This is a genomic window from Shewanella sp. A32 (genome assembly GCF_029167175.1).
Taxonomy (GTDB): Bacteria; Pseudomonadota; Gammaproteobacteria; order Enterobacterales; family Shewanellaceae; genus Shewanella; species Shewanella yunxiaonensis.
The window spans coordinates 1-57,671 of record NZ_JARFTS010000012.1 but is presented as its reverse complement, the minus strand read 5'-3'; the positions used below and the strand labels follow the sequence as shown (position 1 = coordinate 57,671).

Below are 57,671 nucleotides of genomic sequence, written 5' to 3'. Positions count from 1 at the left end.
ACGTGCATTACAGCTCTGGGGTGTTTAACCGCGCGTTTTACCTGTTAGCCACCACCTCCGGCTGGGATACCCAAAAGGCTTTTGAGGTTTTTGTAAAAGCGAACCAGCTATATTGGAATGCCGATTCTGGCTTTGATGATGCAGCATGTGGTGTGGCACAGGCAGCTACCGATTTGGGCTACAGCGTCAGCGATGTAGAAACCGCGTTCACCGGCGTTGATGTTGATGCTAGCTGCGCCGCCACAACTCCCCCACCACCTGCAACCACCGGAGAGCTGATCAAAGGGCAACCTGTGACCGATATTTCCGGCGCGAGTGGTTCTGAACAGAAATGGACCTTTGCAGTTCCTGCCGGTGTCAAAACCCTCACGATTGCAACCAGTGGCGGTACCGGCGATGTGGATCTTTACGTGAAGTATGGCAGTGAACCCACCACCAGCAGTTACGACTGCCGACCATACCGCAGTGGTAATAATGAAAGCTGTACCTTCAGACGCCCAAGTGCTGGCACCTTCTACATTATGTTGAAAGGCTATGCCGCATATTCCGGCGTAACCCTGACTGGCTCATACTAATCTCAGCGCCATCAGCATCAAAAAGGGCAGCCTAAGCTGCCCTTTTTCATTGGACACGCTGTCCCGTCCATTATTGTGCTCTAGCCGCAGCCAATGCCTTCTGCTTTTTAAAGTACTCTCTGGTCAGGCGGAACACCACCGGACTCAAGAGTAACAAGGCAATCAAGTTAGGTAATGCCATCATCGCATTCAGGGTATCCGCCAACAACCAGATAAAATCCAGTTTAGCGATAGCGCCAATAGGAACCACCAAGGTAAAAATTAACCGGAAAGGCTTTATCGCTTTCACACCAAACAAAAACTGCACACATTTTTCGCTGTAAAAACTCCAGCCAAGAATGGTGGTAAACGCAAAAATTGCCAGGGCGATCGCCACCACATAGTTCCCGATTGGAAAGGCGTGACTAAATGCGTAAGAGGTTAATGCCGCACCATTTTCACCAGAACTCCAGGCCCCAGAGACCACAATCGACAAGCCCGTAATAGAACAAACAACGATGGTATCAATAAAGGTACCCAGCATTGCCACTAATCCTTGCGTGACGGGATTATTGGTCTGTGCGGCTGCGTGAGCGATTGGGGCACTACCAAGACCAGCTTCGTTAGAAAAAACACCACGAGCGACACCATAACGGATCGCCGCCCATACGGCAGCACCAGCAAAACCACCTTGTGCGGCAGTAGGCGTAAAGGCACTTTTAACGACTAACATAAACGCGGCTGGAATGTCATCAATATAAACAATCAGCACTGCTAAACCACATACGATGTAGAAAACGGTCATCAGCGGTACTAATTTACCGGCAACATCCGCAATACGCTTGATGCCACCCATTAATACTGCGCCGACCAGAATCATCATGACGATACCAGTAAGCCAAGGGGCAACACCAAAGTTCGCCGACAAGGCATCAGCTACTGAGTTGGCCTGCACGGTATTACCAATACCAAATCCTGCGAAGGCGCCAAAAAATGCGAATAAGGTGCCAAGCCAGGTCCACTTACTGCCCAGACCATTTTTGATGTAATACATCGGACCACCAATGTGGTTACCGTGTTCATCTTCTTCACGATATTTAACGGCGAGTACAGCCTCAGAGAATTTGGTTGCCATACCGACCAGCGCGGTACACCACATCCAGAACAGCGCCCCTGGGCCACCGACAGCAATCGCCGTAGCGACCCCGGCGATATTACCCGTACCAATAGTCGCAGACAGTGACGTCATCAGCGCATTAAATGGACTAATCTGGCCTTTAACATCTTCGTCCTTTTCAGGAATACGACCGGACCAGAGCAATCTGAAACCGCGACCTAATTTGGTCAGCTGCATGAGTTTCAGACCAAGTGACAGGTACAAACCTACACCGAGGATCATGACCAGCATGGGAACGCCCCATACCAGGGAGTTAACTTGATTAACTATAGAGACTATAACTTCCATCCAAACCTCATTTCATTGTTATTTTTATAGACGTTATGCGCTCGATGAATCTTATTGTTCATCTTCAGGCACAATGAAGCCTCAGGTTACAACGAATGGTTTACAATTGGAAATAGTCAATAACACCGCGAGTGTTCTGTAAGGCGATATTTGAATCTGCTAGTTTTGCGGACAGCGTGATTGGCGTTGTTGCCAGTGGGGCAACAGCTGCACCAACATCACCGACATCACAATCAACACTACGCCCATCTTCGACAACAAATTGAGGTGTGAAGACGCAAAGCTGTTCTGCCACCAGCCAAGTTGCACGACTAAATCAGTTGCCAGAAAACTCAGCACCGGCGTCAGCGTCATTAACGCCCCGACTTGCGCAGCGGGCCAGTATTTCATTGCCTGACCAAAGCAGCCATATGCCACTAAGGTGCTGACAGCACAGAAAATGGCAATCCACCACTGATCGCTGCTCATTACCATAAACGGCTGCAGATGCGCGAACGGCAATAACACCGGCACAGAAAAACCGTAGATAAAGAGCAACACATTCACCGGAGACAAACGCTGACCAAGGGATTTCTGTAGTAAGGCATAGCTTACCCAGCTAATCACCGAAAGCTGCACGATAGCCACCCCCAGCAGCACTTTTCCGCCACCGCTGGCACCTGCCAAAAACGGATTAAAGAACAACAGCATGCCAACAGCAAGCGCGGAGAAACAGAGTAACTGTATCCGAGAGAAACGCTCACCGAAAAACAGTACGCCACCTAATGCCAGGAAAAATGAAGAAGTCTGGAAATTCAGTTGTACTGTCCCTGGCGCCAGATACTTAAGCGCCAGCACAAAGGTGACATAATTGCCTATCAGCAGCAATGCCGCCAGCCCCAATTTGACCCAGTCGCGGCGTCGTAACCGAGTAAATTCGGCAAGTCCGCCCATCCACCACTGTTGCAATAATGTCACCACAAAAGCGACGCCAAAGCGGAACCAGGTCAAAGTGACAGGATCAATAAACTCCGCAGACAATTTCAGGGCGATAGGCATTACCCCCCAGAAAATGACCGTGGTGGACATAAATATCAACCCTAGACGGGCAGCACTGGCAGACAAGGGAAACTCCGGAACAACTTAGGCACAACTGCAGGGAGGGATTCGCGAACAGCGACAGTGCCGGACGGCCATATTTTGCCAAAGCAATGGCATCACGCCAAGCGCTATTGTCTAGGGAGTAAATGTTTTCAGTGTAAAAATTCAGCTCAACCAGGTCAGTGTCGGCAGCGCACTGAGATCCACTTTATCCCCCATGTTGGCGATCACAACCTGCGGCGAAGGATCCGCCTGGCGCAATACCTGCTGGAAGGTTTCCTGGGCCTGGGGTTCACCATGCACCAATATCACTGGTGGCGTCTGTTTAAAATGCCGATACCAACCGAGCAATTCCTGCTGATCGGCATGAGCCGACAGACCACCAACGGTGTGGATCAGGGCATTTACTGGCACCGTGTTGCCATGCACCGTCAGTTCCGTAGCACCGTCTACCAGCAACCGACCAGGCGTACCAAGTGCCTGGAAGCCACAGATAATAATGTCGCATTCTGGCCGGAACAGATTGTGTGCCAGATGACTGCGAATACGTCCGCCATTGCACATGCCACTACCGGCGATGATGATCAGCCCTCGATGAATTTCATTCAATGCCATCGATTCTTCAGTGCTTTGCACAAACTGCACGTTGCTCAGCAGTGGGTGGTTACCGGGTTGAAGTTGCACTAATCGCCGAAAATCATCATCCATTAACGGGTAATTACGCACATACACTTTGGTTGCTTCGATAGCCATCGGGCTGTCGAGACAGATTTGCCAGCGGCCCAAATCCCATTCTTTGGCATAGAGGTGAAACAGATACAACAGCTCTTGCGAGCGCCCGACGGAAAACGCTGGAATTAAAATATTGCCATGACTCTCACTGATGGCTTTAGCAAAAATGGCTTTCAGCTCTTCGAGCGTATCTTCCCAACTACGGTGACAACGATCGCCATAAGTGCTTTCCATTAGCACTAAATCAGCCTCATCTATCAGGCTTGGGTCCTGTAATAGTGGCATGCCAGCACGGCCAAGATCGCCACTGAACACAATTTTTTTCTGTTGCTTCCCATCATTCAGCCACAGTTCCAGCATCGCTGAGCCAAGGATATGCCCGGCATCGCGATAACACACTTTCACCCCTGGGATGGGCTCAAATGACACATCATATTCCAGTGGCACAAAATGCTGCATGACAGCTTCGACATCCGCTTCGGTATATAGCGGCTCCAATACAGGCAAATCATCCTTTTCACGCTTTTCATTGTCATGTTCAACTTTCCGCTGCTGCAGCGATGCGGCATCTCGCAACATGAAGGCGCAGAGTTCTGCGGTGGCTTTATGGGTATAAATGGGACCGTCGTACCCTCGCTTCATCAACAAGGGTAAACGACCAGAGTGATCGATGTGGGCATGGCTGAGCAACACCGCACCAAGGGTTTTCGGGTTAAAAGAGAATGGCTCATGATTACGCAATTCATCTTTTTTCCCGCCTTGGATCAAACCGCAATCCAGCAGTAGTTGCACGCCATTCAGTTCCACCAGGTGGCAGGAACCGGTAACTTCGCCGGTAGCTCCCAGGCATTGCAGCGTCATGGTCATAACACAATCTCCGCCAGTGCTCCTGTGTTAATCCTAAGCCCAATTGCGGCAAAATGCCTGTTTTATGCCGACTTTTTACTTTTCCGGTAACGCAAACGAGATGATAAATGTCAGCAATAACAGACCACTGCTGAACCACAAACACGCATTCAACCCATATTGCTGATACAACAAACCGGAAAGCACGGTACCCAGCAAACGCCCGGCCGCATTCGCCATGTAGTAGAAGCCGACATCCAGCGACACGCCATCTTCACTGGCGTAATGCACAATCAGAAAACTGTGCAGCGAGGAGTTCACCGCAAACACCGCACCGAATAGCCACAAGCCCCCGAGTAACCACCAGTGAGGGTCGCCGCCGGATTGCAACGTCAGCGCAATCATCGCGGGTAACGCCATCAACAATGCCACCCAGCCCACCGCCGCAGTACGGCCTGGAATGTTTTCGGCCGAGCCTTTCACGGCTCCCGTCAGCATCGGAGCCAACGCCTGTACGATGCCATAAGCGATGACCCAGCTCGCCAGAAAAGAGCCGACTAGCCAGTTATCCCAACCCAGATAACTACTGAGATAAACCGGCACCGCCACCACAAACCACACATCACGGGACGCAAATAAACACAAGCGTGCCGCAGACAGGATATTCACCGGGCGACTTTTTGAAAAAATATCGCGAAATTTTGGCTTGTTCTTCGCCTTGCCCAAATCCTGCCGCAATAAGATCAGCGACATCTGCCAGACAACCAGCAGCGCCAGCGTCATCACCATCACGGCACCTTCAAAACCCAGCAACGTCAGCAGTGCGCCGCCGAGAAAAAAGCCTACGCCCTTGAGCGTGTTCTTCGAGCCAGTCAACAGCGCCACATAACGATAAAGCCGGCCTTGAGCATCTGCGCCAGACACTAGTGTTTTTACCGCACTCTTGGCACTCATTTTATTGAGATCTTTGGCAATGCCTGACATGGCCTGTGCCAGCATCACCCAAGGTACAGTCAACCAGGCAGCAGGCACCAGTAACATCGCCAGTGAAATGATCTGGACGCCGAGGCCGATATTCATGGTGCGATTGAGGCCAATGCGGGCGCCGAGCCAGCCGCCGACCAGATTGGTCACTACCCCAAAAAACTCGTAAAACAGAAACAGCATGGCAATGGACAGGGCGCTGTACCCCAAGTCATTGAAATACAGCACTACCAGCATGCGCAGTGCGCCATCGGTAAGGGTAAACGCCCAATAATTACCGGTGATGATCAAATACTGTCGCAGCGCCGGACTCACAACAGTCATTAATCGGCAGCTCCACTGTCAGCCCGCCCTACCAATAACGCCAGTTCGGCGGTACGGTTGGCATAGCCCCATTCATTGTCATACCAACAGTACAACTTCAGTTGAGTACCGTTGATCACCATAGTGGACAAAGCATCGATGATGCTGGAGCGTGGATCGGTGCGATAATCGACTGACACCAAAGGCCGCTCTTCATAACCGAGAATACCTTTAAGTTCCCCTTCAGCCGCTGCGCGCAGCAGCTGATTGACCTCGGCTTCCGTGGTTGGCCGTTGTAGTTCAAACACGCAATCGGTCAGCGAAGCATTGGCTAAAGGCACTCTTACGGCATGGCCGTTAAGTTTCCCCTTGAGTTCCGGAAAGATATGGGTGATCGCGGTGGCGCTACCCGTGGTGGTCGGGATCAAACTCTCACCGCAAGCACGGGCACGACGCAGATCCTTGTGCGGCGCATCAAGAATGGTCTGCGTGTTAGTCAAATCGTGGATAGTTGTCATTGAACCATGACGGATCCCCAGCTTCTCGTGGATCACTTTAACGACCGGTGCCAGACAGTTGGTGGTACAGGAAGCCGCGGTGACGATGGTATGCAGGGCAGGATCAAACAGCTGCTGGTTTACCCCCATCACGACATTGAGCACCCCGTCCTCTTTTACCGGTGCGGTGACCACTACCCGCTTTACCCCTTGTTGCAGGTAAGCTTGCAGTAGCGCCTTGCTGCGCATTTTACCCGAAGCTTCAATCACGACATCACAGCCGGACCAATCGGTATCGGCAATGGCCTTGTTGGCGGTAACAGCAATGGTTTTACCATCGATCTGTATCTGCTCGCCATTGACACCAATCTGCCGCCGCCAGCGACCGTGCACAGAATCAAACTCCAGCAGATGTGCCAACGTAGCCGCACTGCCAGCGGGATCGTTTATCTGCACAAACTCCAACTCAGGCCATTCCCAGGCGGCTCGCAATACCAGTCGTCCAATTCGGCCAAAGCCATTAATTCCTACACGGATCGTCATCGGATATCCTCTTACTTATTTAGTCAACCAGGCTTCAATCTGCGCTTTTTGAGGCATAGAACCGCTGTGCACCACTTGCTCATCAATCACGACTGCAGGCGTACTCATCACGCCATAACCCATAATCACTTCCGGGTTAGTTTCTTTAGTGACTGTGGCATCAACCCCCTGTTCTTTCACTGTTTCAGCAATCAGTTCTGCGGTTTTGACACATTTAGTACAACCACTTCCTAACACAATGATCTTTTTCATATTTTGCTCCTTAAAGCACAGGTCCTATCAGATTAAATAACCAACCGATCAGCGTGAATGCCAATAGCAAGATGCCAAACACACTGGCTAATAAACGCCACTGCATCACCTGTTTCAGTAACACAAATTCCGGGAAACTGGCGGCGACGGTCGCCATGCAAAACGCCAAGGTAGTCCCGACCGGTAAACCGTTTTGCAGCAAGCTTTCCATCACCGGCACAATCCCGGTGACGTTGGAATACAGCGGCACACCTATTAACACCGCCAGCGGCACTGACCACCATTGGCCCTGCCCCAGATGATTTTCCACCCAGCCGTCCGGCACAAAACCGTGTAACGCCGCGCCGAGTCCGACACCGATAAACACCCATTTCCAGACCCGACCGACAATCTCTTTGGTCTCCGCGGCAGCAAAGTCGTGACGTTGCTGCCAGCCCAGCCGCTGCGGTATTTGTGAGTTAGCTCCGCAACTGGTTTGCTGTTGGCCCCGCTGCAAGGCTTTCGCCGCAAACGACTGTAACCAGCGCTCGGCATGAATTGCATCCAAAAATGCGCCGGAAACGATACCCACCAGCATCCCCACCAGCACATACACCACAGTGAATTGCCAGCCCAGTAGTCCCACCAGCAACAGTACTGCCACTTCGTTGATCAGCGGTGAGGTAATGAGAAACGCCATGGTGATCCCCACCGGGATACCGGCGGAGGTGAAGCCAAGAAAGGCCGGAATACTGGAACAGGAACAAAAAGGCGTGACGGCACCAAAAGCCGAACCTAACAGATAGCCGGTAACACGATTTTTACCGGCGAGATAATCGCGGACTTTTTCGACATTCAGCGACGCGCGCAGCAAGGCAATCACGTAGATCATCAACAACAACAACACAAAGATCTTGACGGTGTCTTCAACAAAAAAGTGCAGCGCTTCGCCAAGACGACTGTGAGGGTTCAGTGACAGCACGCCGTAAACCAACCAATCTGCGAAGGCGGTGAAGATTGCAAACATCTCGGTACCTCAAATAACTTGTCATTAACTTGGGCAGTCAGCCAATCGCCGTCAGCTGCTGCATTTCGCTGACGCACAGCAGCGCTCAGGCCGCCAGTTCATGGCATGCAACCTCGTAACCGGCTCAACCAGTAATGGCTGATTCTCTGCTAAAGTCGCGGCCAGCACCTGCCGACACCAAGCGGGCAAGGATTCATCAAAACGATAAAACACCCACTGCCCTTGACGGCGATCCTGCAAAATTCCCTGATTCCGCAATTGCGCCAGGTGGCGGGAGACCTTGGGCTGACTCTGCGCCAATGCCGCAGTTAACTCACAGACACATAGCTCCCCTTGCTGCTGGATCAGCAGCAGACAGCACAACCGGGTATCATCCGCCATCGCCTTAAAAAATACGCTTGGTTCCATCGGAAGCTCCACCATGGGTCAATACGCCACACGCAACCACAGCGGTGAATGACCGTAAATATATGGATATCAATATATACGCAAAAACATATATGTTCATGAATTTTTGATGACAATGTGATCTGAGGCAGCTATTAAAAACAATCAACAAAATTATTTTTAGTTCGAATTATTTTATCCTGATTTGCCAAACAAAAAGCCTACAATAAGGAGCTTGAAACCTCTGCCAAAATCAGACTTATCAAATAACTAAAAAATCTTTTAAAACAATTATAATTAATTAATAAACAGATAGTTAAATGATTTTATTGCTAGCGTAAAAACACGTACCATTGCGGTAAAGTTGATAATTCTTGTCAAATATTCAATAATAGCGCCACCTTAAAAACTATTTGAACACTAATTAATTATTTGGTTAGTACTCAAATGGTTTTCCGAAGAAATGTTTTGAACCTCGATAACTCAAGGAGAACTTCCGATGAATGCCACTTACTCCCAGGAGTCTGACAGTCATCCATCCACTGACCGCATTAGTCTTAAAGAACAAGCTGTGTATCTACTACAACTCGGCGGCTTCTGGCTGTTGCTCGCGACCTATTTGTTCCCCGTGTGCAGACAAAAACTTAACCAAGCAATTGGCAGATAAACACAGGCACTCATTACATGGATTATTCAACATATATTGCGTTGGCCATCTATTTTTTGGTCATGTTAGCGATAGGCCTGTTTGCCTATCGCAATTCCACTGATGATATTTCCGGATACATTCTTGGCGGCCGAAAAGTCAGCCCACAGGTAACGGCATTATCCGCTGGCGCCTCTGATATGAGTGGCTGGATGTTAATGGGCTTACCCGGCGCCATGTTTGTCCAAGGATTTAACACTATTTGGATCGCCCTCGGACTGCTGATTGGGGCGTTATTCAATTATTTGCTGGTGGCGCCTCGCTTGCGGGTCTATACCGTGGAAGCAGATGACGCCCTCACCTTGCCGGATTTTTTCAGTAAACGTTTTGGCCTGAATAATGGCCCAGTGCGAATGATCTCCGCCGCAGTTATTATTCTGTTCTTTACTTTGTACACCTCATCCGGTCTGGTGGCCGGAGGCAAGCTGTTTGAAACCGCGTTCCATCTGAACTATCAAATGGGGCTATTTGTAACCGTCGGCGTGGTGGTGGCTTATACGCTGTTAGGTGGCTTTCTGGCGGTGAGTATGACCGACTTTGTGCAGGGTTGTATCATGTTTGTCGCGTTGGTACTGGTGCCTTATGTCGCCTACGAACAGTTTGATAGCAGCAAAGACATGTTGCTCAATGCCCGCAGCACCATCGACTCTTTGTCAGACGCCATGAGTCACATCAGTTTGCTGACTATCGTTTCCAGTCTGGCATGGGGACTCGGCTATTTTGGTCAGCCGCACATCATTGTGCGCTTTATGGCGATCCGCTCAGTCAAGGATATTAAAATTGCCCGCAATATCGGTATGGGCTGGATGCTGGTTACCATTATCGGAGCCTTGGCAACCGGGCTGGTAGGTGTGGCTTATGTGCATAAATTCGGACTGGCGCTGAAAGATCCAGAAACTATTTTTATCGTCTTTTCGCAGATCCTATTCCATCCGCTGATCACGGGTTTTCTGCTGGCGGCGATTCTGGCTGCAGTGATGAGTACCATTTCCAGCCAGTTGCTGGTGTCGTCGAGCTCATTGACCGAAGATGTGTATCGCGCCATGTTCCATCAGGACATTGACGAGAAAAAGCTGGTCAACATCGGCCGCATTGGGGTACTGGCGGTTGCTGCGGTAGCGACCCTGCTGGCGATGGATCGTTCTAGCAGTATTCTGGATCTGGTGAGTAACGCCTGGGCGGGTTTTGGTGCGGCGTTCGGCCCGCTGGTGCTGTTCAGCCTGTTCTGGCACAAGATGAATCACACCGCCGCAGTCTCCAGTATTGTCGCCGGGGCCGTAACCGTGCTGTTCTGGATTTACGCGCCAGTATTGCCAGATGGCAAACCCCTCTCCAGCGTGATTTATGAAATTGTGCCAGGATTTTTAGTCAGCTCTGCCACCATCATTCTGGTGAGCCATTTCGGTAAAGATCCGTCCAAAGCGGTACAAAAGACGTTTCACGCCACCAATGAAAAACTTCAGGAACTCATATAGTTCTATCCTGTTTCCGGGGCAGTTAATGGCTGCCCCATCATTTAACTCCAGCCAGACAACTCAAGGACGTTATGAACGCCAACAGCAAACAACGTATTGTGCTCAAAGTCGGCAGTGCCCTGATCGCACCTAATCGACAGGGCTGTAGTTCCCGTTACCTGCTGGCAATTGCCCAGTTTATCGTGCGCTGTCGCGCCAAGGGACTGCAGGTTATTTTAGTGTCATCCGGCTCTATCGCCGCCGGTGCCCATCGTTTTCCGATTAATGCCAGAGAAAAAAGCACCAGTCCCGCAGCGCTGATGGCACTGAAAAAAGCGATGGCTGCCGCAGGACAGACGGAGATGATGGCAACCTGGGACAAATTCTTCGATTTCCCGACAGCGCAAATCCTGTTAACCCATGCCGATCTGCGCGATCGGGAGCGGTACCTCAGCATTCGTGAGACCATCAGCACCCTGCTAGACCACGACATTTTACCCATCGTCAATGAAAACGACACGGTGACCACCGATGCGCTAAAAGTGGGCGACAACGATAACCTGTCAGCCATGGTGGCAGCCGCCGCCGATGCCCGCAGTTTAGTGATCTGTTCGGATATTGATGGTCTCTTCGACAAAAATCCTCACCTCAATGCCGATGCCAAACTGCTCCCGGAAGTGACCAAAATTGACGCTAGTATCTATGCCATGGCCGGGGGGAGTCACAGCGATGTGGGCACCGGTGGCATGCTGACCAAGATCCAGGCCGCGGAGAAAGCTGTCTCTCACGGTATCGACACCTATATTGTCAACGGTTTCAAAGAAGCCAGCTTTAACGAACTGCTGGCCGGGAAGAATCCCGGCACCCTGTTTCGCGGTTCCGCCACGCCAATGCTGGAACGCCTGCACTGGTTTACCCACACCGTTCGCGCCCAGGGTGAGGTCATCATTGCGGCGGCTGATGAGCTTCATTCCGCCGAAGACTGTGCCAATTTATCCAGTGATGAAGTGTTAGATGTTAAAGGCAATTTTTCGGAAGGCGATACCATCTTACTGCGCAGTGACGATGGCACACGGCTGGCGAAAGCACGCAGCAATTACAGTAGCCGTTTATTGAAATTTATCGCCAAGCAGGACGATTCCAAACTGATGGACAGTTTTACTCACGAGCGCAGTCTTATCGCGCCGCAGGATATCGCCCTGCTGTCTCCCAAGGCCAACCCGATGGAGGAAACATCATGAGTCTGATAACTGAATTAGCTCAAGCTGCCCGTAAAGCTTCGCGTAAATTGGCAACGCTGGGCACTGACAGCAAAAACCAGGTATTGAGCGCCATGAGTGACGCGCTCCGGGCCAATCAGGAGAGTATCCTTGCGGCTAACGCCCGGGATCTGCAAGCGGCCAGAGCCAACAGCCTGAGCGAGGCCATGCTCGACCGACTGGCATTGACACCAGCGCGTATCAACGCCATGGCGGACGGGATCGATACTATCGTCAGCCTCGCAGATCCGGTAGGCCAACGGCGCGAACTGGGTACTCGGCCAAATGGCATCAAAGTCAGCAAGTTACGAGTGCCACTAGGCGTAGTCTGTATGATTTATGAAGCGCGACCAAATGTCACCGCCGATGCTGGTGCCTTGTGTTTTAAATCCGGTAATGCAGTGATCCTGCGTGGCGGCAAAGAAGCGCTCGACTCCAGTATGGCGATTGCTGACGTGCTGCAGCAGGTGCTCCGATTGTTCAATCTGCCAGAAGCGTTGATAACAGTCGTGCCTGATCCGGACCGAGCGTTAATGCTGGAGTTACTGCAACAACGGGATGACATTGACTTAGTCATTCCCCGCGGTGGCGAAGGCCTGATTAACTTCGTCACTGACAACAGCAAAATTCCGGTGATCCAGCATTTTAAAGGGGTTTGTCATCTGTATGTGGATCGTTCCGCCGACGTGGAAAAAGCCCTGAATCTGCTACTCAATGGCAAAACTCAGCGCACCGGCGTGTGTAACGCGCTGGAAGGCTTACTGGTGCATAAAGATATTGCTCCGGTCTGGCTACCGATTGCGGCACAGGCACTGGCAGACAAAGGGGTTAAGATCAATTGCGATGCTGCATCTGCCGCCTATTTTGAGCAGGCGACCGTACTGGCAGAACACCAGTTTGGTGAAGAATACCTTCGACTGGAGATCGCCATTCGCCAGGTAGACTGTCTCGACAGAGCGATGGATCATATCGCCCGCTTTGGTAGCCATCACACCGAAGTGATCTGCACGGAGGATCTGCAAGCCGCCGTCAGATTCCAACAAGGCGTGGATGCTGCGGTAGTGATGGCCAATGCCTCTTCTCGTTTCAGTGATGGCAGCGAGTTAGGACTCGGCGCCGAAATTGGTATTGCGACCACCAAGCTGCATGCCTACGGCCCCATGGGGCTGGATGCGCTGACAACGGAGAAATACCTGGTGAATGGCGCAGGGCAAGTACGCGCCTGAACTTGTTCACCGGTAAAAATTAGGTCTTTGTCGGCAGATGTTTGCAACAGCGAACGCTGTGTTGTGATCTGCAACAAAAGTCGCCCGTGGCAAATCACGATGGCTGCGGTAGAATAAGCCATCTTTTGTCACGGGCCGGTTTGCAAGTGGAACAGCTCCCATTGCCTTGTCACTGCATATCATTAATGCCATACCGGCTGCCTGCCCGTGTCTGTCCGGCCACAACGACTATCCTACCCGCCGGGCTTAACCTTAACCCCTATCATCAAAGGAACTCCTGTCATGGGTCTTGCTGATTCCGTTTTAGCCGTTAATAACGACTTGCCTATCCGTACCGACAAGCCAGTTCATAGTGGAAAAGTCCGTAGTGTTTATTGGTTAACTGAGGCCGACAGCGCTCGGTTGATCCGTGAGCAAGGTTACGATGTGCCAGCCGATACCCCACTGGCAATCATGGTGATCAGTGACCGTATCTCTGCCTTCGACTGTATTTTTCATGGCGAAGGTGGCTTGAAGGGTATCCCCGGTAAGGGCGCCGCACTGAATGCTATCTCTAATCACTGGTTTAGTCTGTTCAAGCAACATGGGCTGGCTGATAGCCACATTCTGGATATCCCCCATCCACTGGTGTGGATTGTACAAAAAGCCCGCCCGATTAAAGTCGAAGCGATTATTCGTCAATACATTACCGGCTCAATGTGGCGCGCTTATGAAAAAGGCGAGCGGGAATTCTGCGGCATCACCCTGCCGGAAGGTCTGCAAAAAGATCAAAAATTGCCAGAACTGCTGCTGACGCCATCCACTAAAGGCATTCTTAAAGGTATTCCCGGCGTGCCGGAACAGGATGATGTCAACGTCAGCCGCGCCGACTTAGAAGCCAACTGGCAGGCATTTGGTTTTGAAAAACCTGAAGATATTGACCTGTACGAGCAACTGCTGAAACAAGGTTTTGCGGTAATCTCCCAAGCGTTGGCCGACATCGATCAGATCTTTGTTGATACCAAATTTGAGTTTGGCTATGTCACCGACAAAAACGGCCAGTCCAAACTGATCTATATGGATGAAGTCGGCACCCCGGATTCCTCACGCATTTGGGATGGTGCTGCCTATCGTGAAGGCAAGATCCTGGAAAACTCCAAAGAAGGCTTCCGGCAATTCCTGCTGCACCACTTCCCGGACCCCGATATTTTGCTGAATAAGAAACGGATGCCGGAACGTGAGGCCTTAGCGCGTGATAACGATCTGCCGCTGGACTCAATGATGGCGGTTTCTAAAACCTATACGGGCGTTGCGGAAAAAGTCACTGGTCAGCCGATTACGCTGTCAGAAAATCCTAAAGCTGAGATTATCGCGATCCTTAAAAGTCGCTACGGCTTGGTCGATTGATTGATATACCCTCAAACAAAAGGCGCTAGTTAGCGCCTTTTTAGTTTGCTATTCAGTTACTGCACTGACCGTTATCCAGTTGAATCGCGTTATCCTTCAATAACAACCGTGCAATGCCTGGCTCATCACCAATACGATAATGCGGCGCCGGATCGGCAGTCTCGGTGAGCTCCGGAGTATTGACTGGTGGCAAGTAACGCATCTGTGGAAAAATCACCCGCGCCTGCTCCGTCTGACTTTTTACATCACACTGCTCATCACCCGCTTCGGTACTCAAACTGATAATCCGCTGGTTGCTATCCAGTAGCACCAGGATAGAGCCATCGTCCTGCACAAATCGAGCACTGAATGCCGCACAACTATTGCTGGCGGCTTTGTCATACAACAGGTGGCCGCTTTGCTCTGCTTCTGCGGCCGACATGCCCAGATATAATGGGCCAATACCTGCTTTGCCATCCTGTTGCCATAACTGATCGATACGAGCACAGTTACTCGTATCGAGTTCAGTTTCATCCTGCGGCACATCAGCCGCCATCACCCAGCCACTGAAAGTGAGCGTCATACACGTAATCAAGGCATACTTCATGATGGATCCTCAGCCTGTCAAATCGAAAATGGCGTTGGTTTGGCACTTATGACGTCACTTCAAAAGATGCAGCCAAACGCTAGCTAGTTTGGCAAAACTCGGCCTGCAGGTCACGCACTTTTACATCCACAACACTCGTGGATCACACCAGTAAACAATCAGTTACAGAACTGGCATCCAGGCAGATTCTGGTAACAAATACAGGCCGGCTTCGTGCGAAGCCCCTGCGCCAACAATGTGGCCAATGCCAGCCGCCATCACCGCCAACGTTACATCAAATGCATTGAGGCTATCACCATATCCGGCAGTCAGGTTAAACATCGAACCATCCGCCAGCAGATACAAGGTCTTGCCATAAAATTCATAGGCATCGACGTAAGGCATCGGCAAACTGTGGCTGGCCTGTTGTTTCAGGAACGGCACATCAATTTCCTGGGAGACATGGCCCACGTTAAGAATAAACGCCCCATCTTTCATCGCTTTCAAATGCTTGGCACTCAAGACGCCGTAGGCACCGGTAGCCGTGGCAATCACATCAGCCTGCGTCACGGCGTCCGCCAAGTCCACCACCGGCCAGCCATCATATTTGGCTTGCAGCGCTCTTGCCGGATTCAGTTCCGCCACCTGCACCTGGCCACCATAGGCTTTTGCCGCCGCGGCTACGCCTTGTCCCACCAAGCCATAACCGATGACGATAACGGTTTTTTCATGCAAGGTGAGATGCGTGGTCTGGAAGAAAGTATGCCAAGCAGTAAGCCCAACCATGTGACGATTGTGCAGCCCTTCTTTCACGGGCAGGTCGTCCCAGTTAAAAATCGGATAACGCGGATGTACACCGCCAAGGCGGTTAATACCGGAACCGGTGGCTTCCAGCCCGGCCACAATTTTCGGGCCGGTAGCCGACTGATGCAGACGCGTCGTAAGGTCAGCGCCCATCTCACACAAGTGGGTGGGCTCCCACGCCAGCGCTTTATCAAAAGAATCCGACCAGTCAGCATCGCTCATGTCACGCCAGGCATGAGCAGTAGCACCTTTGTCCACCAGATATTTCACGACATCGTCCTGCACGGTTGTCGGGTTACAGGTAGTCAGAAATACCTCGGCACCTTTATCGAGCAGTCCGGCCACCAGCGGTGCCATTTTCAAATCGAGGTGCATGTTACAGGCGAGTCTGACGCCGTGCAGATCCGGTAAAGCAGCCACGGCTGCGCGGGTACGGGTCATATGCAGACTGGCCCAAGCCAACTCTGCGGCAAAATCTTGGTACATGATAAAAGCTCCAGCTATCGCGAAGTGGCTATTCTACTGTTTTTGTTAACACGGGAAAGCCGCAGATGGCACAGGCCGGAGCAGTCAGCGACAGGGTTGCGGCCAACTGCGGCAATTATCAGCGATAAACTATGAACCTAATGGGATAAAATCAGGCAACGCTTTGATCCGGTCGAGCCAGGCATCGATGGCTGGATAGTGTTCCAGAGAGAAACCACCCTCATCTGCCACATGTGTATAGGCAAACAAACTGATATCGGCCGTGGTCAGATTATCGCCCGCAATAAACGGCGTGCACTGCAACTGCTGCTGCATCACTACCAGCGCCTTATGACCGCCTTTTTGCTTGGCATCATATTCGCTGCGACGTTCAGCCGGCAAACCAAGATATTTCGCGATAAAGCGCGCCACCGCAATATAAGGCTCGTGGCTGTATTGTTCAAAGAACTGCCACTGCTGCACTTTGGCCAGCGCAAACGGCTCAGCGGGCAACAAAGCAGAGCCGTAAGCCAGATAATTAATGATGGCATTTGACTCGGACAACGTGCGGCCATCGCTAAGCTCCAGCAACGGAATTTTTCCGTTAGGATTTTTCTCAAGAAACGACGCAACCCGCGTATCACCAGCAAGAATATTGACCGCTTGCCATTGGTAATCAAGGTGCAACAACGAACACAACAACTGCACTTTATAACAGTTGCCGGATTGCGCATCGCCATAGAGTTTGAAAACCGCCATGAACATTACCCTGAGAGTTTAATTAGTTTTACCTTAGCTAATATTCTGCGCTTTCCCAAACCTTAAAGGTATCCGTATTAACGATTTTACATTCCTTGAAGAATCGCCAATGCGCGGATTACTGCTTTAGAAATGCCAAAGCATCCGCGGTTTTACTGGGAATAAATTCAATCACATCATAATCCGCCAGTTGCTGCTGCTTAAAAGGATCCAGCGCCAGGATCTGCATCAACTGCGCTTTGCTATCAGCTTGCGCCAAAATCACCCCTCCAATACGCGGCACTTTGCGACCAGAAGCCAGGAAATGGCCCGCCGCATACTGCTGTTCCAGATAAGCGATATGGGCCGCAAGATATTTTTCTATCTCACTGAGTTCACAGGTATAAGTTAACGATACGACAAACATGTTTTGCTCTCTTATTGAATAGCTGGATTAAGGTGCAGCAGCAACAAAGGCCATTTCTACCAGATACTGGGGATCGGCCAGTTCGACTTTCACACAGGCGCGGCTAGGAGCACAGCCCTCCGGAAACCAGGCCTCCCACAGCTCATTCAATACGGCAGCGTTGGCAAAATCCGTGAGATAAATCGTCACCGATAACACCTGACTCCGGTCGCTGCCAATAAGCTGCAGTTTGTTATCCGCCTGAGCCAGAATCTCAGTCACTTGCTCGCGGATGTCGCCTAACGGCTCGCTCTCGGCAACTTCGACAAAGTGGGCAATGCCATTGTAAATGGTTACATCTGACCAACGTTTGCAGGGATTAATTCGCTGAATAGGCATCCATCTTTCCTTCATATTGAGAAAACACTTATGGTAGCGGAAACAGGCGTAACATCCGAACCATTCCCGAGAGTTTTACCCACCTTTTGCGTTAGCCGCGGCAATTCCCTATGATCGCCACAGTGTTTTATATTGGAACTGAAAATGAAGCTAACCCTGTTGACCCAGTCGCTGTACGACAAACTTTATCGCGATATCCGCGAGTTTCGCCAAACCTTTGACCTGCCGGTGGCAATGCCTGAGTCTTTGGATGACAAACAAGACCAGTTACATACCTCATTGATCAGCGAAGAATTAACGGAGCTGGCCGAGGCGACAGATAAAGTAGCGCAAGCCGATGCAATCGTTGACAGTGTTTATGTACTGATGGGACGGCTGGTGCATCTGGGTGCCACCGCACTGGAGCAACGGCTGGAGATCAGTTATCTGGTGGATCTGCTGCTCCAAGTGGCCAACAACCGTGGTATCGACTTTGTGCCCTGCTGGGATGAAGTGCATAGCAGCAATATGAGCAAAGTCTGTCGCACCGAGCAAGAACTCGCAGAGACTATCGCCCATTATACCGAACAAGGGATCGAGATCAGTGGTAGCCGCAACGGGGACTACCTGATCGCCAAATGCGCCAAAGACGTAGTCATGGCCGGAAAGACAGTGCGCCGCGGCAAGGTCTTGAAATCTGTCTACTACCGCCCGGCAGATCTGCGGTCACTGCTTAGTTAGAAGCGCTTTAGCTTTATCGCTGAAATCCGCTCACTAGCTGGCGGGTGAGTGCTTCAGCCGGAATTGCCCGACAGCCACTGGCATTCTGACCACACCATAACGGGCTGAAATCGCTATTGCCTTGTTGTTCTGCCGCACGGCGTAAGGGCGCGATAGCATTGGCCGCCAACGGAAAATCCGGAATGGCGGCATCAGCCTGCTCTTGCATCAAGCGGTTGACAATGCCTCGGGCCGGGCGGCCACTAAACACTCGCGTAAGCGCCGTATGTGGGTTGCGTTGTGGGTCTGCCAATGCCTGACGATGCAGCTGACTGATCGTGGCTTCCGGGCATAACAGATAGGCCGTTCCTACCTGCACACCCGCGGCGCCGAGCTTCATGGCAGCCGCAATCGTTGTCGCATCGACCATGCCACCAGCAGCAATCACCGGCACGTTCAATGCAGCCACCAATTGCGGTAATAACGCGAAAGTACCCAGCTGCAGCGACAGATCATCATTGAGAAAATGGCCGCGATGACCACCGGCTTCCAGTCCTTGCGCAATGACGGCATCCACCCCCTGAGCCTGTAACCATAACCCTTCTGCTACGGTGGTGGCACTGGCGATCACTTTGCTGCCCCAGGATTTTACCTGTTGCAACAATGAAAGCGCTGGTAAACCAAAATGAAAACTGACCACTTCTGGCCGCAGTGGCGCAATGGCCTCTGCCATGGCGGCATCAAATGGCCGACGCTCAGCAACATTGTGCACTGATGTTGCTGACAATTCCTGATAGTAAGGTTGCAGTTGTTGCTGCCACTGTTGCAGCTGTTGAGGTTGTGTAGCCGGGGACTTGTGACAGAAAAAGTTGAGATTGATGGGCGCATTAACACGCTGACGGAACTGAGTAACCGCTTGCTGGATCTGTGCCGCGTTTAACATGGCACACGGCAAGGAACCGAGCGCTCCGGCAGTCGCTACAGCGATGGCCAGTTCTATGCCTTGAGCCCCCGCCATCGGCGCCTGAATTAACGGCCATTTAACGTCTAATAACTGCATCCTTGCCTCCTGCTCGGCGGTAAAGATTGGGCATCACGATGCGAATGATTAGATGGTCACGCCCATCAGGTAATCCATGCCTAGTGCCAGAAACAACGCCATCCCGGCCCAGTTGTTGTTCAAAAAGGCTTTCAGACACGGCGCGCGTTCACGACCAAAAATCAGCCGTTGCTGGTACAGACTGAAACCGATAAATGCCAGCAAGCCAACCAGATACATCAGGCCGCGATCTGCTACGAACCCGGCGGTCATAAAGCAGGTTAACGCCGCCAGCTGAAATAAGCCGATGATTTGCCTATCATATTTACCAAACAGAATGGCCGTGGATTTGATACCGACTTTCAGGTCATCGTCACGATCTACCATGGCATACATGGTGTCGTAGGCGATAGTCCAGAACCAGTTGGCGGCAAACAACCACCAGGCTTCAGCAGGTACCTCGCCAGTCTGAGCCGCATAGGCCATTGGGATTGACCAGCTCCAGACGATGCCGAGAAACATTTGCGGCATGTTGGTAAAACGTTTAGTGAACGGATAAATGACCGTGAGTACCATACCGATATAGGACAGTTTCACGACCAGCGGATTCAACATCAATACCAAGCAAAACGCTAACAGCCCCAGCACCACAAACAGTAGCAACGCTTCTTTAACGGTGACTTCGCCGCTGGCCAATGGCCGTAATTTGGTGCGTTCCACGTGAGTATCTAGATGGCGATCAGCATAATCATTGATAATGCAACCACAGGCACGCATGATGAACACGCCAAGGATAAAGATCACCAGAACTTTTACGTCAGGTAATCCTCCCGCCGCCAGCCACAAGGCCATCAGGCAGGGCCACAACAGCAGAAAGGTTCCAATTGGACGGTCAATACGAGCAAGACGCGCATATGCGTCGAATTTTTCCCTAAGATTCATGGGCCTGCTCACTCCAAATACTTCAGCCTGTGCACTACAGTTGTGCATTATGACGCAGTCACAGTGTGATTTACACCACAAAATAACTTTTTGTCCCGCCGAGATTACCGCGGTTGTAATTTAGCGTAGGCCACTACCAGCCACTTGCTGCCAAAATCATCAAAATTTACCTGCACCCGCGCCTGGGGGCCACTGCCTTCACTGTTGGTGACCGTGCCGTCACCAAATTTAGCATGAAAAACTCGTTGCCCATGATGAAAGCCACTGTCGTCAAACTGCTGGCTGCGGCTGAAACGGGTATTAAACACCGGCGTGGATACCTGTGCCTTGAGCCTGACTTCAGTCATACATTGCGGTGGGATCTCTTTAATAAACCGCGAAGGTCTGGCGTAATTTTCCCGACCATAAATTCGTCGTGATTCAGCATAGGTGATATAGAGTTGTGCCATCGCCCGGGTCATCCCGACATAACACAGCCGGCGTTCCTCTTCGAGACGATCGCCTTCTTCTAAGGTAAGTTGACTAGGGAAAATCCCTTCTTCGACCCCGGCCATAAACACCACGGGAAATTCCAGCCCTTTAGCGGAGTGCAACGTCATCAGTTGCACCGCATCAGTATGCTCATCGGCCTGCCCCTCTCCGGCTTCCAGCGCCGCATGGGATAAAAAGGCGTTGAGTTCTCCCATATCCAACAGTTCTTCCGGCACCTCAAAGGTGCGTGCGGCAGTGACCAATTCGTCGAGGTTTTCTACCCGGCTTTGTGCTTTTTCGCCTTTTTCCTGTTCATACATGGTTTTCAGGCCAGACGCCTGGATCACATGGTCGGTCTTGCGATACAAGGCCATTTCATCAGTGTCATGCGCCAGACCGACAATCAGATCCATAAAACTTCTGACAGCCGTCGCTGCGCGGCCACTCAGCACCTTTTGTTCCAGTAACTGCCCGGCCGCCTGCCACAAAGTCAGTTGGTGCTGACGCGCAGTGCTGCGCATAATGTCCAGCGTGCGGTCACCAATGCCCCGCGTTGGTGTATTGACCACCCGTTCAAACGCAGCATCATCATCATGGTTCGCCATCAAGCGCAGATAACTCATGGCATCCTTGATTTCCTGGCGTTCAAAGAAGCGTAAGCCGCCATAAATGCGATAAGCCAAGCCTTTATGCAGTAACGCCTCTTCCAATACCCGCGACTGGGCATTAGATCGATAAAGAATGGCGCAGTCGGCTAAATTGCCGCCTTTTTCCTGCCAATCCGCAATACGGCCGACGATAAAGCGGGCTTCATCTAATTCATTAAATGCGCAGTAGACCGAGATAGGCTCGCCTTCCGCATCTTCGGTCCACAGATCTTTGCCGAGACGCCCTGGATTATTGGCGATTAATTCGTTAGCGGCTTTCAGAATATTACCAGTGGAACGATAGTTCTGTTCCAGACGAATGGTTTCCGCATTCGGAAAGTCTTTGAGGAAACGGTGCAGGTTTTCTACCTGTGCGCCACGCCAACCATAAATCGACTGATCATCGTCGCCGACAATCATGACGTGACCAGTATTGCCGGCCAGCAAGCGGATCCAGGCATATTGAATGGCATTGGTGTCCTGAAACTCATCCACCAGAATATTACGGAACCGCTCCTGATAATGCGCCAGCAGATGCGGCTTATTGAGCCATAACTCGTGTGCCCGCAGCAGAATTTCGGCAAAATCCACCAAACCGGCGCGATCGCAGGATTCCTGATAGACACGGTACAGCTCCAGCAGTTTTTGCTCTAATGGAAACGGCCCGGCATCGATCGCTGAAGGTCTTAATCCTTCGTCCTTTTTACCGTTGATATAACCCTGCACCATCCGTGGTGGATACTGTTTTTCGTCGAGATTAAGACTTTTAATGATGCGCTTGATCAGGCGGTGCTGGTCTTCGCCATCAAGGATCTGAAAGTTCTGTGGCAGATTTGCTTCCTGCCAATGGGTACGTAACAGACGGTGCGCCAGCCCATGGAAAGTGCCGATCCACATCCGATTCATGTTGTGGCCAATGAGCCGCTCAACCCGTTCACGCATTTCTGTGGCGGCCTTATTGGTAAAGGTCACCGCCATAATGGAATAGGGGCTCTGGTTTTCTACCTGCATCAACCACGCAATACGATGGGTTAACACCCGCGTTTTGCCACTGCCAGCCCCGGCCAGTACCAACATACTCGACTGTGATGCAGCCACCGCTTCGCGCTGTCGGTCATTCAAGCCATCCAACAGGTATGAAACATCCATTAACGACACTCCCCCTCAAAACAAGCGCGCATTATAGCAAGAAAGGTCGGGCGGTCGTATGACTTATACAGTGTCGCTAGTCCAGACCACAACGAAGCCGACTCAGCACTGCCCACACTAAATGCGGTGTGAATCGCAGGTGCAGATTGATGGCGAGTTTATCAAGGATGATGGTAATTCACCTGCCCGGCTGAAATTAAAAAGCCGGGTAATTCCCGGCGTTAAGGAGAGTTTACACCTTGGAACTGGCTATCAATGTTCCGGCCATTTTGCGACGCAGATAGGCGATCTGCTGCATGTGCGGCAGATCTTTCGGACAGTTGTCCTGACAGCCCAGCAACGTCATGCAGCCAAATACCCCATCTTGCGAGCCAATCACATGGTAGAAATCATCTACGGTACGGGCATCGCGGCTATCCAGTTCAAAGCGGGCAATTTTCATCATTCCCACGGCACCGACAAAGGTGTCACGCATCTGCGCGGTGGCGCAGGCAGAAACACACACGCCACACTCCACACAGCGTTCAAGCTCGTAAAGCTTGGCCGCTTCGTCCGGGTCCATCGGGGCTTCCAAATGATGAATATCTGCCTGTTGCGGCTGAGGATGCAGCCACAACTTCAAACGCTCCGCCAGTTCACGCATGAATTTACCGGTATTTACCGACAAGTCGCCGATAAGTTCAAAGCCGGGTAATGGCATCAACGTGATCACGGCGTCACGGTATTTAGCCGTGAGCGTACGGCAAGCCAAAGTCGGAAAACCGTTTATCACCATGGCGCAGCTGCCACAAATACCGGCGCGGCAGACAAAATCAAACTGCAATGACGGATCCTGTTCTGCCCGCAGCCGATTCAGCGCGATAAACACGGTCATTCCTGGCGTTTCATCTAACTGATAGTCCACCATTTTTGGGGTATCACCCGGCAGTTGCGGATCGAAACGAAAGATCCTGAAAGTCAGACTACGGCTCATGATTTTTCTCCGCTGGCTAAAAGGTCAGTTAAACGCTGATTCTGCGGTTGCAGATGTTCCGGTAAATCAAACGGCATCAAGGCCTGTTGCCGCTGCTGCGGCGTAGCGTCTAGCCCCAATACGGCTTGGATATCAGCAATCTGCTGTTGCCGTTTTGCGGTATCAGGATGCGCAATGGCGTTATCAGCGCCATAACCACGATAACCTGGTGGCAATTCCATCTGCATCACATCCAACGCTTCATAGCTCAGACTCGGCTCCAGTGCATTGGCGTCTGGCCAGCAGGAAAGGGTGCGACACAGCCAGTCTTTATCGTTGCGTTGTGGAAAATCTTCGCGAGCATGAGCGCCGCGACTTTCGGTCCGCGCCAGTGCTCCACAGGCGACAGTTAATGCCACTTTCAGCATGCGCCGCACCCGCAATGCTTCGGCGAGTTCCGGATTAGCATGACACTTTTTGCATTTAAGGCGGATATGGCGCGAACGTGCCAGCAACGCTTTTAATTCATCGACGGCCTTTTGCAATTCCGGTCCATTACGGAAAATGCCGACATAATCCATCATGGTGCGCTGCATATGCAGTTTCAGATCAAAAGCATCTTCACCGTCATCAGTCGCCAACAGGGTATCGATTTCCTGTTGCAGCTCAGTAGCAAACTGTTCCACCAGATGGGTATCGACTTGTAAGTCTTCCTGTTCACAGAAATCGGCAACATAGCTGCCGATGATCATGCCGCCGACTACCGTTTCTGCCAGTGAGTTCCCCCCAAGGCGGTTAAAGCCGTGCATATCCCAACACGCAGCTTCGCCGACACTGAATAACCCTTTAAGTTGCGGACTCTCACCCGAAGCCTTAGTGCGAATGCCCCCCATAGAATAGTGTTGCGTTGGCCGCACCGGGATCCATTCATCTGCCGGATCGATGCCAAGGAAGTTTTCACAAATCTCGCGCACTTCGCGCAGGTTGGTTTCAACGTGTTTGCGGCCGAGTAAGGTAATATCCAGCCACAGATGCGGTCCATAAGGACTATCAACCCCGAAACCTTTACGCATATGTTCGGTCATACGCCGCGACACAACATCACGAGAAGCTAGCTCTTTTTTCTCCGGCTCATAATCAGGCATAAAGCGGTGACCATTTTTATCCCGCAAGATCCCGCCATCGCCACGGCAACCTTCGGTAGTAAGAATGCCCACGGGCACGATCGCCGTAGGGTGGAACTGCACCGCTTCCATATTGCCCAGCGTTGCTACGCCGGTTTCCAGCGCCAGCGCCTGACCGATACCTTCGCAAATCACGGCATTGGTAGAGACTTCATAGATGCGACCATAACCGCCGGTCGCAATAGTGGTACATTTGGCGATATAAGCGCGCAACTCGCCGGTGATTAAGCACCGGGCAATCACCCCGTGACAGCGTTTACCATCATGAATGATCTTCAACGCTTCAATGCGCTCATGCACCGGCACCTCCAAAGAGATCGCTTTATTATCGACGGCATACAGCAATGAATGCCCGGTACCATCGGCGGTATAACAGGTGCGCCATTTTTTAGTGCCGCCAAAATCACGGGCATTGATCAGACCATGCGCCGCCTGCGCTTCTTCCAGCGTCACCCGTTCGGCGTTGACCACGACTTGCCGCGGCCCAGCGGTTACCCGCGTCCAGGGCACGCCCCAATTGGCCATCTGCCGCACCGCTTTGGGCGCACAATGCGCAAACATGCGTGCCACAGTTTGATCGCAGCCCCAGTCCGAGCCTTTTACCGTGTCTTGAAAATGGATATCTTCATTATCCCCTTCACCTTTCACCGTGTTCGCCAGACTCGCCTGCATGCCGCCTTGCGCCGCCGCCGAGTGCGACCGCTTCGGCGGAATAAGTGACAGCACCAGTGTATCCAGACCCCGCTGTTTGGCCTCAATAGCCACGCGCAGCCCCGCCAGTCCGGCCCCCACCACCAGTGCATCGGTATAAATGAGTTTCACACTCTCTCCTTTGCGGGATAAACCACATCCCGAACTCTGCTTGCTTTAACACCCCACCCGTCGTCGCCACGCGGGAAAAATAGTTCTGAGATAGGAAAGGAACTCCCGAGACTGCAATAGCCGCTATCTCAGTTTTTATGCTTTGAATTATCAGGGAATAAATGGTGTTACCGGGGTTGGGAGTCCGCGACCAATCACCAGATAGGCCGTTAAACTACAAAGTCCCAGTACGATTAAGTAGCCAATCAGCACTTTGGCTAAGGTACGTAAGCCTTCCCGACGAAAACTGCCCCCCCACTTCAGCGCTAAGCGATACAGGCCCAACATGGCATGAATGACGACTGCGGGTAACAGCACTATGTAGACCAGCCAGTAGTTATCGTGCCAAACCCGTTCGGCTGACAGATGCGGACCGATTTCCGGATTAGTGATCATGGTGACCAAATGCATCGGCACCAGGAAAAACATCATGAAGCCAGTGATCATTTGCCAGAACCACAGACGACTGTCCTGATGATTGATGAGTATGTTGTGGTTGCGTAGCGCCTGCCACTGCCGCGTCTGTGCCGGAAAACGTCTTAGCGCAGTCACAGCGTGAACAACGAGTACCAGTAGCATGAACATGGAAAAAGTTTGCGTGACCAAAGAGGAGCCGTGGCCGCTGCTGGTAAACCAGCCGCCCTCCAGTACATTCGCCAAACGGTAAAACGCTTCTTTGCCCAGCAGGATAGTAGATTCAAAATGCAGGTGTGCCAGCAGAAACAATCCCAGAATAAGGCCGGAGCTACTCTGAAGCACATCTGCAATTGCTGACCAGCGATGGCTTTGCGGATACCCCAACCATCTCTCACCGATACGATATTTAGTTAACATAGTTATTAAAGTTATTTAAGGTCAAATCCGTGAGTCTATCAACATATCGCAACTCGCCTACCTGCCAACTGTCTCAAGCGCCTTATGTGATCTTGTTCAATATTTCCACAGATCCAGCCTGACATACGTCACATTTATGACTCGTAACCGGTGGTAATGGTAAGACCAATTACCCCTTATTAATCAGTCGTTTAAATGAATAAAACCAACCAAAGTGTAAGCAGAATACGGATTTTAGGTATATTAAAGGCAACTTATGAAAGTCAGTTTCATCACGCTAGGTAACCTGAAGCCTTTAAGGCGCTGGCAAGATAACCAGCCCTTGCCATACAATATGCGGGTTTATTTTCATACCAAGAGATGCCTTTCATGCCCTGGATCCAACTCCGTATCCACAGCAACAGCGAACACGCTGACGCACTGAGCGACCTGTTAATGGAGCTCGGCAGTGTGTCTATCACCTTTGAAGATGGTAAAGACACACCGATTTTTGAGCCCAAACTAGGTGAAACGCCGTTGTGGGCCGATACCGTGGTTGTCGCACTGTTTGACGCCGGAACCGATCTGGCCCCAGTCATTACAGAGCTGCAGCAGCAATTGCCTTTTCTCCAAGAACAGTTCAACTACAAAATCGAGCAGATCGAAGATAAGGATTGGGTACGTGAATGGATGGACAACTTCCACCCAATTCAATTTGGGCAACGCCTGTGGATCTGCCCCAGTTGGCGCGAGATCCCAGATCCGAATGCGGTCAATGTGATCCTTGACCCAGGTTTAGCTTTCGGTACCGGCACCCATCCCACCACAGCCTTGTGTCTGCAATGGCTCGACAGCCTGGAGCTGAGAGATAAGGAAGTGATCGATTTTGGCTGCGGCTCCGGCATTCTCGCCGTCGCAGCGCTAAAACTCGGGGCAAAATCGGCTATCGGTATCGACATCGATTATCAGGCAATTGATGCATCACGTGACAATGCCACCCGTAATCAAGTGGTAGACCGACTCAGCCTTTACCTGCCACAAGATCAACCGGAAGGTATTCAGGCCGATGTGTTGGTTGCCAATATTCTCGCTGGCCCACTTAGAGAGTTAGCGCCGCAAATCGCGTCGCTGGTGAAACCTGCAGGCAAACTCGCACTGTCAGGTCTGCTCAATGAGCAAGCCGAGGAACTCCGCGAAATCTATAGCGAATGGTTTACCATGGACGCCACTGCTCACAAAGAAGACTGGAGCCGCTTGACAGGAGTACGCAAATCGCTGTAATGGGCCGCCAAGGCGCGCCACGGCTGATTTCTTAGGTTTTAAAAGTCAAGAAAAAAAGTTTTACTTTAGGTTATTTATTGACCTTTTCATGGCTAGCAAAAAGGCGTACTATAGCGCCCCTTTGAAGCGCTAGGTGAAACCGCGAAATGCAGATTGGCCCCTATCAACTGACAAACCAGCTGATCGTGGCACCAATGGCAGGTGTCACCGATCAGGCCTTCCGTAATCTCTGTCTCCGTTATGGTGCTGCCATGGCAGTGTCAGAGATGCTTTCGTCCAATCCTGAGTTATGGGATACGGACAAAAGTCGCCAGCGCATGAGCCATTCCGGCGAAGAAGGCATACGCTCGGTGCAAATCGCCGGGGCAGATCCCGATGAGATGGCTTGGGCCGCCCGCTACAACGTGGAGCAAGGTGCCCAGATTATCGATATCAACATGGGCTGTCCGGCAAAAAAAGTGAATAAAAAGCTCGCTGGCTCAGCGCTGCTGCAATCACCGGAACTGGTGAAACGCATCCTGGATGCGGTGGTAACAGCAGTGAATGTACCGGTAACGCTGAAGATTCGCACGGGTTGGGACCCAGAGCACAGGAATGGTGTTCAAATCGCCCAGATTGCTGAAGAGAGTGGCATTACCGCCCTGGCGGTACATGGCCGTACAAGGCAGTGCCTATTTAAGGGGGAAGCCGAGTACGACACAATCAAGGCAATCAAACAAAATGTCTCGATACCAGTTATCGCCAATGGGGATATCACCTCACCGGAAAAAGCCCGCCTGGTGCTGGATTACACCGGGGTGGATGCTCTGATGATTGGCCGAGGCGCACAGGGAAGACCATGGATTTTTAAAGAGATCCAGCATTACCTGGACACCGGCAAGTTGCCGGCACCTGTAGACAATGCTGAAAAGCGTCAAGTGATGCTGGAGCATTTGTCCAAACTGTATGATTTGTATGGCGAATATAAAGGCGTTCGCTTTGCCAGAAAACATATAGGTTGGTATCTGAACCAGGAAGAACAGCGCCAATTCCGGGCTGAGTTTAATCAGCTGGAAAGTGCTGCCGAACAGTGTTCCATGGTGGAACATTATTTTGATGAATGTGTACTAGATAAATAAGAGCAGAAACGAATGTTTGATCAGACAACTCACACAGAAGCTCATCCGCTTACCGTAGGCAAAATTGAAACCGCTAACGGCACCATCAAGCCGCAGTTGCTGCGCGACGCTGTAAAACGCGCAGTCAGCAACTTCTTCTCACAGCTGGATGGTCAGGAAGCTCAGGAAGTATATGAAATGGTACTTTGCGAAGTCGAAGCACCTCTGCTTGATATCATTATGCAGCACACCCGTGGCAACCAGACTCGCGCCGCTAACATGCTGGGTATCAACCGCGGCACTCTGCGCAAGAAACTGAAAAAATACGGCATGAATTAATCAAAATTCATAACGCATTGAAATTTAAAGGTCTTTCTGTAAAAAGAAAGGCCTTTTTGCTTTCCATGTACCCCCACATGTACCCCGAGAGTATTCTTATATCTTGAATTAGGTGAGAGATGACCACGTTTACTTCCATTCCAATGACCACAATGGCGGCATCAACAGAGATACGTTCACCAAGGACGCAATCGGTTATCAAAGTAAATTCTCCAAGTCATAAATTTTGGCCTAAATGGTTTAACCTCAAAAACTATGATTGTCTAAAAACGATCACGGCTGAGCGCTTTATCGTTCAGATAAAAGAGCGGTTAAGATTATTGAGCTTGCTAGTAACCGCTAATGGGCAAAGACTGACGGATGATCGTCAATGGCAAAGAATCCGAAGAGGAGAAGTACTCATTGACCAATGGGGACCAGAACAAAATTTTGAATGTGAAGCAGTAAAGCTCATCAATCATTTAGATATTGAAGCACTTTACGAAGACATCAGCATTGAAGATGCGGATTACGAGCCAAATTATCTTTTCCCCAGCGGTGGGAAAGGACAACTTTTCCTAGCGGTTGACATTGCAAATGCCGATGACAAAGTTCTACTAAGCAACGTCCAATATTTGCTTCGAAAACTACGCCAACAGAAAGGAATTTCTGAGCCAAAATTTCCTAGATTTAGTAAGACTCATATTCGTTCGTTCAAGAAACTCTTGCACTACAAAGTCATCCCCTATCTCGACCTTATGCTGTATTGCCGTCTGTACGATAATCCAATACCAAGGTTTTCGAGTAACGAACAACGAGAAGAATGCTGGTTGCCGCTGGAGTTGTCCCAGCCGATACTAGCTACACTTCTTTTTGAAAATTCTATAGATGACGAACAATATAAAAAAACTTATCAGCGGTTTTACAACAAGCATCTAAAGGGCGGTAAAGGCGATGAACTATTGTCTATGATGTTCGCTGTAATCCGCAGTGATGACAAACTAACTAACTGTGCCATGAAAGATCTGTAGCCAACTTAGGTCATAAACCCAAAATAACAAGACGTTCTCCGAAAGGCCGCTAATACAGTGGCCTTTCTTGCATTGATTTCCTCGTTGCACCAACCTAGGTATTACAACAAGCGGATCAGCACTCACATGCAACCCATTATGAGTTAATAACATATACAGTCTCTAATCCAATACGGTGGTTTTTCCTTTACTACCTACTTATTCCATTCCAGCTTAATACAAATTTTAGGGTAAAAATGCCGTTCGCATTCTTACCCTGAACATTAACGATCTTCTAGGCATGATGCTCTCAATCCAAACCAAAACGAAGGAGAGCATTATGACCTGCCAATTGGTCACAACATTTCAAGAACGCATAGTGCGTGAAGCTGAACGCAAGCAGATCACCTCTATATCCCGCTCACAAGCCTATCAACTAGAAAAACTTGAGCTATTTCCTAAACGCATCCAGTTAGGAACTCGCTCTGTTGGTTGGCGTTTATCCGAATTATTAACCTGGGTACAAAATCGTTAGCAGGGGAAAAATCATGTCAAATTTGAAATTTAGCCGAGACCCATTAGATATCTACATCGACAACAAACGGGTAATGCGTCGGCCGGAGATTATGAGACTCCTGAGTGTAAGTCGCTCTACCCTGCACCGCTGGATTAAAAGCGGAATATTCCCGAAACCGGCATTCAAACAAGGTGGAATTGCCCTGTGGCATAAACAGGACTATGACGACTGGATGGCGCAGCATCGCAGATAACATGTAACCCCAAAGCAGGGAAATTCTCCCTGCTTTTTTGGGCCTACTCGTGACACGGTTTGGCACACGTCAACATCATAAGCACTTAATCGGATGAGGCTATAGCCCCAGAACTGGCATGGGTTTTCGTATCTAACCAAGCCGTACCCAGGCGGATATTAAATAATATAGAGAACGGTATTTTTTGATGAACAAGCAGTTTTTTATCACACCTGATAACTCACAATCGTATTTATACAATGAGCACTCTTGGTCCATTTATAACGATAGTTACGCAACGTCTTCCAGCAAGTTCATGCTGAAGAAAACCTTTGAGTTAGTTGAATCCATGCTGGCCCGCTATTCAAAAGTGATGATGTGCAGAATTGATTTACATCCTAGCCAATTCAATCCTGATAACACGATGATTGAATCCTTTCTGAATCGCCTAATAATAGCCCTTTCAGAACAGTACAGCTGCACAGTCGGCTACTTTTGTGCAAGGGAACAGACAATTTCAAAAAAGGAGCATTACCATCTTGCTCTGTTACTTAGCGGTCACAAAGTAAACTATCCGGACAGAATTCTTAAACAAGTCGGCCAACGTTGGGAAGATGAAACACAAGGCACCCGCAGCTTTGTTGACAATTCCTTCTATAAATTGGAACGAGGAAATAAAGCATCGATTGAGCCTGCAATATACCGCTTAAGCTACCTTGCCAAATCGCGATCTAAAGAGCTCAATCCACCAGCCACGTCATATCTTTGTGCGGGGATACTCCCTAAAGAACAACGCTATGCCAACGTTGAGTTCTCGTACCTGTTGCTGGTGGATGCTGAACGTGCATATCAAAAATCCTTAGGTGTTGAGGATGTTGAAGCTGTTGAAAAAGACGATGAGGTAAAAGAGGAAAAATCCCAAACTGACGACGCCGTCGATAGCGGCTCTGGCGCGTCTATTTTCTACCGTTACAAAGATGAAATTATCTGCAGAAATCAGCTTTTCTTTGATAAAGGAATCACTGCAGTTACAGCAAATAAACACATGGATATCTCCAGTAGATATCAGTCTGCTAGCGGATGAATGACACAGTATCCTGCATCTGCCTTGATGTTTCAAAGTGTTGAATATTATAAAATTGTTAACCGTTTCAACTAAATTTGGCTATTTTTCAACCTCATTCAGACGGAATCATAGTCCCCGAGGATAATCAGCAAAAAGCTGATTATATAAACATATTGAATTTAAAGGCTTTATATGGCGATAGCTGTCATATCATAACGCTAAAGTGGATCGCCTAGTTGATCGCTTAATATCGGAATTTAGCGATCAACTAGCATGGATCACCTGCTCTTTTACAATGTAGTGGATCGCCATGTTTAGCGGAATAGTGCTGGCACATAATGAAACGAGCTATCTTAAAGTTTCATTGCTGCATGCCATTACGCCCAGCACTGATTTAGTTACGACTATACAGACCAGCTATCAGCCAACACTTCAGCCTGCTCTAGCACCAGTTTAATGGCTGCATCGGCGTGATCCGGTGGATACTTCCAACGACGCAGTAATCTCCGCACAATGTTACGCATTCTGGCACGCACACTGTCGCGTTTTTGCCAATCAACCGTGGCAGATGTTCGCAGTTGCTTTGTTAGCTCTATTGCGAGCTGGCGTAGATTATCATCACCTAATTCACGTACCGAGGACTCGTTTGTCACCAGCGCTCGATAAAAGGCGATTTCATCTACAGAGAGATTGAGCTTATCGACCATCTCTGCATCCGCCTGCATTTCTTTAGCCCATTTAATGAGTTCTTCAATTACCTGAGCCGTTTCAATGCTGCGGTTATGGTATTTTCGCATAGTCGCAGTGATCCGCTCTGAATAAGAACGCTCTTGTACTACATCTTTTTTCAGACGAGACTTAACCTCATCTCTGAGTAATTTCTCCAGTAGTTCTACTGCCAGGTTTTTCTCTTTCATGTTTCTAACATCTTCGAGAAATTCCTCTGACAACAAGCCAATATTAGGTTTATCAAGACCAACCGTTTTAAAAATATCGTCTACGCCCTCGGCAACAATAGCGTTGTTTAAAATCTGCCGTAATGCTGAATTGCGAAGTTCATCATTACGCTTTTTATTCACATTGGAATGCTTCAGGAACGCCGTTTTAATAGCACCATAAAAGGCAATTTCTTCCTTGTAACCATCGGCTTGGTCAAGGGTATTACAAAGCGAAAATGCCTTAGTTAAAGCCAACATGACATCCAAAAATCGACCTTTTCCATCACGAACTTCTTCGCCTTTACTGTTTTTATGACTCAAGCCAGAGATATGATTGACCGCTCGAGGCAACAGTTGTAACGCCTTAGTTTCAAAGTCAGGACGATAATTAAACACCTCACCGTCCACAGGTGTCGCAAACATGCCGCGGATGATGTCAATTTTTTCCATAAGCACGGCGAATGCTTCAGCAGTATCAACTGTCGGACGGCCTTTCCCCTGACTATTCGTATAGGTTTTCAATGCATTTTTAAGCTCATTGGCAATACCTATATAGTCAACTACCAGACCTCCCGGCTTATCCTTGAATACCCGGTTTACTCGCGCAATCGCCTGCATAAGATTGTGGCCTTTCATCGGCTTATCTACATACATCGTATGACAGCATGGCGCATCAAATCCTGTCAGCCACATGTCGCGCACAATCACCAACTGCAATTCGTCGTTAGTATCTTTAAAGCGTTTTTCAAATGACTTTTTAGTTCGCTTATCATAGATATGGGGCTGAAATTTCGCTTTATCTGCCGCACTACCAGTCATAACGATTTTAATAGTGCCTTTAGCAGTATCGGGGTTGTGCCATTCAGGTTTAATTTCCACAATCGCATTGTAAAGGTCGACACAAATTTCCCGGCTCATCGCCACAATCATCGCTTTACCAGGGAAAGTTTCAGTGCGAGTAGTAAAGTGAGTAACCAAATCCTGGGCAACTTGCTTAATTCTCGGTTCCGCCCCGACTAATTTTTCCAGTGCGGCCCACTGAGATTTAATTTTTTCTCGGGTTTCAGTTTCTTCATCCTCACCGATTTCGTCCTCCACTTGCTCATTCAGCGCTTCAATTTCCTGCTGATTGATTGTCAGTTTTGCTAACCGTGATTCGTAATAAATCGGCACCGTAGCACCATCTTCAACGGCATCCTGAATATCATAGATGGAGACATAATCACCAAATACACCTCGAGTATCTTTATCGTCTAACGCAATCGGCGTACCGGTAAAACCGATAAAAGAAGCATTAGGCAATGCATCGCGCATATATTTGGAATAGCCATACACATAGCGCTGGCCGATCACGTTATCATTTTCGTCCTTAACCTCTTTCAAGCGAGCTTTATTGCCATATTGGCTGCGGTGTGCTTCATCAGACACCACCACAATATTGGAACGCTCAGAAAGGCATGGATGTTCAGTTTCGTTATCCAACAGCGCAAATTTTTGTACGGTTGTGAAGATAATGCCACCCGACTGACGATTTAGTAGCATTTCTCTCAACGAGTCCCTGTCTGTCGCTTGCTGAGGGTCTTGTTTCAATGTCTCCTTCGCCATCTCAAAGGTATTGAACAGTTGACCATCAAGATCATTTCGGTCGGTGACAACCACCAGCGTGGGATTGTTCATTTCAGGTTGTTGTAGCAACTTACTGGCAAAGCACACCATAGAGATACTTTTACCGCTGCCTTGTGTATGCCACACTACTCCAGCCTTTTTGCTGCCAGGCACAATGGTATTGCCATAGTTCGCTCTGGGCGTCTGAACCATATTGTCGGATGGCGCAGATGCGATCACGGTAGCCTTTACCGCTTCACGCACGGCATGAAATTGATGATATCCCGCGATTTTTTTAATAATGCTGTCCTTATCCTGTTCGAACAGCACAAAATAATGAATGTAATCGAGCAATAACTCTGGCTTAAAAAAGCCGCGTACCATTGTCTCTAATTGAAACTCCAACAGAGGCTTATCATCTTCATTATTAATGGTTTTCCAAGGTAAAAAGCGCTCTTTATCTGCGGTCAGTGAGCCAACCCTAGCTATCCAGCCATCAGAAATCACCAACGCTTCATTAAATACAAATAAATCAGAAATTTCTGCTTTATAGGTTTGCAGTTGATTGTAAGCATCCCAAATATCGACTTGCTCATCGGCAGGATTCTTCAGTTCTATTACAGATATCGGTAATCCATTAATAAATAAAACAATATCTGGCCTACGGTTACCCTTTTTACCAATAATGGTAAATTGATTCACAACCAAAAACTCGTTTTGTTCCACATGGTCAAAATCAAACAGACGTACATGAGTATGCTTTGTGGTGGGTTTTCCAGCTTCCGTTACTGAATAATCTAACGGAACCCCCTCTGTCAGATATTTATGAAAAATACGGTTACTTTTTATCAATACTGGTGTTTGTGCTGTTGTCACCGTTTTGACTGCATCTAGTAGCGCTTCATGAGGTATCTCTGGGTTAAGTATCTCCAGCCGATCCAGTAATCGTTTTACCAAAACTACTTGATAAAAGTCCTCTCGTTCCGGAGTTACACCGTCAGGGGCTATGTCATAACCGTTTAAATATTGATAGCCTACATCCTGAAACCATGAAATACATAGTTGCTCTAGTTGATCTTCCATAATACTCATAGCGCCAGTTCCTTATAATGTGCTCTCATGCTACGACAGAATGGTTCGAAAGAAGGACACTCCATAAGCACGTTTTGTAGCGTTTTCATCTGTTCAATAAAACATTGTTCTTGTTGTTCGAAGGTGTTTTTCCCGTGATATAACTCCAGTAAATCACCGTATATCACTAGAGGATGCCAAGGGTTATATCTGGTTAACCGGGTACGGTCAGACACTTTCCACAACCGCTGCAAAGCTAATCTTTGGTGGAGTTCAGCCACCAGCATTTGGTAATGTTCATCTTCTGGCAAAACGTTGTGCAGAGAACTATCAATACTGATAATCAATACTGCCAGTGGGCCATTGATGGTTAATTCCTGAATTTGATGATCCGCCCCATCTTTTACAAAGCCGCAAAAAATGCCAGGCTCCCACGATTCAGCCAACGCAGGCTCACGAGACGGAGACAAAAACTCCATGCCGACACGGCCCCAAGCCGCACGGACTTTATTCTGCAGTTTAAAGTAAGGATTTTCAGCTAATGGCCAAGGCACATTCATTACCGACCAACATAAAGAGGCTAATTGCTCATCAAGCTTTTTAACTTCAGCATAGTAGGCCAGCGACAATGGGTTAATCGGTGTCACGTCCAATAAGCCATTACTTTCAAGTAATGCTAAAAACTCTTCACGTAACCACGAAAGCTTTTCGGACAGACTATTCAGCCCATTGATACAGTCAGCAATCTCATACCAGCACAAGGCCACGTCCGGATTCTGCCGATGCTGAGTGCGGCGGGCAGTGATCAGCACTAATGCATATTGGGAATAGTGGTTATTGGCAAAGTTGCGGTAATTCTCCAGTTGCTTATCGTGTAATTCAGACCAAACCTTATGTTCAAACACTAGTTTCCAGTCACGACCACTGACATCCCATACCATGTCAGGAAACACGCCATTAAAATTTACTTGGGTAGAAATTTGTACCGATTCAAGAGCATCCCCCCACAAGGCGGTTTGTTCAGATGCCTTTTGTCTAATAAGTGCATAAACGCTTTGCAATACTTCAGAGTCATTACGCAATAACCAGGCAAAAGCTTCAGTAATAAAATTCTCAATGGGTGCTGATTTATCGCTGGCAGCATACTTACTGACGTTAACTAATAAACTTCCTGACACAGTAAAACCACTCCTTGTGATGGGTTCGGTTCTGGCAAAGCGTTAGGCATTTTGTGAATATGCCACCAGTAGCCATAGTCACTATTTATTCCACACTGATTTAATCAGTTTGCCGGTCTGGTTATAGATCCCTACCTGCTCAATGTAATGATGAAAATCACTATTCTCGGTGACGATGCGATTAGCAGATTGCCAGTCCACAATACTGCGTTCTTTGGCCGGGATAAGGATCTGGCTATCAAATAGTGATTCTGTATCTAGTAATAAAATGCCAATACCGTGCAGACTCGAAAGCATTTGCAGTTCAGGTTCCACATCTGAATTTAATCCCGTTGCTACCAGATAACCATAATTAGCCCAACTGGAATTGGAGACTGCCTGGAAGAAATATTTACGGACATTGCCCCTGGTGAGGTGCTTTTTAACCTCGAAAGACCACAACCGCACAGAGCTGGAATTACCGCTGCGCACACAGCTACGCACAATTTCATCCCAGCCCTGATCGAGCGGCTCTAAGGCAACAATGTCGGGATGCAGCCACTGATTACCACCATTACCGTGGCTATTTTTCGATTTATGTTCATCGATACGTAAGCAGTACAGCCCCAGATCTTTATTGAGATACGCCATCAACAAAGGATACAACTCCTGCTCACTCAAACTTTGAGCTGCCAGCGGAGTATCGACTTCCAACTCATCCATGTCGCTAGTGATTTCATCATCCGCACCATCAAGTTCGGCATTCCAATAATAAATTCTGGGTCTTGGCTTATCACGAGTGGCCACGTTCGGGCACTTCTTTTTGGCAGCCACGGTACGCTCTCCGCCAATCTCTGCCGCTAGCTGAGTGAGCAGTTTTTCTGGTGTATCGTAGTTAGGGTTGGTCTGCTTCTCGGCAATCTCTCTGGGATAACGCACCACAAACGCATTGGCTAAATCCCGCGCGGTGAACTTTTTATCGGGGTTATCGCGTAGCGTTTCGATGATCATGTCTACTCGGGTAGTCATGCACTCACCTCGACTAAGTCTTCAGCGTTGCTTAACTCGATTTCGCCGGAAAGCAATTTAGGGAGCAAGGTGTTTCGTAGGGCTGAAAGTTCAATATTCTGGCGAACATTAGATTCGATTTTTTGTAAAAGAGGAGCAATGATCTCATCAAATCTGTTGGCAAGCTCAACCCCACTGAATGCCATTGAATAGGTATCAAACGTTTTTGTTGTGATGGTATCGAACACTGCACCGTGCGTATTTTGTTGAAGAGTGCTCACCGCTTCGTTGAGGTTGAAGTAATTGTAGTAGTCACCCACCTCTTTACCCCGAATACCATAGCAAGATTGATTCATGCACATATCTGTACCGACAAGGGCTAACTTACCGACCGTACCACGGGCCGTGATAATTGTTGTGCCTTTTTTTAGCAGCTTAGTTGAAGATTTACTTAAGCCTAGTTCTGTAATTTTTTCATCAGTATCAACAACAAAAACATCACTTCCAGATGGGACATCCTTTACGGAAAACCAAGGAATCTCTCCCCCCCAATATGCCTTTTCTGAACGTTTTGGGGTTCCTCCACCGATTAAATCTACTAAATTTGATAGCGTGCAAACTGACCAACCTTCAGGTATCAAACCTAACTCGCTCTCAACTAGCTTATCGGGGAAAAGCGAGGCAGTGGCTTCATCCATGCCTTGCGGCTGTTCGCCGTTCATTTTGGCTTTAACGGGGTCGAAATCGACAAACCATGATTTGAAGATGGCTTGCGCCATGGCTTCTAGGGTTTGGTTGGTTTGTGTATTCAGTGAAATCTTTCTATCGAAACTACGAAGTATATTTCCTATATCAATTCTGACATCGGAGTCAGCAGGAACAATACATTCAACAGAATTCAATGTGGCCTGATTCAGTAGAGGTTGACCTGAACCAGAACTGAATTGATTCAAGTTCAATCGTTCGAGAAAATAAAACCAAAAAAGCTCTTCACCAAATTTCTTAGTTGTACACGAAATCGCATTATCTGAGACCCAACACTTTTCTTCTGAAAAATGAACACTTCCGCAATAACTACCAACCCTACCTATCACAATGGTATTTGCTGTACAGTTTGTTTTCTCTGAACGACCAATTATTCCATTTGAACCGAAAACAGGGTATGCCGAATCATCAGACCTATCTGGGGATGATTTGCCATTTTTAAAATTAAGAAAGTGACCTAAATTTGCTTCCTGTAGTTCAAAGCTCATAACCCAACCCCGCTAGATTCTTCTTAATTTCAGCTTCTAGCTTGGCGGACTCAGCAAACTGCTCGCTGAGCTTGTCGGTCAAGGTTGCCATCTTTTCCGCAAACGGGATGCCATCATCTGCTTCATCGGCCGCGCCAACATAACGCCCCGGTGTGAGCACAAAGTCGTGTTTGGTGATCTCTTCCAACGTGGCGGATTTGCAGAATCCGGCTTGGTCTTCATAACTCACGCCGTTAACGGCCTCGCCAGTTTTCCATGCGTGGAATACATCAGCGACCTTGGCGATATCCTCCATGGTGAAGTCACGCAGCACACGGTCTTTCATAAAGCCAAGGTTGCGAGCATCGATAAACAGCACTTCGCCTTTACGGTCACGCAGCTTACGGCCTGCTTTGTCGGTACGAGCACCTTTGTTGTTGGTTAAAAACCAAATACAGGCGGGAATTTGGGTGTTGGTAAACAATTGCCCTGGCAGCGCCACCATACATTCAACCAAATCATTGGTGACCAGATTCTTACGGATTTCACCTTCGTTATTGGTAGTGGAACTCATGGAGCCATTAGCGAGCAGCAGTGCTTGCGAACCATTGGGCGCAAGGTGGTAAAGCATATGCTGTAACCAGGCAAAGTTAGCATTGCCCGCAGGTGGCGTACCATACTTCCAGCGCGGGTCATTATCATCCACGCCCTGATTCCACTCTTTCATGTTGAATGGCGGGTTGGCCATGATGAAGTCAGCACGCAGATCCGGATGCTGGTCGTTATTGTAAGTGTTCGCGGGTTCTTTACCGAAGTCATATTCCAGCCCACGGATTGCCAGGTTCATTGCTGCCAACTGCCAGGTGGTGTAGTTATATTCCTGGCCATAGATGGAGACTTTCTGCTTTTGCGTTACTGGATCTATGTTGTGTTGACCGGCATATCGCTCAATAAACTTTTCGGATTGTACAAAGAAGCCACCAGAACCACAGGCAGGGTCATATACTCGGCCTTCAAATGGCTCAATCATTTCTACAATCAAAGAAACAATAGCTGCCGGAGTGTAGAACTGGCCGCCCTTTTTACCTTCTGCCAAGGCAAATTGCCCCAGAAAGTACTCGTATATATGCCCGAGAATATCTTTACTGTTTAACGACTTGTGGGTAAATGGAATCGTCGCAATCAGGTTGATCAGTTCCACCAGCTTTGCCTGATCAATACGCAAAGCTGAGTAGGATTTATTCAACACCCCCTTAAGTTTGGGGTTATCGCGTTCGATGGCCTCCAGTGCGTTATCGATTAAATGACCCACTGAGGTGATCTTTTTCAGTTTGCCGCCCACTTCAAGTTCTGTCGGGCCAATACAGCGCGGCGCATTATCCTGTAAAAACTTCCAACGGGATTCTTGTGGCAGCCAGAACACGTTTTTTTCGGTGTAATAATCTCGTTGTTCCAGTTCAATGTCGATTTCTTGTGCCAGTTCTTCACCGGTTAACCCTTCCGGATCGAGATAGTATTCATGTTCTGGATTCATTAGGTCGGCACGGATTTCAGCCTGACGAAGGCTAAAGGCGTCTGACACATATTTGACAAATATCAGCCCAAGCACTGCATGTTTGTACTGAGCAGCATCAAGTGAAGCTCGCAGTTTATCTGCAGCAGTCCAAAGGGTTTTTTCGAGATTATGAAGAAATTTTTGTTCTAGTTCGTCCATTGATATTTTCCAAAAATACTGCGTAAGTTGGTTATATGCGTCTGATGAGCCAACGTATACAGATACGCCATAAATGTTGCCGTTTGTTCAACTTATTCCCGGACAAGGATTCTCTGACGCTATGGACAAGTGTCGGGCAATGAAACTCCAGATGAGTTAATCACGTGAGATAGTCCATGGTGCTCAAACTCGGAAACTAGGCGACCGAGCTACATTCAGAGAGTTTGTCGACTGCTATAAGGCCCATCATCAACTAACAAGGATTGTTACACGCATTATGCTGCTATATCTATCAAAACTAATTGAGCTCACTCAAGATTTAGCCTGTGTAATCTCTGCCAGATTCAACCACTAACTGCATCAAAGATCATACCAATAGCTAAATTCAGCATAACTCGATAAAGTCAAAGACCCGCCCCGCTTTTCGTTATGCAAAACTATTTGATTGTTAGTGACCGTTACCTTCCATTCCTCACCATCACCTTTGTAAAAAAAGGTATAAGGTTCTGACAGTTGTAAATCATGAATAGTGTAATCGCTCGATAATCGTTCTATCACTTGCCATAGCATCAACACATCGCGGTTAGCTTGATAGAGCTCCGGATACAAATTATCCAGCATGGAAACTTTCGAAATATCAAACTGTTGCTGTGTCTTAAATATTTCTTTAACTCTTGTTCTAAGCTGTGAAAGAATCTCTCCATTTAACTCAATTACTGTCTTTTCCATTTGGCTTATCTTCCTTTTCTATTCTCAGCTAACACTGGATACCGGGGTCAGGTCTACTAACTTAAGACGCAAACATAACTGAAGTGCAACGTAATTCAAGTAAGTCACTGAGGCACGATGCGATTAAGTCGACATAACTCAAGCCGAATACACATAACGTAATGATTTCAAATAAATTATTTTTTACATCCCAATTTTCAAGTTAATTAATCGCATGTTTCCTAGTCTGCAGGAGGCACTTTGTAATGTAATTGAGACGCAAGAAAGTTTTCAAATAGCTTTTCAACAACCTCTATAGAGGAATTCAAGCGATGATCACCGGAAATTAAATGCAATGTACAGTCGGTGCTTCTTGCAAATTTTATTGAGTTATCTGGTGGGATAACATCGTCAGACCAGCCATGCACAATTTCTATGTAGGTGTTCTTGCTGTAAGCTTGCTGTTTATACCCTGGTACAAATAGAGCGGGAGCCAGCAAAAAAATTCCTTTGGCATTAACCTGTTCCGAGGCAACCAAAGAAACATATCCCCCCATGCTCGATCCCACCAGTAGAAAATCGCCTTTTTCACGGTTTAATATGTTCAACAGCCGTTCGACCCTAAGGTCAGGATCGAGAATGTCTGAATAATCGATACTGTCCACGCCATACCCCTGATCAGAGGCAATATTTGCAAGCCGTTTGATTTTACTCCCCCAAGGGCCACTTTCTTTACCGTGTGAAAAATAGACTTTCATAGTTCTCCTTACATTTTACCCATCAGCAAAACGCTATGTACTTAAATTGCTCTTGATAGAAAGGGCAACACGATTGCTCAGAGTTACCCAAGCGACCAATATTTATAATTTTCACATTGAGGGTTACAGCAGCCTGGGTTAAAAGGAATAATCGGAAAGTGTAGTAGTTTTCCGTCATCGGTTAAACGCTCACAGCCCATAGGGTAGTTAATTGGCGAGCCGCATATCTTGCATGTATGGCTGCCACAGCAACTCTGACAAAACCAGGGGTGATAGCCTGCAGTCACTTGCTCTTTTATCTTTTTAGTTATTTGTGGCGACCATCGCGTTGTATCGCCTCGAAGTTGAACTTGAAAGCACTCATTGATATCGATTAGCTGTTTTTGTTGATTTTTTGAAAATGGTTCACCTGTTTTTGTTGTGACATATAACCCGATAAATGGTGTTGCCGTTAAACGGTATCCCCCCACCTGTTCAATCGTTTTGCCACAGAAAATGCATTCAGTCGCTGGTGGAAGTACGAGTGTTTTCAAATCAAACATGGCGAACTCCTTCTGATAACTTAAGCCTCAGAATTACTTCTCTACGGGGATTGATGGATTAACCTGGGCAACCAAATCTACTAACTGTAACGCCAAGCGCCCCGCTTGCGCTCTGTGCTCATGGTGGTCCCATGAATTTCCCATCAACTCCAGTTCCAGCGTCCATATCCAGACTGACAGAATTTCCACATTGCCAGCGGCGGCTAATAAGGCCGTTTCTTCGACATACGCTTCATATTCATCTCGGCATTCCTGAATGATATTGACACCGATGGGATCCCATTTCTGCCACAGGAAATCATCCACCAGCGCAAAGAGGTCATCGTTCACCTCAAGCATTTGCCTTAAGGTTTTTAGATGGCTTTGCAGTAATGCATTTGCCCCCTGCAGTGGAAATGATTCCAACGACTGCTGACCCACAAAGGTGATATCGGTATCAGTTAATGCCGTAGACTCACCCGACACCCATTCATACGCGACTAACGGTTCATCATCTTTGGCAGCATTGTAATCTACACACACCACGTTATCGGACAGAATGGCCGGGTAACCGCTAAGGGTGTAATGGCCAACCACTACCGGCACCGACAGCTTGTTAGCGTTATGAGGTTTACGTAATGGGATATCCGGTACAGCGCTTTCCGCACCTTTCGGCACCTGGGCTAACTGGCGGTAGTTTTCGGCTTTATCTGCCCACCAGCGCACCCGGATTTGCCGACGTTCTTTGCCGGTTTTATCCTTGAAACTACTGCCTTCCGGCAAGTCTAATTCCGGTCCTTTCAGCAGGGTTTCCAGCAGGTGATAGAGTTCTTGCTGTTTATCAAAGGCGTCCAACCAGTATTCCGCTTTAAGACTGTAATCTGGATTGAGATAGGGCTTTAACCGGGCAATCGCCTCATTATCCCAGCAGGCATGAATTGCGCGAATTTCTGCAAAATCAGCAAACAGTGGCCGCCGTTTGAACCAGGCTATCCACGACTGATGCAATGCAGAGCCTTCACCCACTTCATCCAGAAATGCACCATGCTGTTTGCGATTATCCGCTGTATGTGGCCGTAGCGGTTCATGGGTAGTTGGGTGACGTAATGCCCAGCCAATGGCGTTCAGCTCATGGTTCCCCATCAGGCACTCAGCTCTGCCCGCATCCACCAGCGCTTTCACCCGTTCCAGCGTGCGTAACTGGTTGATGCTGTCCCCCACTTTGTTGTCGATAAGGTCGCCAATAAACACGTAAAAGGTGTCATCACCCTCTTCATCATCAGCACCTCGTTGCTCCAACAGAGCTTCCAGCTTTTGGACCTGACCATGAATGTCACCGATAAACAGATAGCGCCGTTTGGCATCATCGGCACACAGTTCCCCTAGGCGGTTTAGGATCGCCTGCAATACCCCGTCATCGGCAAAGCCATCCAACAACCCCTGCGTGAAGCGGTCACCACGATTAATACTGGTGATAAGACAAAAGCACTCTTCAATCGTTGCCCCGGCGATATGACGTGGTTCGGTTAGATATTGATGCTGTCTAATCCAGCTCATCCAATCCCAGCCTGCCAACATGAGCCCGTTTGCGTATGCTGAGTGCAGGAAATTATGGGAAATATCTGTCTGGCAATCTGCGATAAAACCCCTGATGACCAGATTGTTCTGACGGGCAATTAACAGGTAGGCTCGCAGGCAAATCTCTTCCTGCCAGGCCAGCTTGTTCAGCCAATCACGTGGCAGGTTGTTATAACCGTAAAATGCTCCCGCCAACTGGCCGTAAATAGCGGCGACAGTATCGGCATCATCCCCGAGATTGGCAGCCATGATGGCACCGCGTTCAAACGTTTCGCTATTCCAGAAGCACCACAAGGCTGCCTCCAGTGAATCGATGACGTAACCCGAACTGCTAATCTGGTCCCGATTTTTATGGAAATAACTGCCAGTAATCACCTTAAGCGTTTCGGGGTGCATGTCGCCCATAAGCGACTTAAAGACAGGGTCAACACTTGTCAGCAGTTCTTCCTTATCCATCGGTTCTTCAGTATTGAGCAAGACATGCAGCAAGTAGGTCATGTACTGACAGGCATCAACGCAGCGCTGCTCGGCATGGGTTGTGCGGCTGACTTCTGCTGCCATTTCCAATGCCGATTGCAACGTGCCGTAATGGCTCATTAACGCCACTGGCGCGATGCGCATCAAACTACCATTACCGGCACTGTTAGGGGCGTCACTGCCAGCCAGTGCAATTCCATCCGCCTCAAATCGGCGCAAAGCACCTGAGACGGTAGAGCCAATATCAAAGCAACTACCAGTGCAGGAGTTATAGCCATCATCGCGCCAGGCAACATAACGCTGCATCTGGTCTTGTGGGTTACTGGCACCAAACTTAATGAGGCTGTCCGCCAGGCACAACATCATCGAAGTGTCGTCGGTCCATTGGCCCGCCTTGAGACGAAACGGGCCGCCGCCGACGATATCAGTCACTACCGGTGATGTTGGCCGCAATTGGAATTCCAACGTTGTCCCTAACGCATCCCCTAGCGCCAGCCCGACTAATGCGCCCTGGGCTTTATCCATTTTAAAATTCATAGGGTCACTTCCTTTTAAATTAAGTAATGCCGACGTGCTACTGATACTGCGCCAGTGCGGCCTGGAGTTTGGCTTTGGTGCTTTGCCGCAGTGTTTCTGGTGCCAGCACTTCAATTTGGTCTGAATACGACAACAGCCACCAGCTCAACTGCCAGCTGTCATGAACGGTTGCCTGCAGTTGAAAATGTTCGTCATCGAGAACGGTTAACTGCATATCGTCAGACAAGGGCGCTTCACTTAGATGGTCAGCCAACATGGCGGACACTCTCGCTTGCAGTTGCACCTGCTGACCGTTAGAAAATTGCATCGCCCCACTTTGCAGATAACTGCTGAGAGTAAATGTGGCCGGTCGTTGCTGGTGGAGGTCACTCGTCGTCACGCCTTTAATGCGGTGCATCGCAAACAACTTGATGGCGGTTTCCACCATCACTTGAGCAACCAGGTATAGCATCACCCCGCGCTGCACCAACGCTAACGGTAACAGTTGATAAACTTTGGCTATGGGCTGGTGGGCAGCCTGGTATTGCACCTGAAGAGTCTGGTCTTTTAACAACGCATCCTGCACCAGCGACAACACGGTTTCATCAATTAGCGGCGGTTTCTGGCTCATTCCCGGTGGCACACTGCCCACCTTCTCGAACCATCCGGCCACATCACTTTGTGATTTCATCGCCTGCAATACCTGACGGGCATGCTCAAAGCTGGGGCGCAAACATTTGAGCACCGAGCCTGGCAGTAACTGCCGCATGGTGCTTTCCACCAGCATCAGCGACAGCGCTTCATTAATACTGACACCCTGGATGTCGATTTTGCGGTTATCCATCCAGCGCCAACGAAGTGGTTTGGTTTCAATGGTGGAATAAATGGGGAAACGCTGGCAGATACTCTCCATATCGCGCTGCACAGTTCTCAATGTCACATCCAGACCTTCATCCATCAGGAACTGCCTGAGCTCCGCATTACTGGCACCCTCACCTATCTGGGGCACGTGTTGCAGTAACAACCATTGGCGATAAAGGGTATTAGTGACATTCGCAGCTGACATAGCATTTCCTGTACGAGGGTTAATCCAATTTATCACTGCAGCACAACCATTGATGCAGCCAACATTCCTTTGATGTGAACAAGATAACAGCACAATGCGACAGCTTGTGTCGCGTAATTAACATTTTTTTAAAATTTCGTTTTACTGTTGTACTCAGCGGAATTCCTTGGGTATCGTTATCCACATGCTCCACAGGGATAATCATAAATGGATATTTACCAAACGCTGAAGGCCCGTCATCGTGCTGAGCGGGATAACTACCCTATCAACCTGTCTTTACGTGTACATCGCAGCCTCAGCTGGCTCAATAATGCCGAGCAGCATCGCCAAGCGGATGCTGACAGTGCGTTTATTTTTTACTGGATTGCGTTTAACGCTGCCTATGGTTTTGATGTAGACAGCGAATACCGCCAAGGTGAAAAGCAGTCTTTCCGAGATTTCCTATCAAAAATTGTCGCGCTGGACACCAATAAGCAACTGGAAAAACTGGTGTGGCAAAAATTCAGCGGTCCCATCCGAGTATTACTGGATAATCAGTATGTGTTTCAGCCGTTTTGGGACTTTCACAACCAACGCATTGATGAAGCCGACTGGCTGGATAAATTCAAGTCTGCCAAAACTGCGGCTCATGCAGCGATGACCAACCGGGAAACAGACAAGGTGCTCGCCATTATCTGTAACCGCCTTTACACCCTACGCAATCAATTAATCCATGGTGGCGCCACCTGGCAGAGTGCGACCAACCGTGACGCCATGCGTGACTGCACCGAAGTGATGGCCTGCCTGGTGCCCACAGTGATCGGCATTATGATGGATAACCCGAAGACTCTGTGGGGTGATCCGATATATCCGGTGATACAGAAGTAAAAGGACCAGCAAAATATGCTGACATTGTCGGTCAAGGACATACGATTCAGTAGAAATGGAAGAGACAACATCAATGGAATTTATTAACAGATCAGTTGGCATCTCAGGTAACGAAGGCCTCATCTTCATAAAATTTGGTGAAACACCAAACCATAATCCTGACATTATGGCTGCGCGCCCCATTATCGTAGACCCCGAAACTTATACAGAAGCATTCAATCGTATGGTCAGGGAATTACCCTCATTAATCGACCCAGTGAGCAAGCTGAACGGGCAATTATGTAACCTCCCCGAGTTACTACTGGCTTTGGAACTACAAGGATTCACTATTCATTGGCGTGAAGGTTGGCGTGACGCTGCCGTAGCCGCTTTAGCCAAAGCAAAACAAGAGCCGAAATATCCCAATCCTACAGACAAGGATGTTGCTCACACCACCAGTTCCGAGGAATGGGATAATATTGTGTATTAACAGGGGGGGTCTTTCGTTATATAAAGGCCAGATGATTATGTTTTGCCCCTCTAGCAAAATTCATTGCATTACTGCCCCTTACTGAATTCATCGCCCTGCGATGGCGGATACAACTTACAGATCTAACAACAATTTCATGTTGACCCCGCGCTGAAATATATGCAATAACATCTGATTTCTTCACTTCAGCTTGAGCGATTCTCTTGGTATTCACGGCAAATTGACTCGCAACCATTTTGCTTAACGTCCAACTCAAACTGTTTCGACCGATGTCTCTACCGAGAAGACCATCATAGCCTCGATATATCCTAAGTGGTGTTGGCAACTGCTTTAGCCACAAAGACTCGGCAGGACTCATGAAGCTATCTTCACCTGACAACTTCAACGAAAAAAATTGTTCCCATAGATCTACCACGGATGACACAGTGGTTTGATTTAGCCACGTATCACGAGCGATTTTCCACGCTTTTACCTCTGGAATTGAATGACGTTTTGAATATTCAATTAAATAAGGCATTCTAAAATTTGGAACGCGACACTGAATTGCTGCGGAGAAGTTATTCTGCATTGTTGCACTAAGAGCACTTTGCCGTTTAGCAGAAATATCGGCTAACACATCCCTTAATGTCTCCGCATATTCTCTATCTTTAAGACCTTGCCAAGAAGCCTCTAAAAATTCATTTTTAACAACAATCGAAGATTCAAAACAAAAAACGCCATCATATCGTGATGCAATAAATTTTAGTTTTTCTTTTTCTTTCAATTAAAAAATCTCTATTCGAGCCCATTGATGGCCCTATCTGGGATTGAATTCACCTCAAAAATTAGAGTGTTAGACGTTGCACTTTGGCGAGCAAGCCATCACAGATACTGTCTCTAATATTGTTCGGAAAATCTTCAGGTAGGTTAACTTTAACATTCGCTATTGCTCCTTCTGCCTGCTGAGTAAAATCCTGCAAGATGCGACGCATCTCCTCTTGAGAGAAACCGACTTGCTTAGCAGTATTGAAGAAATGGCGAGGGAGAATCTGATCTATCTTGTACTTTTTGCCTTTGGACGTTGTTAGTCCCATGGCAAGTTTTGCATCGCTAAGATGAAGCCCTCGGCCACCAAACGCCGGATACATAGATATAATGTCATAAAATGGGGTGAGCTGATAACGGCCTTCCGGCCTGATGAAAATGGAGAAGTTTTTAGCATGACCATCAGTTGCCGCGAGCAACCAGAATATGACTTGCGCCTTCATAAAGTTGTATCGATCTTGCTCGGCGGTCATAGAGCCTCGCAGAAAATCCATGATTTGTTTAATGCCTGGGCCACCATGGGTTTCATACTTTTTGGCCGAAGGTACGTTAAGCACCTGACAAAAATCCTCTTGAGGCAGCCTCAAAAGCTGCTGTCCATCCGAAGCAAGACGCCTATCAAAACGTTCAACTGCAAGCGCTTTAATATTACCCGTTTTAAGGATTGAGCACTCAGGAACATCTAGGCCAAACGCAGCAGAAAGCTGCGTACAGAGAAACTCATTTTCTACGCTGTCTGAGAGATCGATGCTGTATGAATGCGTTTCAATTTTACCTATTGGCAGTTTAATAATATGGCTGGTGGGCGTGCCCCCCACTGGTAAACACCATTGGCCCAGCCATTTAAGTAAAGCGGTTTTCTCCTGCGCACCAGCAATCGAAATACGGAAATCATCTTCTGACTCAATCATGCCTAGCGGAGCTTGCTGCTGATAACCTGTTAGCACCGCCTGTAAGCTAGTATCGGTAAGAGGCTTATACTGCATTGGCTGACGGGTATCTGGCTGCACACCATGCGGCATCAACTGAATCGCCCCAATGCAATCCATACCAATAGCGGTCAACAGATCAAATGGCTGGTTTGAGTTGGTTTGATAACGAGCAACGATACGTTGCCTTATCTCAGAATTATCAGGCAGTAAGTTATCGAAAAAGTTATAAACTTCATCGCCTTGATATTCTTGGCGCCGCAGTGGCATTGCCATCGAGATCGGGCGAGTGCCTGCGGTAGCGAGCCATTGTGTATCATATTTAAAATGATGGGCGCCATTGGTGAGCTTAGATAACACTCCAACCATATAACCATTCATATAAACATCAAGTGAAGGCATTACCATTCTTCCTTCCACGCAGTTGCGTTATCTTGCCCCGTTGAAGAGTTGCGAGGCTGGATGGACAACTCAAGCTCTAAGGCTGACAGTAATTTGAAAAATGTCTCCAACTTGGTGGACTCAGGCGACCGCTCAAAGCTAGATACCGTGTCTTGCCGAATCCCAACTTTGTTAGCGACATCTGCCTGTGATTTTTTGTCACTGAGCCGTACATCTTTTAGGTAGGCACTTAATTGTTGGGGGGTAGTAACTTTCATCAACAAATCCTTATAAAAGCAGCAATAAGCGACACAACCATTGAGACCACATTTACACGCCAAAACCGTTAAATCAATATTTATACGCTATAACCGTTAATAATGATATTACACGCTATAACCGTTAAAAAGTATAGCCATAAATTGTTCTGATACCTCTATGCCTTCAAGCGCGAGACATGTTTTTCATTGAATAAACCCCGATTGAAAGTACCTAATCGGGTGGCCACTCTTTCGAACGACAGACATCATCGGTATTGAGATTTGGTCAACTTATTCATACAAGTCTCCAGTCTGCAAAATGGGGATGTTTATCCATTTTTGCGTTGATCTCTGAAGCACTATCAGAGAAACCATGTTACGCCGCTGGAGATCGGCACTATCCCCACCTTAAGGCCAAAGGGCTTAAACAATCGATTCAGGATATCTGTCTTATAACTACCCCGGTCATTCTCCACATCAGAAAGGGTCTTACGAGACACTTTAGCCAAGTCAGCATACTCGTCTTGCGTCAGGCCTAATACCTCAACTCGAAGAGTTTTAAGGGCTTGCCCCTGGGTTAGTTCTCCCCGTATAAGCCTTTGTGTAATGGCATGAATCGCATTTTTCCGTTCGATAGTGCTAACACCGCTTGATTGCTTGGATGCTCGCTTAGGGGCTTGTATTGGCGCTTCTACAACATTTTCAGATTGCTGACGCTTCAACGCTTCAGTGGCAACCTCACTCCGTTGCTGCCGATTAGCTCTAAGACGAGCAATGGTTTCTTTGGCCGTTTCAGCAGTATATGGTTTATCACTCATAGCAGCCCCCAACGAGCAAGCTTTTGTTCAATATAAGTAAAGCCAATAGCAGGCATGTCGATGATCCGCTCAGGTACACCGCGTTCAATTAAACGTTGCTTCAAGCCTAGGCATTGCTGGGCAGTGAGCTTTAACTCTGTCATCAGCGCCTGAGCGGGCACTAAATCAGCTAATGTGTCAGCAATGCCCTGAAAGTCATACTCACCCCCGACTTCGAGCGGTGCTTCCCATTTGGTGGTTCTGACCACGCCTTCAGGGTCAGCTTTCATTGGTGCAAAGTCATAGATAGGCGCAAGCTTTATCCAACCATCGCCTCTAAGAAACGCGGTATTGCGCCCGTGATTATCACTGTTGCCAAATAGGATATTGAGAAAGTCTCGCTGCACCCACTCAAGCACAAACGCGCGTACGTCAAACTGATAGCCTAGCTCTAAGACCATATGGCTGTGAGTGATTTTATCGATCAGCGTTCTTATGGTTTGCTCGTGATCTAAGGTCACACCCGCACCTTTGCCAAGAATCGAATAGACCGACTCCATCGCATGACGTTGCTGGCCTCGCTCGCTGAAATAAATGTCAAAACGCGGCAACCATAGCGACGGGTAGGAATGGCCTTCTTCGAGCCGCATATTGGCCGTAGGGATTGTCTCAAAGCCCATTTCAACCAATTCATGATAATAGTGGTATTCAGCGCGTAAGATATCGCAGTCAACGGGTGACCGAGCACCTCTCGGATATTTCACCAAATAATGAAGGTCTCGGTTTTGCGGTTCGTCTTGATAGCTATCAATCCAGATATTTTGCCCATCGTCGCAACGTAGCAACAGCTTCGGCGCTTCACCACCAGCCCCTGTTGCACCACCAGCGGCAGCACCTCGATGTTGCGCATAATCCAAAAAGTCAGCTGCTCGATCCTTAACATCGTCAACAGTGAAGGTCAGTTTATCTGCGATAGCCGTGCGCTCGGGCAACGATTCCTTAACCCGCAAATTGCCTATGGGCGCAATGGTGCCATATTTCAGCAACACAAAATTTTGCTCGTCGACACTCAGATCAGCAATATCGAGATAATTCAACCAATAGCGACGGCTGGCACCGCTCGGCATAATGTCATCAAGGAAGCAAAGCCATCCCGGCTCATCAAAAAACAGACTCACGGGGTGGTTTAGAGAGACGGCGTGCATGTCGTCTTTATCTAGCTCAGCCAAAGCGTATGCTTGCTCGTAATCTAACGAGGTGAGCCGATAATTACCTTGTTCACTCTCAGGAAAAGAGAGCTGTGCAATATCTCTCCACCGGCCATTGATGAACGCCTGAATGGTCAAATGTTCCATAAGAGCTCCAAAACAGATAATGAGTAATAAAATACTCATTATTTCATAAATAAACAAATAATGAGTAACTAACTACTCAAAATACTACTTCAGTATAGAAAATATACAAAGCTTTTATGAGGCATATATGGCATTTAATATACAATTTTTGGGAGTAAGCGAGCCTGTAAGGCCTTTTAATTGTCCACCGAAAACAAGCTCTCAATCTCGTCCCAACCCGGTAGCTCATGGCGCTTAGGTGTCATTTCACACTCTAAACCAACCGCATCAAGCAAGCGCTCAAAGATGTCGAATGAGCCAGTAAAACGACCATTCTTAATTTCTGAGATAGTAACTTTATGCATACCTGTGAGCTCTGAAAGGTGCTTCTGCGTTAAACCGAGCGCTTTGGGGTATTGGCTTACTGTCTTACCTATCGCTTGCCATATCAACGCCACCAATTATTAGCTATATGGCTAACATGACAGTTAATGAAGTAATTGTTATCTATATGGCTAACATTGTTTGGATGAAATATTGGTAAGGCTATTGGTGTATAACCTGCCATTAACCAAAAGCACGATAACCATCCCAGCTGTCAGGTGAAATTGTCCGTAACCACATATCCAATGCTGCACGTTTTTCATTCATATATTGACTGCGATTGTAGATGCCAGCGACGCCACTAACTGTATGCCCAAGCAGATGCTCCACCACGTGTGGTAATACACACCTAAATCATTTAAGCGAGTGGCAAGTGTTCGCCGTAGGTCATGCAGCGTCCACTTTTCTTTGTGTCCAAGGCGCTTCCATATGTTACCGCCGAAACCACTCACTGTTTCGGGGCTTTTTACTCCACCAGCAGATATCCATTTAAATTTGCTGATTTTTATTAATGGCATTGATGGTGATAAGAGTCTTCGTTTCAACGATTCATAAGTCGGAACAATGATCGTGATTAACTAACTGAAAGATTAAGCCAGATTAGATATTTCACCCAATCCAGAGGATTTTCTACACTTTGATCAGAAGGGTCATTTTGTGTGGCCATTTTAGGACTGTAAAACGGCTTAGGACATCACGTTAATGCTCGCATCATGAAACGCTGAAGCATCAATAACCAGTTCATTGTCGCCAGCTCGACTAGGAGCAGTGTTATGAGTTTAAAAAGCCCCAGAATTGGTACCAACTCTCATAATGGTGAGAAGACATTCCCATCCCACAAACATCACAAACGTAAGTCACACCATCAGGTTCAAGCTACACCCCCAGTGTCGCAGGAACTCATTATTGAGGGTGCAAGCTGTACCAGCTGTGTAGATAAAATCGAATCGGCGTTAAGAGCTGTGCCAGGTGTGGTTACGGCGGAGATGAATTTTGCTCAGCGTACGGTAAGCGTGAAAGGAACTGCGCAGGCAGACACGTTGATGAAAGCTGTAGAAAAAGCTGGCTACAACGCAAAGGTTACGGTCTCTGAGAGCGAAGATGATACGCTGGCTGAAAAAGAACACGCCGATTGGGTTTACTACAAGCGATTAATGCGTGAGATGACCATCGCATTATCACTGGGTATACCCTTAATGATCTACAGCGTTATTGTGGGCGAAATAACAGTCACCACGACAATCGAACGTATTGTCTGGCTAGTTGTTGGACTATTAACCTTTGGCGTCATGTTTTTTTCCGGCAAGCACTTTTATATAGGAGCTTGGCAATCCTTTAAAAATCATTCTGCCAATATGGATACTCTGATTGCATTGGGGACAGGGACTGCATGGATTTACTCCATGGTGATCATCTTTGTACCAAATGCAGTCCCTGAAATGGCGCGCCATGTTTATTTTGAAGCCACGGCTATGATTATTGGTTTGATTGATTTGGGTCTGGCACTCGAACTCAAAGCCCGTGGACGAACATCAGAAGCCATTAAGCGTCTTATCGGTCTGCAGGCCAAGACCGCTCGGGTGATCCGCGATAGCAAAGAATTGGATGTCGCAATCACACAGGTGCAGATGGACGACGTGGTGCGTGTTCGTCCCGGTGAAAAAATTGCCGTTGATGGTGAAGTCTTCGAGGGTCATACCACCATTGATGAGTCCATGTTAACTGGCGAACCTATGCCCGTAGAAAAAAACGTGGGCGATAAGGTAGCTGCAGGCACCATCAATAAGAGTGGTTCCATTTTGTTTACAGCAACCCGTGTTGGTAAAGACACCGCGCTGGCGCAGATCATTAATATGGTTAAGCGTGCACAAAACGCCAAACCTCCAATTAGCCGGATCGCAGATGTAATTTCTGCGTATTTTGTTCCTGTAGTGATGATTATTGCTGTCGCCAGTGCGCTCATTTGGCTCAACTTTGGCCCAGAGCCGACGGTAGCATTTGCCATCGTATCAGCCACAACGGTATTAATTATTGCCTGTCCCTGTGCCTTAGGTCTGGCGACACCTATGTCGGTTATGGTGGGGGTACGCAAGGCCGCGGAGGCTGGCGTGCTGATCCGCAATGGTGAAGCGTTGCAAACCACCTCAAAGATTACTGCAATGGTCCTTGATAAGACCGGTACCATCACCTTAGGAGCACCAAAGGTCACCGATATATTAGTGGCAGGCGAGCAAAATGAAGACACAATCCTGCGACTAGCGGCAACCCTCGAAGCCGGTTCTGAGCATCCATTGGCACTGGCAATTGTGGAGTCCGCTCAAGAAAAAGGTATCGAAATTGGTAAGGTCTCCAATTTTAATGCCATTACTGGCCGCGGGGTACAGGCGGATGTAGATGGTAAAACGCTGTTGTTCGGCAATGAACAATTGATGCGAGAGCGCAATATTGAACTTGGTGGTTTTGTTGAAAAAGCACAAACGCTGGCCGCCGCCGCAAAAACTCCAATGTATTTTGCCGTGAATAACCAGCTTTCAGCAATTATCGCTGTAGCCGATCCCATCAAGGAAGACTCTATCGCCGCAATCAAACGATTGCAGCATAACGGTATTCGCGTCGTGATGCTGACCGGCGACAACCGTGCCACTGCAAAAGCCGTCGCTGAAAAAGCAGGCATCAAAGAGTTCTTCGCCGAAGTGTTACCGGAGGATAAATCCAAAAAGGTTCAGGAACTGCAGATGGAAGGAGAAGTCGTCGGCATGACCGGGGACGGTATCAACGATGCACCAGCGCTGGCGATGGCCAACGTGGGTTTTGCCATCGGCACAGGTACCGACGTTGCTATTGAGAGCGCCGATATAACGTTGATGAGAGGATCACTGCATGGACTCGCTGATGCAATTGCGGTAAGTAGAGCCACGCTGCGCAACATCAAACAGAACTTGTTTGGTGCATTTATTTACAACGCTGCCGGGATCCCTTTCGCAGCTGGGCTGTTATACCCGTTTTTCGGTTTATTACTAAGTCCTGTCATAGCCGGTGCTGCGATGGCATTTTCGTCATTGACCGTTGTCACCAATGCCAATCGTCTGCGCTTGTTCAAGGCTCAGGAACATTAATGGCTATTCCGACAGCACCTGTAAGTTAGGAGAATAGACATGCTATTGATCAATATTGCCGGCATTGTTCTGATTGCGACCATCATTTGGTGGTTTTGGCTTTACAAGGCTAAAGAGGCAACGGTCGGAGAAAATGACCTAGTGATCACAGTGGAAAACGGCACTTATTCACCTTCGCGAATTAAAGTCCCTGCTGGTGAACCGGTTGAACTTAAATTTATGCGCAAGGATCAATCCCCTTGTTCTGAAATCCTACTCATTCCTGACTTACAAATCAGTGACACTTTACCGCTCAATAAGCTGAAATCCATTCGGTTACCGGCATTAAAATCGGGGGCGTACGCATTTCATTGCCAGATGCAGATGTATCGCGGCGAAATTATAGTGAAATAGCCAATAGACGATGATGAAGACTATTGTCGATAAACTTTATATCGCTGATTTTTACGAACATGTACCTCATGGAGAGTCTAAATGTATAAGCGAAGGAGTAAATTGCTGTTACCCGTATAAGGAGTAAGGCGATGAACGAGCATCATTCAAATGTAAATCCAGGGTTCCTGACTACGCATACCTTGCAGCTTAGCGGGTTAAATCAACAGAATACGATATTGATCGTTAGGGAACTTGAGGAACTCCCCTACATGGACTCAGTTACGCTGAATGAAGCAAAGCAAACCATTAAGCTTGCCTATGACGCATCTCATCATGATATTGATGAGATGATTGCCATCATAAAAAAGTACGGTGCTGCCTTATTTAATAGCTGGTGGAGCCGGACTAAACTGGGTTGGCAACGTCAAATTGACCAAAACATCAAGGACAATGCAAATCTTGAGGCGCACTGTTGCAATAAAATGCCGCCACGTAAATAAAAGTATCGGCGTGACTGATGAATTTCATTCGTGATCATCTGAAAATCATAGAGTTGATTGAAAAAAAGTACACGAGCAAGGTAATTCAGCAATCAATAATGGACAATGATCACAATCTAGTGTGCTTGAATCATTAGTTCTTGATTGTTGTTCTACGAATAGTATATTTAGTACCAATTCCATTGAGGTATAGAACTTCAGCTATGCGAAACTTGCTGTTAATAACAACACTGGCAATGATGCTGATCAGTCAGGCGCTCGCGCCAAGACTGGTTGCTGCTATGCCTGTGTCACAGCAAATGTTCGCTCAATCCCATACCCAAGAAGCTCATGCCACTATGGCCTGCTGTCAGGGGAAAATGGATTGTAAACATTGTAATTCAGCGGCAGATAACTGTGGTCAGGTAGGAAATTGTGCCAATCACTGCAGTAATTTAATCTCTGTCATCACCCCTATCACCGCTTTACAGTCACAACCTATGTTGGCTCAAGAAATTTCTTGTCCTACATGGAGTGTACAGACTGCTACTGTTGGCGTCCAAACACCACCGCCTAACTACCTGTAATTCTTTTTAACATTTTGTTTTAAAGGCTTAATGCCTAAGTAACTACTGTTTATAGAATTTTAGGAGTACGGTCATGTTCTCAAAAACTACTTTAGCAACTATTGCTGCATCCGCTTTATCTTTGTCCACTCTGTTCGTTGCACCACTCACTCAGGCCGCGCAAGTCTCTTTGCCAGATGACCTGCAGGTACTCAGTATCGATGGG

56 protein-coding genes (1 of these 56 running past the window's edge) are annotated in these 57,671 nt (G+C 48.3%); 20 read left to right on the top strand and 36 right to left on the bottom strand.

Annotation, left to right across the window (positions count from 1 at the left end; genetic code table 11):
• Positions 1 to 575: the final stretch of a M4 family metallopeptidase gene (locus PY479_RS10625; RefSeq protein WP_275483744.1), read on the top strand. It extends 1,231 nt beyond the left edge of the window; 575 of the gene's 1,806 nt are visible here — the last part of the coding sequence; its start codon lies beyond the left edge, outside the window; its stop codon occupies positions 573 to 575.
• Between the two features lie 70 nt (positions 576 to 645).
• Here the strand turns inward: PY479_RS10625 and PY479_RS10620 are convergent, their stop codons facing one another.
• The 8 genes from PY479_RS10620 to PY479_RS10585 all read right to left on the bottom strand — a co-directional run bounded on the left by PY479_RS10620 (position 646) and on the right by PY479_RS10585 (position 8,670).
• Positions 646 to 2,019 carry a sodium:alanine symporter family protein gene (locus PY479_RS10620; protein WP_212595290.1) on the bottom strand — a complete coding sequence of 458 codons (1,374 nt, stop codon included), beginning with the start codon at positions 2,017 to 2,019 and terminating at the stop codon, positions 646 to 648.
• A 159-nt stretch (positions 2,020 to 2,178) separates the two neighbouring features.
• On the bottom strand, positions 2,179 to 3,123 hold the full coding sequence (locus tag PY479_RS10615) for a DMT family transporter (protein WP_275483743.1): 945 nt from the start codon (positions 3,121 to 3,123) through the stop codon (positions 2,179 to 2,181).
• Positions 3,124 to 3,264: 141 nt separating this feature from the next.
• A complete protein-coding gene (locus tag PY479_RS10610; protein WP_275483742.1) occupies positions 3,265 to 4,698 on the bottom strand; it encodes an MBL fold metallo-hydrolase in 1,434 nt (477 codons plus the stop codon).
• A 75-nt stretch (positions 4,699 to 4,773) separates the two neighbouring features.
• The gene (arsJ, locus tag PY479_RS10605; protein ID WP_275483741.1) at positions 4,774 to 5,985 is read right to left on the bottom strand and encodes an organoarsenical effux MFS transporter ArsJ; all 1,212 of its coding nucleotides are present in this window, start codon (positions 5,983 to 5,985) and stop codon (positions 4,774 to 4,776) included.
• A complete protein-coding gene (locus tag PY479_RS10600; protein WP_212595287.1) occupies positions 5,985 to 7,004 on the bottom strand; it encodes an ArsJ-associated glyceraldehyde-3-phosphate dehydrogenase in 1,020 nt (339 codons plus the stop codon). The genes arsJ and PY479_RS10600 overlap by 1 nt, the downstream gene beginning before the upstream one ends.
• 15 nt (positions 7,005 to 7,019) lie before the next feature.
• Positions 7,020 to 7,256, bottom strand: a complete 237-nt coding sequence (locus PY479_RS10595; RefSeq protein WP_275483740.1) for a thioredoxin family protein — start codon at positions 7,254 to 7,256, stop codon at positions 7,020 to 7,022.
• A gap of 10 nt (positions 7,257 to 7,266) precedes the next feature.
• Positions 7,267 to 8,262, bottom strand: coding sequence for a permease (locus tag PY479_RS10590; RefSeq protein ID WP_212595285.1), 996 nt, complete (start codon positions 8,260 to 8,262; stop codon positions 7,267 to 7,269).
• 51 nt (positions 8,263 to 8,313) lie between these two features.
• Positions 8,314 to 8,670 carry a metalloregulator ArsR/SmtB family transcription factor gene (locus PY479_RS10585; RefSeq protein ID WP_212595284.1) on the bottom strand — a complete coding sequence of 119 codons (357 nt, stop codon included), beginning with the start codon at positions 8,668 to 8,670 and terminating at the stop codon, positions 8,314 to 8,316.
• Positions 8,671 to 9,148: 478 nt separating this feature from the next.
• On the opposite strand from PY479_RS10585, the gene PY479_RS10580 reads away from it, so the two are divergent.
• The 5 genes from PY479_RS10580 to PY479_RS10560 all read left to right on the top strand — a co-directional run bounded on the left by PY479_RS10580 (position 9,149) and on the right by PY479_RS10560 (position 14,680).
• Positions 9,149 to 9,316 carry a hypothetical protein gene (locus PY479_RS10580; protein WP_275483739.1) on the top strand — a complete coding sequence of 56 codons (168 nt, stop codon included), beginning with the start codon at positions 9,149 to 9,151 and terminating at the stop codon, positions 9,314 to 9,316.
• Between the two features lie 17 nt (positions 9,317 to 9,333).
• On the top strand, positions 9,334 to 10,830 hold the full coding sequence (putP, locus tag PY479_RS10575; RefSeq protein WP_275483738.1) for a sodium/proline symporter PutP: 1,497 nt from the start codon (positions 9,334 to 9,336) through the stop codon (positions 10,828 to 10,830).
• 71 nt (positions 10,831 to 10,901) lie between these two features.
• Entirely contained in the window at positions 10,902 to 12,050 is a 1,149-nt protein-coding gene (gene proB, locus PY479_RS10570) for a glutamate 5-kinase (RefSeq protein WP_275483737.1), read from the top strand.
• Positions 12,047 to 13,294, top strand: a complete 1,248-nt coding sequence (locus PY479_RS10565) for a glutamate-5-semialdehyde dehydrogenase (RefSeq protein ID WP_275483736.1) — start codon at positions 12,047 to 12,049, stop codon at positions 13,292 to 13,294. Before proB ends, PY479_RS10565 begins: the two co-directional genes overlap by 4 nt.
• Before the next feature lie 282 nt (positions 13,295 to 13,576).
• Positions 13,577 to 14,680, top strand: coding sequence for a phosphoribosylaminoimidazolesuccinocarboxamide synthase (locus tag PY479_RS10560; RefSeq protein ID WP_275483735.1), 1,104 nt, complete (start codon positions 13,577 to 13,579; stop codon positions 14,678 to 14,680).
• 52 nt (positions 14,681 to 14,732) lie between these two features.
• Here PY479_RS10560 and PY479_RS10555 read toward each other — a convergent pair whose 3' ends face one another.
• The 5 genes from PY479_RS10555 to PY479_RS10535 form a co-directional block, all read right to left on the bottom strand.
• Positions 14,733 to 15,266: a hypothetical protein gene (locus PY479_RS10555; RefSeq protein ID WP_275483734.1), complete on the bottom strand. Its 534-nt coding sequence runs from the start codon at positions 15,264 to 15,266 to the stop codon at positions 14,733 to 14,735.
• A 162-nt stretch (positions 15,267 to 15,428) separates the two neighbouring features.
• On the bottom strand, positions 15,429 to 16,535 hold the full coding sequence (locus PY479_RS10550) for an adenosylhomocysteinase (RefSeq protein WP_275483733.1): 1,107 nt from the start codon (positions 16,533 to 16,535) through the stop codon (positions 15,429 to 15,431).
• A gap of 129 nt (positions 16,536 to 16,664) precedes the next feature.
• Positions 16,665 to 17,273, bottom strand: a complete 609-nt coding sequence (locus PY479_RS10545; protein ID WP_275483732.1) for a glutathione S-transferase family protein — start codon at positions 17,271 to 17,273, stop codon at positions 16,665 to 16,667.
• Between the two features lie 118 nt (positions 17,274 to 17,391).
• Positions 17,392 to 17,679, bottom strand: coding sequence for a YciI family protein (locus PY479_RS10540; RefSeq protein ID WP_212595276.1), 288 nt, complete (start codon positions 17,677 to 17,679; stop codon positions 17,392 to 17,394).
• 27 nt (positions 17,680 to 17,706) lie between these two features.
• The gene (locus PY479_RS10535) at positions 17,707 to 18,057 is read right to left on the bottom strand and encodes a RidA family protein (RefSeq protein WP_212595275.1); all 351 of its coding nucleotides are present in this window, start codon (positions 18,055 to 18,057) and stop codon (positions 17,707 to 17,709) included.
• 144 nt (positions 18,058 to 18,201) lie between these two features.
• Between PY479_RS10535 and PY479_RS10530 the strand changes: the two genes are divergently transcribed.
• Positions 18,202 to 18,777, top strand: coding sequence for a nucleoside triphosphate pyrophosphohydrolase family protein (locus PY479_RS10530; RefSeq protein WP_275483731.1), 576 nt, complete (start codon positions 18,202 to 18,204; stop codon positions 18,775 to 18,777).
• A gap of 13 nt (positions 18,778 to 18,790) precedes the next feature.
• Here the strand turns inward: PY479_RS10530 and PY479_RS10525 are convergent, their stop codons facing one another.
• The 6 genes from PY479_RS10525 to PY479_RS10500 form a co-directional block, all read right to left on the bottom strand.
• On the bottom strand, positions 18,791 to 19,816 hold the full coding sequence (locus tag PY479_RS10525; RefSeq protein WP_275483730.1) for a nitronate monooxygenase: 1,026 nt from the start codon (positions 19,814 to 19,816) through the stop codon (positions 18,791 to 18,793).
• Between the two features lie 48 nt (positions 19,817 to 19,864).
• Positions 19,865 to 20,737 (bottom strand): 4-hydroxybenzoate octaprenyltransferase, encoded by an 873-nt coding sequence (gene ubiA / locus PY479_RS10520; RefSeq protein WP_275483729.1) that lies wholly within the window; start codon positions 20,735 to 20,737, stop codon positions 19,865 to 19,867.
• A gap of 104 nt (positions 20,738 to 20,841) precedes the next feature.
• Positions 20,842 to 23,004 (bottom strand): DNA helicase II, encoded by a 2,163-nt coding sequence (uvrD, locus tag PY479_RS10515; protein WP_212595271.1) that lies wholly within the window; start codon positions 23,002 to 23,004, stop codon positions 20,842 to 20,844.
• Positions 23,005 to 23,236: 232 nt separating this feature from the next.
• Positions 23,237 to 23,977, bottom strand: coding sequence for a fumarate reductase iron-sulfur subunit (locus tag PY479_RS10510; RefSeq protein WP_275483728.1), 741 nt, complete (start codon positions 23,975 to 23,977; stop codon positions 23,237 to 23,239).
• A complete protein-coding gene (locus PY479_RS10505; RefSeq protein WP_275483727.1) occupies positions 23,974 to 25,962 on the bottom strand; it encodes a fumarate reductase flavoprotein subunit in 1,989 nt (662 codons plus the stop codon). The genes PY479_RS10510 and PY479_RS10505 overlap by 4 nt, the downstream gene beginning before the upstream one ends.
• Before the next feature lie 150 nt (positions 25,963 to 26,112).
• Positions 26,113 to 26,835 (bottom strand): fumarate reductase cytochrome b subunit, encoded by a 723-nt coding sequence (locus PY479_RS10500; protein WP_275483726.1) that lies wholly within the window; start codon positions 26,833 to 26,835, stop codon positions 26,113 to 26,115.
• A gap of 369 nt (positions 26,836 to 27,204) precedes the next feature.
• Between PY479_RS10500 and prmA the strand changes: the two genes are divergently transcribed.
• The 7 genes from prmA to PY479_RS10465 all read left to right on the top strand — a co-directional run bounded on the left by prmA (position 27,205) and on the right by PY479_RS10465 (position 32,353).
• A complete protein-coding gene (prmA, locus tag PY479_RS10495) occupies positions 27,205 to 28,095 on the top strand; it encodes a 50S ribosomal protein L11 methyltransferase (RefSeq protein ID WP_275483725.1) in 891 nt (296 codons plus the stop codon).
• Positions 28,096 to 28,241: 146 nt separating this feature from the next.
• Positions 28,242 to 29,213 carry a tRNA dihydrouridine synthase DusB gene (dusB, locus tag PY479_RS10490; protein ID WP_275483724.1) on the top strand — a complete coding sequence of 324 codons (972 nt, stop codon included), beginning with the start codon at positions 28,242 to 28,244 and terminating at the stop codon, positions 29,211 to 29,213.
• Between the two features lie 12 nt (positions 29,214 to 29,225).
• Positions 29,226 to 29,531 carry a DNA-binding transcriptional regulator Fis gene (fis, locus tag PY479_RS10485; RefSeq protein ID WP_037441607.1) on the top strand — a complete coding sequence of 102 codons (306 nt, stop codon included), beginning with the start codon at positions 29,226 to 29,228 and terminating at the stop codon, positions 29,529 to 29,531.
• A 119-nt stretch (positions 29,532 to 29,650) separates the two neighbouring features.
• Entirely contained in the window at positions 29,651 to 30,541 is an 891-nt protein-coding gene (locus PY479_RS10480; protein ID WP_275483723.1) for a DUF6387 family protein, read from the top strand.
• A 319-nt stretch (positions 30,542 to 30,860) separates the two neighbouring features.
• Positions 30,861 to 31,055: an AlpA family phage regulatory protein gene (locus PY479_RS10475; RefSeq protein ID WP_275483722.1), complete on the top strand. Its 195-nt coding sequence runs from the start codon at positions 30,861 to 30,863 to the stop codon at positions 31,053 to 31,055.
• A gap of 13 nt (positions 31,056 to 31,068) precedes the next feature.
• Positions 31,069 to 31,290, top strand: coding sequence for a helix-turn-helix domain-containing protein (locus tag PY479_RS10470; RefSeq protein ID WP_275483721.1), 222 nt, complete (start codon positions 31,069 to 31,071; stop codon positions 31,288 to 31,290).
• A 187-nt stretch (positions 31,291 to 31,477) separates the two neighbouring features.
• Complete coding sequence (locus PY479_RS10465; RefSeq protein WP_275483720.1) at positions 31,478 to 32,353, top strand: inovirus-type Gp2 protein; 876 nt, start codon at positions 31,478 to 31,480, stop codon at positions 32,351 to 32,353.
• Positions 32,354 to 32,739: 386 nt separating this feature from the next.
• Here the strand turns inward: PY479_RS10465 and PY479_RS10460 are convergent, their stop codons facing one another.
• The 10 genes from PY479_RS10460 to PY479_RS10415 all read right to left on the bottom strand — a co-directional run bounded on the left by PY479_RS10460 (position 32,740) and on the right by PY479_RS10415 (position 46,684).
• Complete coding sequence (locus tag PY479_RS10460; protein WP_275483719.1) at positions 32,740 to 35,970, bottom strand: type I restriction endonuclease subunit R; 3,231 nt, start codon at positions 35,968 to 35,970, stop codon at positions 32,740 to 32,742.
• Positions 35,967 to 37,127 (bottom strand): hypothetical protein, encoded by a 1,161-nt coding sequence (locus PY479_RS10455; protein WP_275483718.1) that lies wholly within the window; start codon positions 37,125 to 37,127, stop codon positions 35,967 to 35,969. The genes PY479_RS10460 and PY479_RS10455 overlap by 4 nt, the downstream gene beginning before the upstream one ends.
• A gap of 81 nt (positions 37,128 to 37,208) precedes the next feature.
• Positions 37,209 to 38,135: an HrgA protein gene (locus PY479_RS10450; protein ID WP_275483717.1), complete on the bottom strand. Its 927-nt coding sequence runs from the start codon at positions 38,133 to 38,135 to the stop codon at positions 37,209 to 37,211.
• Positions 38,132 to 39,367 carry a restriction endonuclease subunit S gene (locus PY479_RS10445; protein ID WP_275483716.1) on the bottom strand — a complete coding sequence of 412 codons (1,236 nt, stop codon included), beginning with the start codon at positions 39,365 to 39,367 and terminating at the stop codon, positions 38,132 to 38,134. Before PY479_RS10445 ends, PY479_RS10450 begins: the two co-directional genes overlap by 4 nt.
• Positions 39,357 to 41,060: a class I SAM-dependent DNA methyltransferase gene (locus PY479_RS10440; RefSeq protein WP_275483715.1), complete on the bottom strand. Its 1,704-nt coding sequence runs from the start codon at positions 41,058 to 41,060 to the stop codon at positions 39,357 to 39,359. Before PY479_RS10440 ends, PY479_RS10445 begins: the two co-directional genes overlap by 11 nt.
• Before the next feature lie 360 nt (positions 41,061 to 41,420).
• Positions 41,421 to 41,789 carry a hypothetical protein gene (locus tag PY479_RS10435; protein ID WP_275483714.1) on the bottom strand — a complete coding sequence of 123 codons (369 nt, stop codon included), beginning with the start codon at positions 41,787 to 41,789 and terminating at the stop codon, positions 41,421 to 41,423.
• Between the two features lie 221 nt (positions 41,790 to 42,010).
• On the bottom strand, positions 42,011 to 42,526 hold the full coding sequence (locus PY479_RS10430; RefSeq protein ID WP_275483713.1) for an alpha/beta hydrolase: 516 nt from the start codon (positions 42,524 to 42,526) through the stop codon (positions 42,011 to 42,013).
• A gap of 83 nt (positions 42,527 to 42,609) precedes the next feature.
• Entirely contained in the window at positions 42,610 to 43,068 is a 459-nt protein-coding gene (locus tag PY479_RS10425) for a hypothetical protein (protein WP_275483712.1), read from the bottom strand.
• A gap of 33 nt (positions 43,069 to 43,101) precedes the next feature.
• Entirely contained in the window at positions 43,102 to 45,639 is a 2,538-nt protein-coding gene (locus PY479_RS10420; RefSeq protein ID WP_275483711.1) for an ADP-ribosylglycohydrolase family protein, read from the bottom strand.
• Positions 45,640 to 45,676: 37 nt separating this feature from the next.
• Complete coding sequence (locus PY479_RS10415; protein WP_275483710.1) at positions 45,677 to 46,684, bottom strand: WYL domain-containing protein; 1,008 nt, start codon at positions 46,682 to 46,684, stop codon at positions 45,677 to 45,679.
• A 207-nt stretch (positions 46,685 to 46,891) separates the two neighbouring features.
• Here PY479_RS10415 and PY479_RS10410 point away from each other — a divergent pair, with 207 nt between their 5' ends.
• Together PY479_RS10410 and PY479_RS10405 are read left to right on the top strand one after the other, a co-directional pair.
• The gene (locus PY479_RS10410) at positions 46,892 to 47,551 is read left to right on the top strand and encodes a HEPN domain-containing protein (protein ID WP_275483709.1); all 660 of its coding nucleotides are present in this window, start codon (positions 46,892 to 46,894) and stop codon (positions 47,549 to 47,551) included.
• A 73-nt stretch (positions 47,552 to 47,624) separates the two neighbouring features.
• Complete coding sequence (locus PY479_RS10405; RefSeq protein ID WP_275483708.1) at positions 47,625 to 48,020, top strand: hypothetical protein; 396 nt, start codon at positions 47,625 to 47,627, stop codon at positions 48,018 to 48,020.
• Positions 48,021 to 48,036: 16 nt separating this feature from the next.
• On the opposite strand, the gene PY479_RS10400 is transcribed toward PY479_RS10405, so the two are convergent.
• The 7 genes from PY479_RS10400 to PY479_RS10370 all read right to left on the bottom strand — a co-directional run bounded on the left by PY479_RS10400 (position 48,037) and on the right by PY479_RS10370 (position 53,242).
• A complete protein-coding gene (locus PY479_RS10400; protein WP_275483707.1) occupies positions 48,037 to 48,783 on the bottom strand; it encodes a hypothetical protein in 747 nt (248 codons plus the stop codon).
• Between the two features lie 61 nt (positions 48,784 to 48,844).
• Positions 48,845 to 50,155, bottom strand: a complete 1,311-nt coding sequence (locus PY479_RS10395) for a type II toxin-antitoxin system HipA family toxin (RefSeq protein ID WP_275483706.1) — start codon at positions 50,153 to 50,155, stop codon at positions 48,845 to 48,847.
• On the bottom strand, positions 50,155 to 50,412 hold the full coding sequence (locus PY479_RS10390) for a helix-turn-helix domain-containing protein (RefSeq protein WP_275483705.1): 258 nt from the start codon (positions 50,410 to 50,412) through the stop codon (positions 50,155 to 50,157). Before PY479_RS10390 ends, PY479_RS10395 begins: the two co-directional genes overlap by 1 nt.
• 344 nt (positions 50,413 to 50,756) lie before the next feature.
• Positions 50,757 to 51,212, bottom strand: a complete 456-nt coding sequence (locus PY479_RS10385) for a helix-turn-helix domain-containing protein (protein ID WP_275483704.1) — start codon at positions 51,210 to 51,212, stop codon at positions 50,757 to 50,759.
• The gene (locus PY479_RS10380) at positions 51,209 to 52,546 is read right to left on the bottom strand and encodes a HipA domain-containing protein (protein ID WP_275483703.1); all 1,338 of its coding nucleotides are present in this window, start codon (positions 52,544 to 52,546) and stop codon (positions 51,209 to 51,211) included. The genes PY479_RS10385 and PY479_RS10380 overlap by 4 nt, the downstream gene beginning before the upstream one ends.
• 176 nt (positions 52,547 to 52,722) lie before the next feature.
• On the bottom strand, positions 52,723 to 52,983 hold the full coding sequence (locus PY479_RS10375; RefSeq protein ID WP_275483702.1) for a helix-turn-helix transcriptional regulator: 261 nt from the start codon (positions 52,981 to 52,983) through the stop codon (positions 52,723 to 52,725).
• A gap of 109 nt (positions 52,984 to 53,092) precedes the next feature.
• Positions 53,093 to 53,242 (bottom strand): hypothetical protein, encoded by a 150-nt coding sequence (locus PY479_RS10370; RefSeq protein WP_275483701.1) that lies wholly within the window; start codon positions 53,240 to 53,242, stop codon positions 53,093 to 53,095.
• Between the two features lie 440 nt (positions 53,243 to 53,682).
• Between PY479_RS10370 and PY479_RS10365 the strand changes: the two genes are divergently transcribed.
• The 4 genes from PY479_RS10365 (at position 53,683) to PY479_RS10350 (ending at position 57,466) form a co-directional block, all read left to right on the top strand.
• Positions 53,683 to 56,025: a heavy metal translocating P-type ATPase gene (locus PY479_RS10365; protein ID WP_275483700.1), complete on the top strand. Its 2,343-nt coding sequence runs from the start codon at positions 53,683 to 53,685 to the stop codon at positions 56,023 to 56,025.
• Positions 56,026 to 56,064: 39 nt separating this feature from the next.
• A complete protein-coding gene (locus tag PY479_RS10360; protein WP_275483699.1) occupies positions 56,065 to 56,418 on the top strand; it encodes a cupredoxin domain-containing protein in 354 nt (117 codons plus the stop codon).
• Positions 56,419 to 56,549: 131 nt separating this feature from the next.
• Positions 56,550 to 56,900 (top strand): hypothetical protein, encoded by a 351-nt coding sequence (locus tag PY479_RS10355; protein ID WP_275483698.1) that lies wholly within the window; start codon positions 56,550 to 56,552, stop codon positions 56,898 to 56,900.
• 203 nt (positions 56,901 to 57,103) lie between these two features.
• The gene (locus PY479_RS10350) at positions 57,104 to 57,466 is read left to right on the top strand and encodes a hypothetical protein (protein WP_275483697.1); all 363 of its coding nucleotides are present in this window, start codon (positions 57,104 to 57,106) and stop codon (positions 57,464 to 57,466) included.
• The last annotated feature ends 205 nt before the right edge of the window (positions 57,467 to 57,671 follow it).

Excerpts from the sequence above, each read along its gene's own strand:
- PY479_RS10390 (WP_275483705.1), bottom strand. The coding sequence starts at position 50,412 with ATGAAAGTTACTACCCCCCAACAATTAAGTGCCTACCTAAAAGATGTA.
- PY479_RS10470 (WP_275483721.1), top strand. The coding sequence starts at position 31,069 with ATGTCAAATTTGAAATTTAGCCGAGACCCATTAGATATCTACATCGAC.
- PY479_RS10430 (WP_275483713.1), bottom strand. The coding sequence starts at position 42,526 with ATGAAAGTCTATTTTTCACACGGTAAAGAAAGTGGCCCTTGGGGGAGT.
- PY479_RS10500 (WP_275483726.1), bottom strand. The coding sequence starts at position 26,835 with ATGTTAACTAAATATCGTATCGGTGAGAGATGGTTGGGGTATCCGCAA.
- PY479_RS10425 (WP_275483712.1), bottom strand. The coding sequence starts at position 43,068 with ATGTTTGATTTGAAAACACTCGTACTTCCACCAGCGACTGAATGCATT.
- prmA (WP_275483725.1), top strand. The coding sequence starts at position 27,205 with ATGCCCTGGATCCAACTCCGTATCCACAGCAACAGCGAACACGCTGAC.
- PY479_RS10555 (WP_275483734.1), bottom strand. The coding sequence starts at position 15,266 with ATGAAGTATGCCTTGATTACGTGTATGACGCTCACTTTCAGTGGCTGG.
- PY479_RS10525 (WP_275483730.1), bottom strand. The coding sequence starts at position 19,816 with ATGCAGTTATTAGACGTTAAATGGCCGTTAATTCAGGCGCCGATGGCG.
- PY479_RS10545 (WP_275483732.1), bottom strand. The coding sequence starts at position 17,273 with ATGGCGGTTTTCAAACTCTATGGCGATGCGCAATCCGGCAACTGTTAT.
- PY479_RS10610 (WP_275483742.1), bottom strand. The coding sequence starts at position 4,698 with ATGACCATGACGCTGCAATGCCTGGGAGCTACCGGCGAAGTTACCGGT.
- PY479_RS10590 (WP_212595285.1), bottom strand. The coding sequence starts at position 8,262 with ATGTTTGCAATCTTCACCGCCTTCGCAGATTGGTTGGTTTACGGCGTG.
- PY479_RS10460 (WP_275483719.1), bottom strand. The coding sequence starts at position 35,970 with ATGAGTATTATGGAAGATCAACTAGAGCAACTATGTATTTCATGGTTT.
- arsJ (WP_275483741.1), bottom strand. The coding sequence starts at position 5,985 with ATGACTGTTGTGAGTCCGGCGCTGCGACAGTATTTGATCATCACCGGT.
- PY479_RS10380 (WP_275483703.1), bottom strand. The coding sequence starts at position 52,546 with ATGGAACATTTGACCATTCAGGCGTTCATCAATGGCCGGTGGAGAGAT.
- PY479_RS10540 (WP_212595276.1), bottom strand. The coding sequence starts at position 17,679 with ATGTTTGTCGTATCGTTAACTTATACCTGTGAACTCAGTGAGATAGAA.
- PY479_RS10415 (WP_275483710.1), bottom strand. The coding sequence starts at position 46,684 with ATGTCAGCTGCGAATGTCACTAATACCCTTTATCGCCAATGGTTGTTA.
- PY479_RS10385 (WP_275483704.1), bottom strand. The coding sequence starts at position 51,212 with ATGAGTGATAAACCATATACTGCTGAAACGGCCAAAGAAACCATTGCT.
- dusB (WP_275483724.1), top strand. The coding sequence starts at position 28,242 with ATGCAGATTGGCCCCTATCAACTGACAAACCAGCTGATCGTGGCACCA.
- putP (WP_275483738.1), top strand. The coding sequence starts at position 9,334 with ATGGATTATTCAACATATATTGCGTTGGCCATCTATTTTTTGGTCATG.
- fis (WP_037441607.1), top strand. The coding sequence starts at position 29,226 with ATGTTTGATCAGACAACTCACACAGAAGCTCATCCGCTTACCGTAGGC.
- PY479_RS10350 (WP_275483697.1), top strand. The coding sequence starts at position 57,104 with ATGCGAAACTTGCTGTTAATAACAACACTGGCAATGATGCTGATCAGT.
- PY479_RS10395 (WP_275483706.1), bottom strand. The coding sequence starts at position 50,155 with ATGCCTTCACTTGATGTTTATATGAATGGTTATATGGTTGGAGTGTTA.
- PY479_RS10600 (WP_212595287.1), bottom strand. The coding sequence starts at position 7,004 with ATGACGATCCGTGTAGGAATTAATGGCTTTGGCCGAATTGGACGACTG.
- proB (WP_275483737.1), top strand. The coding sequence starts at position 10,902 with ATGAACGCCAACAGCAAACAACGTATTGTGCTCAAAGTCGGCAGTGCC.
- ubiA (WP_275483729.1), bottom strand. The coding sequence starts at position 20,737 with ATGAATCTTAGGGAAAAATTCGACGCATATGCGCGTCTTGCTCGTATT.
- PY479_RS10355 (WP_275483698.1), top strand. The coding sequence starts at position 56,550 with ATGAACGAGCATCATTCAAATGTAAATCCAGGGTTCCTGACTACGCAT.
- PY479_RS10560 (WP_275483735.1), top strand. The coding sequence starts at position 13,577 with ATGGGTCTTGCTGATTCCGTTTTAGCCGTTAATAACGACTTGCCTATC.
- PY479_RS10530 (WP_275483731.1), top strand. The coding sequence starts at position 18,202 with ATGAAGCTAACCCTGTTGACCCAGTCGCTGTACGACAAACTTTATCGC.
- PY479_RS10465 (WP_275483720.1), top strand. The coding sequence starts at position 31,478 with ATGAACAAGCAGTTTTTTATCACACCTGATAACTCACAATCGTATTTA.
- PY479_RS10620 (WP_212595290.1), bottom strand. The coding sequence starts at position 2,019 with ATGGAAGTTATAGTCTCTATAGTTAATCAAGTTAACTCCCTGGTATGG.
- PY479_RS10365 (WP_275483700.1), top strand. The coding sequence starts at position 53,683 with ATGAGTTTAAAAAGCCCCAGAATTGGTACCAACTCTCATAATGGTGAG.
- PY479_RS10475 (WP_275483722.1), top strand. The coding sequence starts at position 30,861 with ATGACCTGCCAATTGGTCACAACATTTCAAGAACGCATAGTGCGTGAA.
- PY479_RS10360 (WP_275483699.1), top strand. The coding sequence starts at position 56,065 with ATGCTATTGATCAATATTGCCGGCATTGTTCTGATTGCGACCATCATT.
- PY479_RS10445 (WP_275483716.1), bottom strand. The coding sequence starts at position 39,367 with ATGAGCTTTGAACTACAGGAAGCAAATTTAGGTCACTTTCTTAATTTT.
- PY479_RS10510 (WP_275483728.1), bottom strand. The coding sequence starts at position 23,977 with ATGAGCCGTAGTCTGACTTTCAGGATCTTTCGTTTCGATCCGCAACTG.
- PY479_RS10535 (WP_212595275.1), bottom strand. The coding sequence starts at position 18,057 with ATGCCTATTCAGCGAATTAATCCCTGCAAACGTTGGTCAGATGTAACC.
- PY479_RS10480 (WP_275483723.1), top strand. The coding sequence starts at position 29,651 with ATGACCACGTTTACTTCCATTCCAATGACCACAATGGCGGCATCAACA.
- PY479_RS10595 (WP_275483740.1), bottom strand. The coding sequence starts at position 7,256 with ATGAAAAAGATCATTGTGTTAGGAAGTGGTTGTACTAAATGTGTCAAA.
- PY479_RS10410 (WP_275483709.1), top strand. The coding sequence starts at position 46,892 with ATGGATATTTACCAAACGCTGAAGGCCCGTCATCGTGCTGAGCGGGAT.
- PY479_RS10450 (WP_275483717.1), bottom strand. The coding sequence starts at position 38,135 with ATGACTACCCGAGTAGACATGATCATCGAAACGCTACGCGATAACCCC.
- PY479_RS10580 (WP_275483739.1), top strand. The coding sequence starts at position 9,149 with ATGAATGCCACTTACTCCCAGGAGTCTGACAGTCATCCATCCACTGAC.
- PY479_RS10585 (WP_212595284.1), bottom strand. The coding sequence starts at position 8,670 with ATGGAACCAAGCGTATTTTTTAAGGCGATGGCGGATGATACCCGGTTG.
- PY479_RS10420 (WP_275483711.1), bottom strand. The coding sequence starts at position 45,639 with ATGAATTTTAAAATGGATAAAGCCCAGGGCGCATTAGTCGGGCTGGCG.
- PY479_RS10405 (WP_275483708.1), top strand. The coding sequence starts at position 47,625 with ATGGAATTTATTAACAGATCAGTTGGCATCTCAGGTAACGAAGGCCTC.
- PY479_RS10565 (WP_275483736.1), top strand. The coding sequence starts at position 12,047 with ATGAGTCTGATAACTGAATTAGCTCAAGCTGCCCGTAAAGCTTCGCGT.
- PY479_RS10440 (WP_275483715.1), bottom strand. The coding sequence starts at position 41,060 with ATGGACGAACTAGAACAAAAATTTCTTCATAATCTCGAAAAAACCCTT.
- PY479_RS10550 (WP_275483733.1), bottom strand. The coding sequence starts at position 16,535 with ATGTACCAAGATTTTGCCGCAGAGTTGGCTTGGGCCAGTCTGCATATG.
- uvrD (WP_212595271.1), bottom strand. The coding sequence starts at position 23,004 with ATGGATGTTTCATACCTGTTGGATGGCTTGAATGACCGACAGCGCGAA.
- PY479_RS10435 (WP_275483714.1), bottom strand. The coding sequence starts at position 41,789 with ATGGAAAAGACAGTAATTGAGTTAAATGGAGAGATTCTTTCACAGCTT.